The organism is Pseudomonas sp. S49, from assembly GCF_009866785.1.
In the GTDB taxonomy this organism is placed as follows: domain Bacteria; phylum Pseudomonadota; class Gammaproteobacteria; order Pseudomonadales; family Pseudomonadaceae; genus Aquipseudomonas.
Window position 1 is genome coordinate 2,766,929 of the sequence record NZ_CP019432.1, and the last position, 57,671, is coordinate 2,824,599.

Consider the following 57,671-nt stretch of genomic DNA (forward strand, 5'->3'; position numbering starts at 1 on the left):
CATCGCCAGCAAGGACGCGCTCAACCTGTCGGTCGGTGTGGGCCTCACGTCGCAGCAAGTCGCGGCACTGACCCACGATATCGTCTGGCTCGAAGAGCATGAAGTGAATGGTGAAAAAGTGCTGGTGCCGGTGGTGTATCTGGCCCAGGCCAACGGCCGTCTCGGCCCGACCGGCGCGTTGATTGCCGGTAACGATGTGACGCTGATTGCCGGGGAAAACCTCGATAACGTCGGCACCTTGAAAGCGACCAATAACCTGTCGGCGACGGCGGGCAAGGATTTGGTCAATAGTGGATCAATCGAGGCGGGTAATCGTCTGGATCTGTTGGCGACCAACAACATCGTCAACAAGGCCGGCGGGATCATTGCCGGACGCGATGTCAGCCTGACCACGCGCACGGGTGATGTGATCAACGAGCGGACCCTTACCTCGTCCGACAACAGCACTCGATATGCCAAGCAACATAATGACTATGCCGATAACGCAGCCCGCATCGAAGCCGCCAATGACCTGACCGTCAAAGCGGCGCAAGACATCAACATCGTTGGCGGCGTCATGCAAAGCGGTCGCGACATGACAATGAACGCCGGTCGCGACGTCAACGTGTCGTCCGTGCAAGTCACCAACAGCGTGTACATGGACGCGAAGCACAACCGCAGCGACATCACTCAGTTGGGTGCCGACATCGATGCCGGGCGTGACTTCAAGGCCGATGCCAAGCGTGACATCGCTGTCATCGCCAGTGAGATTGATGCCAAGCGTGATGTAGCGATGTCAGCGACTGAGAACATGCTGATCAGCTCGGCGGCGGACGAACAACACTCGCTGTCCAAAAGCAAGAAAGTCACCCGTCAGGAAGACCATGTCAGTCAGGTCATGTCCGGCATTACCGCGGGTGGTGACGTGTCGCTGGCGGCAGGGCAAAACCTCGCCGTGGTGTCCAGTCGTGTCACTGCTGGCGATGAAGCCTACCTGGTCGCGGGTGATCGTCTGGATATCCTTGCTGCGCAGGATACCGATTACTCGCTGTATGACATGAAGAAGAAAGGTAGCTTCGGCAAAAAGAAAACCAAGCATGACGAAGTCACTGATGTGAAGAACATCAGCAGCGAAATCACCTCCGGCGGCAGCATGCTGCTCGCCAGTGGCGGCGATCAGCATTATCAGGCGGCCAAGCTGGATAGCGGAAACGACCTAGTTATCAGCAGTGGCGGAGCCGTCACGTTCGAGGGCGTGAAGGACCTGCATCAAGAGAGCCACACAAAAAGCAATACCAGCCTCGCCTGGAACTCGATGTCGGGCAAAGGCAAAACCGACGAGACTTTGCGCCAAAGTCAGCTAATTGCCAAAGGGCAATTGGTGATCAACGCGGTTGATGGCCTGAACATCGACATCAAACAGATCAACCAGAAAACGATCAGCCAGACCATCGATGTAATGGTGAAGGCAGATCCACAACTGGCGTGGCTGAAAGAAGCCGAGAAGCGCGGTGACGTCGACTGGAAACTGATCAAGGAAACCCACGACTCGTTCAAATACAGCAGCTCAAGCCTTGGTCAGGGCGCGATGTTGGCGATCATTATTATCGTCACTGTGCTGACGGCGGGTGCCGCGAGTGCGGCGGTGGGAACTGCCGCCAGCGCTGCGGCGGGATCAGGGACAGCCATGGCAGCTGCGGGCACGGCAACCGCATCGGCAGTTGCCGGTGGTGCTGCAGTCGGCTCAACAGTCGCTGCAGGGTTGGGGAACGTGATGGCCTCTGCGGTATTGACGTCCATGGCCAGCGCCGCCGCCGTTAGTACGATCAATAACAAAGGTAACGTGGGAGCAGCCTTCAAAGACGCCTTCTCTTCTGAGAACCTCAAAGGCTATGTGCTCGCAGGCGTCACCGCGGGCATCGCTGCACAGTTTGGCTTTAACCCTACAGAGTTGACGTTAGATTCGGCCGGTGCCAAGGCAGTGACAACCAAGATTGCAGCGGACACGGTGGCCAAAACGGCAATTATGGGAGGTAGCCTGACGGATAATTTGGTCGACGCTACGGTAGGGGCAGGGATCAGTATTGGCGGGGCCCTTGGGGCCAGCAAGATCGGTGATGTAACTCTGTTTGAAAACGGCAAGTTAACGAAATTCGCGATGCACGCGGCTCTCGGCGGCCTGATGGCTGAGGCCATGGGCGGCGACTTCCGTACGGGGGCTCTAGCTGCGGGGGCAAATGAAGCGGTCGTAGACTTCTTAGCTGAAAAGTTGTTACCGGTAGGTATGGATAGAAATAGCCTCGAGTATCGGCAAGGGATCAGCAAGTTGCTGGCTGCGTCTCAACTAATTGGTGTTTTAACGGCGGCCGTGACGGGGGGGGATGCATCGTCAGCCGCTGCAGTTACGGCCAACGCAACGCAATACAACAACCTCGACCACCCATCTGCTGAAAGGTTACTTGAAGAACTTCAAGGTTGTCGGGTTACCGCCGGCTGTAGTTCAGAAAATATTCGCGAGATTATTGCGCAATACGAAGATTTATCCACCACGCGTTCGATGGCAATCAATGCCTGTGATAGTAGAGCATGTGTAGACTCGATTCAAAAAAGTGCCGTTTCATTAGAAACGCCGGTGGCCAAGGATTTGATGGCGTTTTTGCGTCAGCATGTTTCTTACGATATGGCCGGACTCCTCACCGGGAATCCAGGAAGTATTGCCGTTCCATCGCAAGGGGTCGATGGTTGGGGAGCTTTGTTTACTTCGGACAAACAAATAGCTTTTGCGAAGAACCTAAAGGAAGGTTGGCTGACGCAGAGTGAGTTGGCAGGTGTCGATCAGTGGGTCAAGGAAACCAGTTGGCTTAATCCACAGTCTGGACAACAGCTGTCTCTAGAAGAGCGAGCAACGTTGCTGACTGAGCTCAAGTTCACGCTGGGAATGGCCATCCTAGGTAAAAGCCCGATCAGTGCAGGTAGTGGCGGTCCAACGACTAGCCGTGTAAAAATTGAGCCTGTGTACAAAACTAACGCTGAGGCTCAGCAGGCGGCAAAAAAACTGGGATTTGAAAAAATAAACGAGACAATCCACGGTGGTCAGGCAATATTCAAGAAGGGTAAGTATTATATTACTCGAGACATCGCTGGGCATGTTGGTGGTGCGTGGAAGATGGCAGACTCTGTCAAGTCACTTGGAAGTAAAAAGACTAGGTCAGGGACTTATGACATAAACTTAAATCGTATTGGAGATTGACATGATCGATAAAAAAAATCCCGATTGGATTGGCCGGGGGAAAACTATTAAGCAGCTTATATCGGAGCTCCAATCGTTCGAGAATCAAAATTTGTTAGTTGAGTTGTCAACGGATGATGGCGTGACTACAAAATCGATTAATTTGGTTGTCAAATCTGGAGATGCTTGTGTGTTGATAAGTTGCAGTTCGTAGAGAATAAATGGGGGCGCGTTTAGAGTAATTTGATAAACGCAGTCTGTCCCTGAGGGATCCCCACAAACCTACTCCAGGCTCTGCGCCTGATGATGCACCTCATCACGCAGAGTTTTCTCCAATGTTTCCCAGTCTCCGCTGCCTCCGAACTCTATGCATCTACGCCAATACTCTAGGCCCCGTCGCCACAATCAGAGCACAGGTCTTTCTCTGAGGCCGCTGCTTTGATAGCGCCGTCCCAGATGACTTTCACTCGCCTTAAGGGAGGCCGGGATCTGGTCGATTCCGGGAGTCGTAGTGTCTTGCCGATAGCCAAAAAATAAAACGCCCCGAACACTGTCGGGGCGTTTCATAGGTCAAGCTCAATCAGCAGAACACTTACCGAAACGCTGGCACCACATGCTTGATAAACAACTCCAACGACTTCTTCTTCTCCTCATGCGGCAAGCTGTTGTCACACCAGAAACTGAACTCATCCACCCCCAGTTCCTGGTAATACTTGATCCGCGGAATAATCTCTTCCGGCGTACCAATCATCGCCGTCTTGTGCAGACTCTCCAGTTCGAACTCCGGACGTCCGGCAAACTTCTCTTCCGGGCTCGGCGCCAGAAAGCCATTGACCGGTGTTTCTTTGTTGCCAAACCACGCATCGAACGTGCGATAAAACCGTGAGATCGCTTTCGCGCCGATTTTCCAGCCATCCGGATTATCAGCGGTGTGCACATGGGTGTGACGCAGCACCATTAATTGCGGGCGCGGTACATCTGGATTGTTGTCCAGCGCGGTCTGGAACTTGTTCTTCAGGTCGAGGACTTCTTCGTCGCCCTTCATCAATGGTGTGACCATCACATTGCAGCCGTTGGCCACGGCGAAGTTGTGTGAATCCGGGTCGCGGGCGGCGATCCACATTGGCGGATTCGGCTTTTGGATCGGTTTTGGCACGCTGGTCGAGGTGGGGAATTTCCAGATGTCGCCGTCGTGGGCGTAGTCGCCTTGCCACAGGGCGCGGACCACCGGGACCATTTCGCGCAATGCCTGGCCACCAGATGAGGCAGGCATGCCGCCGGCCATACGATCGAATTCAACCTGATAAGCGCCACGGGCGAGGCCGACTTCCATACGCCCGTTGCTGATCACGTCGAGCAACGCGCATTCGCCGGCAACGCGTAGCGGATGCCAGAACGGCGCGATGATGGTGCCGGCGCCGAGGTGGATGGTGGTGGTTTTGGCGGCGAGGTAGGCGAGCAGTGGCATTGGGCTTGGCGAGATGGTGTATTCCATGGCGTGGTGTTCGCCAATCCACACGGTGCTGAAACCGCCGGCCTCGGCCATCAGGGTCAGTTCGGTGAGGTCTTCGAACAGTTGGCGGTGGCTGACGCTTTCGTCCCAGCGTTCCATGTGGATGAACAGGGAAAATTTCATGACGCTTCCTCGGATCTTTTGTTGTTGAGGCTACAAAACTTGTAGGAGTGAGCCTGCTCGCGATGGCGGTGTGTCAGAAAACATATCGACATCGGATAAATCGCTATCGCGAGCAGGCTCACTCCTACAGTTGATTTGTGCGGGGCTGACGATCAGGCCAGGACGGGCAGGGCGCCCATCTTGCCGTGGCAGTACACCAGCGGGCCGGCGTTTTGCTCGGGGACGATCAGGTTCTTCACCGCGCCGACCATGATGGCGTGGTCGCCGCCTTCGTATTCGCGCCACAGTTCACATTCGATGATAGCCGTCGCGTTGGCCAGGATCGGGTTACCCAGTTCGCTTAAGGTCCATTCGATGCCTTGCGCCTTGTCTTTGCCTTTGCGGGCGAAGGCGTAGGCTTCGCTTTGCTGGCCGCCGGACAGAACGTGGATGGCAAAACGTTTGTTCTTGATCAGTACCGGGTAGGAATCAGAGCTGTAGTTGGGGCAGAACAGCACCAGCGCCGGGTCCATCGACAGCGAGCTGAACGCGCTGGCAGTCAGGCCGACGATCTGACCGTCATCGTCCAGGGTGGTGATAACGGTTACGCCGGACGGGAACGAGCCCATGACTTGTTTGTAGATGGCGGCATCGATCATTGGTCGGTCCTCGGGTGTGGTGCTGCTGTTTTTATGTGTTTGTTGGTCTGATGGTATACCAGTATTCAATCTTTGCAAGGGCTTTTAAGCTGAACCGATAAACGTGCTGCGTTCGTCGGAAACTCAGTATTTACGGGGCTTGCGGCTGGTCTGCAGGCCACGGTTTCAGCGAGGATGGCGTATCAGTTGGCACCGCAAACTACGGATCAGTCTTGTGAATTGTTTGGAATACCATAATATGGTCTGCATCTGAGGGGCGGCCAGAGAGTCCCCCCGGTTTGGCTTCATACAACGATAAGAACAGACAAACTCGAGTTCATGCATATGTCCCAGATGTCCCGGCAAGATCCGTTGATCGAGAATCATACGGTCGACTACGTCCCACTCGCGGAACGCCACGGGAAGGCCCGCGACCTGTTCACCCTTTGGTTCAGCACCAACATTGCGCCCCTGCCCATCGTCACCGGTGCCATGGTGGTTCAGGTGTTCCATCTCGATTTGCTCTGGGGGCTGCTGGCGATTGCGCTGGGGCACCTGATCGGCGGTGTGGTGATCGCGCTGGCGTCGGCGCAAGGCCCGCGTATGGGCATTCCGCAAATGGTCCAGAGTCGCGGCCAGTTCGGTCGTTACGGCGCGCTGCTGATCGTGTTCTTCGCCGCGCTGATCTACATCGGTTTCTTTATTTCCAACATCGTCCTGGCGGGTAAATCCATCGTCGGCATTGCGCCGTCGGTGCCGGCGCCGCTGAGCATTCTGATCGGCGCACTGGCGGCCACGGCGATTGGCGTGATCGGCTACAACTTCATTCACACGCTGAATCGCATCGGCACCTGGGTGATGGGCAGCGCGTTGCTGGCCGGGTTCATCTATATCTTTGCCCATGACTTGCCGGCGGACTTTCTCACTCGCGGCAGTTTCAACCTGTCCGGCTGGCTGGCGACGGTGTCGCTGGGGATCATCTGGCAGATCAGCTTTTCGCCGTACGTTTCCGATTACTCGCGTTACCTGCCAGCGGATATCGGTATTGCCAAGCCGTTCTGGGCGACTTATCTGGGCGCGACGCTGGGCACGATTCTGTCGTTCAGCTTCGGTGCGGTGGCCGTGCTGGCGACCCCGGAAGGCACCGAGGCGATGGTCGCGGTCAAGCAATCGACCGGTTGGCTGGGGCCGATTTTGATGGTGCTGTTTCTGCTCAATATCATCAGTCACAACGCGCTGAATCTGTATGGCGCGGTGCTCTCGATCATCACCTCGATCCAGACCTTCGCCAGCCAATGGACACCGAGCATCAAGGTGCGCGTCGTGTTGTCGAGCGTGGTGCTCGCCGGTTGCTGCGTGGTCGCGCTGGGTGCGTCGGCGGATTTCATTTCCGAGTTCATCGGTTTGATTCTGGCGCTGTTGTTGGTGCTGGTGCCGTGGGCGTCGATCAACCTGATCGACTTCTACCTGATCAAGCGCGGCTGCTACGACATCAGCTCGATCTTCCGCGCCGATGGCGGGGTTTACGGGCGCTTCAACCTGCACGCGATCATCGCTTATTTCATCGGCATCCTCGTGCAACTGCCATTCGCCAACACGTCGCTGTATGTCGGACCGTACGCCAATCTGGTTGAGGGTGCGGACTTGTCCTGGCTGGTGGGCCTGGTTGTCACCGTGCCGTTGTATTACTGCTTGGCAACACGCAGCCAGACACAGCAGAGCAGGGCGGCGAGATTGGGTTACACCGACTGAGCTGATCCGTTACTCAACAATGCCCGGCCAAGTGCCGGGCATTGTTGTTTCCGCATCCCGGCGGTCAATCAAATTGGCCACATCGATCCCCTTTTGGCCCATCCCCCACTGTGCTCCAGCTACGCTGTCAGCAAGAATCAAAACCATAACCAGACGCTGAATCTTTTTTACCCTTGGCTACCTTTACAGCCGCTGCCGTGTACAGAACATAAAAACCATCGAACTCACGCTGCCTTTTGGGGAACAACCATGGTCACGATGAAACGCATTCTGGGAGCCACTGTGTGTGGGCTGACGCTGCTGGCCGGGGCCGTCCAGGCTGAGCAACGCGAACTCCGCGTGTACAACTGGGCGGATTACATCCTGCCGTCCGTGCCCAAGGATTTCGCCGCAAAAAGCGGCATCAAAGTGACCTGGGACACCTTCGACACCAACGAATCCCTGGAAGCCAAACTGCTGACCGGTAACTCCGGTTACGACCTGGTGGTGCCGTCGAACCAGTTCCTCGAAACGCAGATCAAGGCTGGCGTGTTTCAGAAGCTGGATAAATCGAAACTGCCGAACTGGAGCCACCAGGATCCGGAACTGTTGAAACTGCTGGGCAAGAACGATCCGGGCAACCTGTACGGCGTCCCCTACATGGTCGGCACCGTGCTGATCGGCTTCAACCCGGCCAAGGTCAAGGCTGCATTGGGTGACAACGCGCCGGTGGACAGCTGGGATCTGGTGTTCAAACCGGAGAACATGGAAAAACTCAAATCCTGCGGCGTGGCGATGCTTGATTCGCCGACGGAAATCCTGCCGTTGGCCCTGCATTACCTGGGCCTCGATCCGAACAGCCAGAACCCCGCCGATTATGAAAAGGCCAAGGAGTTGATGCTTAAGGTTCGCCCGTACGTGACCTATTTCAACTCGGCCAAGTACATGACCGACATCGCCAACGGCGACATCTGCGTGGCCATCGGTTACTCCGGCAGCTTCTACCAGTTCGGCAACCGCGCCAAAGAAGCCGGCAACGGCGTAGTGGTTGACTGGCGCTTGCCGAAGGAAGGCGCGCCGATCTGGTTCGACACTTTCGCGATTCCGAAGAGCGCGAAAAACGTCAGCGAGGCCCACGAATTCCTCAACACCTTGCTCGACCCGAAAGTGATCGCGCCGATCAGCGACTTCCTCGGTTACCCGAATGCGAACAAGGATTCGATGCCGCTGATCAACAAGGAAATCACCGGCAACCCGAACCTGACGCCGACCCCGGAAGCGCTGAAAAACCTCTACGTTGTGCAGCCGTTGCCGCAGAAACTTGAGCGTGTGCGTACACGGGTGTGGACCAGCATCAAGTCCGATAAGTAACCACCACCGCAATCCAAATGTGGGAGCGAGCCTGCTCGCGAAAGGGGAGTGTCATTCAACTTCGATGTTGACTGGTCCGACGCCTTCGCGAGCAGGCTCGCTCCCACAGGGTTTTGTGCGGTGTCATTCAGTGCTGCGTTCGCTCTCTCTGGTGGTCAATAGGCTCAGCAAAACCGAACTCAGGATGACCCCGCCCACCACCGCCAGCGACCACTCCACCGGCATGTGCAACCACGGCATCAACACCATTTTGCCGCCGATAAACACCAGCACAATCGCCAGCCCATACTTGAGCAAGTGAAAGCGGTCAGCCATGTCCGCCAGCAGGAAATACAGCGCGCGCAATCCCATGATCGCGAAGATATTCGAGGTGAAGACAATGAACGGATCAGTCGTCACGGCGAAGATCGCCGGGATGCTGTCCACTGCGAACATCAGGTCACTGGCCTCGATCAACACCAGCACCAGAAACATCGGCGTGGCCCAGCGCACGCCGTTCTGCAGGACGAAAAACCGTTCGCCATGAAACCCGCTGGTGATGCGCATATGCCCGCGCACCCAGCGCAGCAACGGATTCTTGTCCAGGTCCGGTTGGTGGTCGGCAAACACCAGCATCTTGATCCCGGTGAAGATCAGGAACACGCCGAACGCATACAGCAGCCATTCAAACTGCGACACCAGCCACACCCCGGCAAAAATCATCACCGCGCGCATCACGATCGCCCCGAGCACGCCGTACAGCAGCACCCGCCGCTGTAACTCCGGCGGCACGGCGAAGTAACTGAAGATCATCACGAAGACGAACATATTGTCGATCGACAGCGACTGCTCGATCAAATATCCAGTCAGGAATTCGAGGGTCTTCTCCCGCGCGATGTCAGCGCCGAACGCGCCGTGCAGATACCACCAGAGCAGGGCGGCGAAACTCAGTGCCAGCAAGCACCAGGCGATGACCCAGGACAAGGCTTCGCGCACTGATACCCGATGCGCCTTGCGCCCACCGAAGACAAACAGGTCCAATGCCAGCATGGCAAGCACGAAGACGATGAAGGCGGCCCACATCCACGGTTCGCCGATATTGATGTTTGTGGCTGGCATGTCACGCTCCCTGTCTATTCTTCGATTGGGGTCAGACGAGGCCATGCTAGCGACGGGATTGCCGCAAAGAAAAATCGTTTATTTCTGCGCAACAGTTCGATAAAAACGAACTATCCGCCCTCGTTAACAGCTCGGGCACTTTTTACGGAGCAATGTTTTCAACGATGAATACCGACATTCTCGAACCTCAAGCGGTGTGCAGTCCGATCACCAGCAGCGCAATTTTCATCGTCGCGACGTTGAATCCGGGGGCTGAAGCCGCGCAAACCGTCAAAGACTGGTGCGGCGATGTCGCCGGGCTGGTGCGGTCGGTTGGCAAGCGTGTCCCGACCGGCAATCTGACCTGCATTTGCGGCTTTTCCTCGAACGCCTGGGATCGCCTGTTCGGCGATCCGCGCCCGGCGTCGCTGCACGGTTTTCGCGAATTTGGCGGGGAAGGGCGACATGCCCCGGCAACCCCGGGTGATCTCCTGCTGCACATTCGCGCCGATCAAATGGACCTGTGTTTTGAACTGGCCACGCAGATCATGGCGGTTCTCGACGATGCGGTGACCGTGGTCGACGAAGTGCAAGGTTTTCGCTATTTCGACATGCGCAGCATCATCGGTTTTGTCGACGGCACGGAAAACCCGGTCGGGCGCAAAGCGCTCAACTTCGCCATCGTCGGTGACGAAGATCCGGGCTTCAGTGGCGGTAGCTACGTGCTGGTGCAGAAATACCTGCACAACATGACCGCATGGAACGGCTTGAGCGTTGAGGCGCAGGAACGCGTGATTGGTCGCACGAAACTGTCCGACATCGAGCTGGATGACGCGGTCAAACCGAGCAACTCGCACAGTGCACTGACCACCATTACCAACGCACAAGGCGAGGAAGTGAAGATCCTCCGTGACAACATGCCGTTCGGCCGACCGGGAGCAGGGGAGTTCGGCACCTTCTTCATCGGCTACGCGCGCTCGCCCGAGCCGATGGAGCAGATGCTGGAAAACATGTTCGTCGGCAAGCCACCGGGTAACTACGACAAGTTGCTGGATTTCAGCACGGCGGTTACCGGCAGCCTTTATTTCGTGCCGTCAGCGGACTTGCTGGAAGAACTGGCGGATCGCTGATCAGCGAAAAAACTCCCCCGGCGTTTCACCAAACTGCTGTCGAAACGCCGCGATAAACGCCGACGTCGAGTCGTAACCACAGGCCAGCGCAACATCGGTAACGCGTTCACCTTTCTCCAACGGCGTCAGTGCACCAAGCAGGCGCAAGCGCTGGCGCCAGGCGCGGAAGGTCAGGCCGGTGTCGCGCAGAAACAGACGGGTGAGGGTCTTCTCGGTGACGCCGAACTTCTCGCTCCAGTGGCTCAGCGTGGTTTGCTGTTCCGGATGGTGTTCCAGGCTCTGGTAGATCTGCTTTAAGCGGGCGTCTTGCGGCAACGGCAACATCAGGTCGATCTGCGGCGCTTCGGCCAGTTGATCGAGGATCACTTGGGCGAGGCGTCCATGCGGGCCGCTCTGGTCGTATTCCACCGGAACCTGACTGAACGCGCGGATCAGTTCCCTGAGCAGATCGCTGACGCCGAGCACGTGACAACGCTTGAGCGCCCATCCGGCAACGCTGCAGTCGATGTAGAGGCTGCGCATTTCGGTGTGCGGCGAGCTGAACACCCGATGCGGCACGCCCGCCGGGATCCACACCGCGCGCTCCGGCGGGGCGACGAAGCGGCCGACGCTGGTCTGGATTTCCAGCACACCCTGAATCGCATAGGACAACTGCACCCACGGGTGGCTGTGGCGCCGAGTCAGGGCGCGATTGGGCAGCGATTCGGTGCGCCCGTAGAGTGGACGCGGCAGGCTGGGCAGCCCGGGAATGCTGCGACGCACGCTTTTGTCATGTCCTTTAGGCGGCATCTCGTGGCCCTTCGGCGTTAGTCGGTAATCCGCAGCCACGTTAGAGTCGTCGGCACGCCCTGGCAACCCCCGGATGAACCGACCATGACTCGCCCCCGCTTTTTGCCCGACAACTTCACCCTGACGCTGATCGGCGTCGTATTGCTGGCCAGCTTCCTGCCGGCCAGCGGCCAGGTCGCCGTCGGCTTCGGCTGGCTGACCAACATCGCCATCGCGCTGCTGTTTTTCTTGCACGGCGCCAAACTGTCCCGTGAGTCGATCATCGCTGGCGCCGGCCACTGGCGCCTGCATTTGCTGGTGTTTGGCCTGACCTTTGTGCTGTTCCCGATTCTCGGGCTGGCGCTGAAACCGCTGTTGTCTCCGCTGATCGGCGACAAGCTGTACATGGGCATGCTCTACCTGTGCGCACTACCGGCCACGGTGCAGTCGGCGATCGCGTTCACCTCGCTGGCCCGGGGCAACATTCCGGCGGCGATCTGCAGCGCGGCGGCATCGAGCCTGTTCGGGATTTTCCTCACGCCGCTGTTGGTCACGTTGCTGCTCGACGTCCACGGTGATGGTGGTTCGACGCTGGATGCGATCCTGAAAATCAGCGTGCAATTGCTCCTGCCATTCATTGCCGGACAGATCGCCCGGCGCTGGATCGGCGCGTGGGTCGGACGCAACAAGAACTGGCTGAAGTTCGTCGATCAGGGCTCGATTTTGCTGGTCGTCTACGGCGCGTTCAGCGAGGCCGTCAACGAAGGCATCTGGCATCAGATTCCGGTCGTTGATCTGCTGGGATTGGTGGTGGTCTGCTGCATTCTTTTGGCGCTGGTGCTGCTGGCGTCGACGTTGCTCGGCAAGGCATTCGGCTTCAGCCAGGAAGACCGCATCACCATTCTGTTCTGCGGTTCGAAAAAGAGCCTGGCCACCGGCGTGCCGATGGCGCAGGTGTTGTTTGCCGGCAGCACCATCGGCGTGCTGATCCTGCCGTTGATGCTGTTCCATCAGATCCAGTTGATGGTCTGTGCGGTGCTGGCGCAGCGCTACGCCAAGCGCCCGGAATCGGTGCCAGAGCTGATGGCACAAGTCGATCCATGATTCCGACTCGGGTCTATCGGAGCGCTGATGACGAAGTATTAGCCCGGTTGCACCGCGAATGCAGGTGGTCGCAAGGCGTCTTTCAGGCGCTTAGCTGAAACGTGCACCACGCCGCACTGTCGTTGCGCTCCTTTACTCCCACGGGTGCTCCGTCGTGGTAGATACGAACATCTGTAGTGGGCGAACGACTCCCTTTGGCGTTATTCGCGACGTGTACGACTGTGCGACCGACAGACAGAGCACGGAGCTTGGCACCGAGAATATGCCAACGGCCCATCAGTGAGTGGGCCGGATTCACCAGAACGTCAAAAGGCAGTTGGATTTCAGCTTTCGCCAAACCATCGGTGTTGAAGGCGTTGATTTCACCGCAGAGTATGAATGAGACCTCACGATGGCGGATCTTGAACGTCCGGCCCTGAAAACTCGATTCCAGTTGTCGCAAGTTTTCAGCGTTTGGGGCTTGAGCAAAAATCTGCTTTGGCATCCCGATGATTTCCGTCGGGGAAACGAGCCAGGGAGTGACTGATTGCTTCTTTCCCGACTCCAGGAAAACCTTGGTGCCGGGGTGGAGTACTTTCTGAATGGCCGCTGCAGCAGGAATGTTTTCTGCGAAGCCTGGCAGTACAACGAGGTCTGAACGAAGGGTCGATATCAGGTCGACAATAGACTGCGGTGTTGCGCTGTTCAACGGTGAAATGGCTGTGATTTTCATGCCTTTTTCTTCCTGAAATTATTGACGGCCAGTCCAGTGACGACGGTGTTTTGCCACTTCTCGACGAGCAATGCTCTACGGCAAAGATCGGCGCTGATTGGCGCTTGGCACGAGGCGGGCACAACGTTACAACACCGCGCTGCACCGTTGCCAGCAGCGATTGCACTTCATACGATGTCGTCGATCAGAATGTGGTTTACCCCACGGCTGCACTGCTCGATGCGCGCCTCAACCTTGTAGACATCGCGCAGCATCTGTTCGGTGATCACCTCATTGCTCGGGCCGCTCCCCTGACTGGTGCCATCAGCAATCACCAACACCTGATCGGCGAAGCGCAACGCCTGATTCAGATCATGGATGGCAATGAACACAATCACCTCGCGTTTGCGCGCGAGGCTGCGCATGAAGTTCAGCACTTGCACTTGTCGATGCATGTCGAGGGCGCTGGTCGGTTCGTCCATCAGCAGGATTTCCGGCTCGCGCACCAGCGTCTGGGCGATGGAGACCAACTGCTGCTGACCGCCGCTGAGTTCACCAAGGTTACGGAACGACAGCCCGGTGATGCCCAGCGCGGCGAGAATCTCGTCGACCAGTTTCAGCTCATCATCATGGACCACCCAGCCCGGCGTCAGTTGCTTGCGCGCCAGCAGCACGGATTCGTACACCGTCAAACGCGCACTGGCATTCAGGCCTTGCGGCATGTAGCTGATGCCGCTCGAGCCTTTTTTCGAGCCCTGCAAAATCACCTGCCCGGGGCCATCGATCAGCCCGGCCATACGTTTGAACAACGTCGATTTGCCGGCCGCATTGGGCCCGACCACGGCCACCACCTGACCGCCAGAAAACGTCGCCGTCGAGACACCACGAATGATCTCGCGCTGACCGTAGCGGGCGCCGAGATTTTCCAGTTGCAGCGTCACCATGAGTTTTTCTTCCCGCCGAGAATCAGTGAAATGAAGAACGGCACGCCGATCAGTGAGGTGACCACGCCGATGGGGAAAATCGCACCGGGGATCAGGGTTTTGCTGACCACCGAACTGGCCGAGAGAATCAGCGAACCGGTGAGCAAGGAGGCCGGTAAAAAGAAGCGCTGATCTTCACCGATCAGCATGCGCGCGATGTGCGGGCCGACCAGACCGATAAAGCCGATGGTGCCGACGAAGGCCACGGGAAACGAGGCGAGCAGGCTGACCATGATCAGCGTCTGAAAGCGCAGGCTGCGCACGTTGATGCCGAAACTGGCAGCCTTGTCGTCGCCCAGGCGCAGGGCGGTCAAGGCCCAGGCGCGTTTGGCGAAAATCGGCAGGGTGATCAGGATCACCAGACAAATCACCCCGAGTTTCGGCCAGGTGGCTTTGGTCAGGCTGCCCATGGTCCAGAACACCACGGCGGCGACGGCTTGCTCGGTGGCGAAGAACTGCACCAGCGCCAGCAGCGCATTGAAAGTGAATACCAGCGCGATGCCGAGCAGCACGATGGTTTCGGCAGTGACGCCACGGCGCATGCTCAGAAAGTGAATCAACAGCGCCGAGAGCATGGCCATGATGAAGGCGTTGAGCGGCACCATGAATTGCGCGGCCAGCGGGAACAACGCCACACCGAAGGCCAGGCCCAGCGCCGCGCCGAAACTGGCGGCGGCGGAAATACCCAAGGTGAACGGACTGGCCAGCGGGTTGTTGAGGATGGTCTGCATCTGCGCGCCGGCCAGCGACAGCGCCGCGCCGACCGCCACTGCCATCAGCGCCACCGGCAGACGAATGTCCCACATCACCACGCGCACTTGTGGAGACGCGCTGTCCGGTGAAAACAATGCGCCAAGCACTTCGCTGAAACTGTAACTCGCCGGGCCCAGTGCCAGATCGAGCAGCACACTGCACAGCAACAGAACCACCAGCCCGGCGAGGATCAGGCGTTTACGCAGCACCAGTCGCCGATAGGTTTCGCGCTGCACCTCGACGGTCTCGGTCAACGAACTCATGGTTTGACCTCAGGATTACGCAGGCTGACGAAGTAGCCCGGCTCATACGGCACAGGCAGAAAACGCTCGTGCAGTTCGCGGAAGGAGGCGTCCGGGTCGAGATCGGCAAACAGCTCCGGGTGAAACCATTTGGCCAATTGCTGAATGGCCACGAACTGATAAGGGCTGTTGTAGAACTGATGCCAGATGGCGTGGAAGGCTTGTGTCTCCTGAGCCTTGATCCCGGCGTAGGCCGGACGCTGCGTATACCACGCGAGTTTTTTCCGTGCCTGGTTCATGTCGGCGCCGGGCCCGACACCGACCCAGTGGCCACCGGGTGCAAAGGCTTCCCAGTTGGCCGTGGTGACCACCACGTGCGCCGGATTGGCGACGATGACCTGCTCGGGATTCAACTGGCCGAACGTGGTCGGGATGATCCCCCGGGCGATGTTGTTGCCGCCGGCCATGTCGACAAACAGACCAAAGTTCTCGTTGCCGAAACTCAGGCAGCAATCGTCGGTGTAGCCGCCAATGCGCTCAATGAACACGCTTGGACGCGGTGGGTGCTGTTTCTCGATGACGTCGGTGACGCGGTGAATCTGCTGGTTGCGAAAATCAATGAAGGCTTCGGCGCGTTGCTCTTTACCGAACAGTTTGCCGAACAGACGCATGGTCGGTTCGGTGTTCTGCATCGGGTTGTTGCGAAAGTCGACGTACACCACCGGGATGCCCAAAGCGTCGAGCTTCTCGATGTAGCGTGCATCTTCGGTGGCGTGCTGCGCTTCGATATTGAGGATGATCACATCCGGGCGCTGCGAGATCGCTTGTTCGATATCAAAGGTGCCGTCTTCAAAGCCGCCGAAGGTGGGGATTTTGGCAATGCCGGGGAATTTGCGCAGGTAGGCATTGTAGGTGTCCGGGTCGGACTGGATCAGGTCCTTGCGCCAGCCGACGATGCGTTCGATCGGATTCTGTGTGTCCAATGCGGCGACCAGATACAACTGCCGGCCTTCACCGAGGATGACCCGTCTGACCGGCAGATGCACCTTGACCTTGCGCCCGAGCAGATCGGTCACTTCGGTGCGCGCCGTATCCGCTTCGGTGGCGTTTGCATTGCGCGGCGCCAGCGCAGACAGGCTCAGCAGTCCTGCCAGTAACAGCGCAGCCAACGCGAGGCTGCGTCGATCGAAAATCACCATGGTCAAAGCCTTTGCAAAGGTCAGTTCGGCCAACGGCTCACACCGCTGTCCGGCTGAACGTTTCAGAAATCGACAGTCGCCGACAGTAATAAGGTGCGCGGTGAGCCTTGGGAGAACGCGCCGTAGGAAGCGACGCCCGACCAGTACTCGTGATCGAACACGTTCTGCACGGTGGCGCGAAACGTGGTCGGTCGATCATCGATGCGCGTGCTGTAGCGGGCGCCGACATCGAAGCGGGTCCAGTCATCGAGTTTTTGTGTGTTGGCCTGGTTCACGTACTGGCTGCCGGTGTGGATCGCGCCTCCGGTCAGTGTCAGCCCCTCGACCCAAGAGGTGTCCCATTCGGCCCAGAGGTTGACCTGAACCTCGGGCACGCCGACCGGTTTGTTGCCGCGGTTGGCGGCCACGCCGGTTTTCGTCAGTTCGGCATTAAGCAGGGTCACGCCGCCGAGCAGGCGAGTGCCCGGCGTGACTTCGCCGAACACGTTCAGCTCCAGCCCGCGATTGCGTTGTTCGCCCTGCACCGAGAACACCCCGGAGGCCAGTTCGCCGCTGGGTTTGGTGATCTGAAACAGGCTGATGGTGGAGGTGAACGTGCCGTAATCGGCTTTGACCCCGAGTTCGTGCTGGCGGGAAACATAAGGGGCAAAGATCTCGCCAGCGTTGGACGCGGTGGAAGGCGCGATGTCGCCCTTGCTCAGCCCTTCGAGGTAGTTGTAGTAGAACGAAACGTGGTCCCAAGGCTTGATCACCGCGCCGAACAACGGGGTCGTCCGGCCGTCGTCGTAGGACGTGGTCACCACGCCGGCGGCGTTGTAGTTGTCGGATTTGATGTTCTGTTTGCGCAAGCCCAGGGTTACCTGCGCGCGGTCATCGAGAATCGACAGCGTGTCGGCAAGCGCCACGCCAGTCAGTTCGCTCTGCGAGACCTTCGGCGTATCCGGCTTGGGGATGTAAGGTTGCGGGCGATCCACCGGGTGATAAATGTTCGACAGGATCGGTGCGCCGGAAATGATCCCGCGCGACAACACATCGCGATAGCGACTGACCTGCACAGTGGTGCGGTGACTGATCGGCCCGGTATCGAAGCGCAGCCGCGCACCGGTATCAACGGTGTAACGCTCGACTTCGAACTTGTAGTAACCGGGGATCGATGAGGTGTCGCCTGCGGCATTGATAATGGTCGGCGTCTGGTCGGACATTCGCGCCACATCCGATTTGCCGCCGCCGGCATGGGCGAACACCGTCAATGCGTCGCTGAGGTCATATTCGCCGCTGAGCAGCGCCGATTTGTCACGGGTTTTCGACCAGCCCCAATCCTGACTGACGTTGCTGCGACCGTTGGCGGCGGAAGGAATGTCCACGCCCGGAGCAATCAGGAACGGCCGCGAAGCGGCGTCGAAGCTTTCTTTCTGGTTGAGCCAGTCGAAGGTTGTGCGCAGGCGTTCGCCCTGATAGTCGAGGGAAATCGCGCCGATGTCGACGTGGCGCGATTGATCGTCGATCGCCGTGTTGCCCAGTTGCGTACTGCCGTTGAAGCGCACGCCAAAACGGCGCTCTTCACCGAAGCGGCGACTGACATCGAGATGGCCACCGGCCTGAGAATCCATGGCGTAACTGGCGGTGAAACGGGTCAGGTCTTCATCGAGGGAGCGTTTCGGCACCACGTTGATTACGCCGCCGACCGCGTTGTTGGGTGACATGCCGTAGAGCAGGGCGCCGGGACCTTTGACCAGTTCGATGCGCTCGGCGTATTCGGTGAACACGCGGTAATTGGGCGCCACGCCGTACACGCCGTCGAAGGCCAGTTCACCGAGGTTGCCTTCGCCGACGGGAAAGCCACGGATGAAGAAGGAGTCGACAATCCCTCCCGTCTGGCCAGTGGATCGCACCGAGGAATCACGTTCCAGCACATCGCCGACGGTGACGGCCTGTTGATCCTTGATCAGCGACGAGGTGTAGGTGCTGATGCTGAAGGGGGCGTCCATGACATCCGTATTGCCAAGAATGCCCAAGCGCCCGCCGTTGGCCACTTGTCCACCTGCATACACTTCTGGCAGGGAATCGGCGCGCTTTTCGGTGCCGATGATCGATGTTTCATCCAGCGTCACCCGGCGTGGCACCAATGTGTAGCTGCCGTCACTGCGCAAGACCATGTCCAGGCCACTGCCCGCCAGCAAGCGATTGACCGCCTCCTGCGTCGAGTAATGGCCGATCAGCGCAGGGCTGGTCAGGCCTTCGGCCAGCAAGGGCTCGAACGACAGGGCAATGTTGGCGTCCACGGCGAAGCTCGACAGGGTCGCACCCAGCGGCCCGACGGGAATGTTGTAGGCACGAACCGCGACAGCGTCCAGTTGCACCGGCACGGCGGCCAAGGCAAACGGGCAAACGGCACCGATCAGGACAAGGCTTAGCAACGCACTGCGAACAACGGGGTTGAGCTGACGTTCCGGGCGCAGATGGCGTGCGGCAAGCATGGATGAATGAGCCTATAAACAGGACGAAAAGGTGCTTCTCCCCAATAGCCAGTCGAGATCGGAAAAAGTATCAGCCTAAGGCAAATATTTTTTCACTCAGGCCGGAGAGAGCATGACCCAGTAGCCATTCAAATGGCCGCTGACGAGGATCGGGTAGGTTTGCGCCAGCATGTTCAGGGTGCGCTGGCTGTCGCTGATCGGGTAGGCGCCGGAAATGCGCAGATCCGCGATTGCCGGATCGAGGCGCACGAAGCCACGGCGATAGCGCGTCAGTTCTTCGACGAAGTCGGCCAAGCGCATCTTGTCAGCCATCAGCATGCCTTGCGTCCAGGCACCGACATAACGGTCGGCAACGCTGAGCTGGCCAAAGGTGTGGGACGAGAAGTCGGTGCGTTGACCGGCGTTGACGATCAGCGGCGTGGTCTGGCGATTGTCCGCGAGCTCGACTTTGACCGCGCCTTCCAGCACGGCGAGGTGGGTGCGCGGTTGCAGTTCGCGCACGGTGAAACGCGTGCCCAGCGCCTGCATCCGACCTTGACGGGTGCTGACCAGAAACGGTCGCGCCAACGGTGAAATGTCCGGCGCGGTCTGCACCAGTATTTCGCCTTCGCGCAGGTGGATGAGGCGTTGATTGGCGTCGAACAGCACGTCGATGGCGGTGTCGGTGTTCAGGGTGATTTTCGAGCCGTCGGCCAGGGTCAGCTCGCGTTGCTGGCCAACGGCAGTGCGATAGTCGGCTGACCATTGCTGCGACTCTGCCAGCTTCCAGCTGCCCCAACCGGCCGGCAGGATCGCCAGAATCATCGCCAGTTTGCCCAACGCCGCACGGCGCTCCGGGCTGCTCGGGCGATCGAGCGCCGACATCGCCAAGGATGGTGGCAGGCCGCCGAGTTTGCTCTGCAACAACTGCGCCCGCGCCCAGGCACGACCGCGCTCGAGGGTGCTGGCTTTCCAGTATTCCCATTCGCCGCGTTCGCTGTCGCTGAGTTCGCCTTCACTCATGCGGATCAACCAGTCGGCGGCTTCTTCCAGGGCCTGGTGATCGAGGTGCGGCTCATGGCGGCGGCTGAGCATTCACTCCACCAGCAACAGGCACTGCACGAAGGCTTGCTTCATGTAGCGTTTGACGGTGATCAGCGACACGCCCAACTGCTCGGCGATGTCGTCGTATTTAAGGCCGCTGATCTGCGACAACAGAAAGGCGCGTTTGACCAGCGGCGGCAGGGCGTCGAGCATCGCGTCGATTTCATGCAGGGTTTCTAGCACCATGAAACGCAATTCCGGGGAAGGCACCTCCGGCGCCGGCACATGGGCGAGGGCGTCCAGGTAGGCACGTTCCAGTGCCTTGCGCTGATACCAGTTGACCAGAATGCCCTTGGCCACGCAGCTCAGATACGCACGCGGCTGCTCAATGACGGTGACCTGGGAGGCAAGGATACGGGTGAAGGTGTCCTGCGCCAGATCCGCCGCATCCATGGCGTTTCCCAGTTTTTTTCTCAGCGTCGCATACAGCCAGCCGTGATGGCCGCTGTACAGGGCTTCGATCGCGCGCAGGTGATTGGCATTATTCGCGGGAAGGGTTTCGCTCATGGCTGCAGATTTTCATGCAATTGAGAAGTATTCCCAATGCTAGTTTACAACCCCTCTTTGACGCAAGCGCCGATTGGCGTCCTGTTCAGGTGCCCTGCAAACCGCGCAGTGCAGCAACCATTGTGTCGATTTCCGCCTCAGTGTTGTACGCATGCACCGACGCACGGCTGACCTCCAGCAAGTCCCTGTGCTGCATGTCGAGCAGGGTCGAACGGAACGTCGAGGTGCTGACGTTGATGCGCTTTTCCTGGCCGGCCAGCCACTGCTGAACGTGCGCGGCGCTGCTGTCGCGATGAGTAAACGTGACGATGCCGGACTTCTGCACCCCGAGGTCTCGCGGCGTGATACCGGGGATATCTGTCAGTTGCCGGCGCAGGTAATCAGCCAATTGCTGAATCCGCTGCCACATCGGTTCGATGCCTTGCGCCAGCGCGTATTCCACCGCCGCACCGAGGCCCAGCTTGGCGGCGACGTTGCATTCCCAATTCTCGAAACGTCGGGCATCGCCGCGGATTTCGAACGTCTCGGCGTCCTGCAATGAGGCGGCATGCAAATCGAGAAATGCCGGTTCCAGGTTCTGGCACAGGGACTTTTCGACATACAAGAAGCCCATCCCGCGCGGCCCGCGCAGGTATTTGCGACTGGTGGCCGCGAGCATATGACAGCCGATTTTTTGCACGTCGATCGGCATCTGCCCGACACCCTGACAGGCATCGAGCAGAAACAGCACGCCAGCCGAACGGGCGAGGGCACCGATCTGCTCGATGGGTTGCACCGGGCCGCCATTGGTGGCGATCACCGGCAGGGAAATCAGCGCAACCCGATCATCGTCGAGCATGGCCGTTAGTGCCGACATGGAAACCTGGCCGTGTTCATCGTTAGGAATGACCCGAATCTCGATACCACGCCGCTGCTTCATTTGCAGATAAGGAATGTAGTTGCCGGCGTATTCGGTGGTCGATGTCAGTACTACATCGCCGGGTTGCAGCGGTAACGAATAGAACGCCATGTCCCAGGCGCGGGTCGCGTTCTCGATCACCGCAATTTCGTCAGGCTGAGCGTTGATCAATTGCCCGATGGCGGCGTAGACATTTTCCACTTCGGCCGATTGCTGCCCGGCGGCTTCGTAGCCGCCCAGAGTCGCTTCAAGCTGAATATGACGGGTCATGGTCTCGATCACCGGCGCGGGCATCAGCGCCGCGCCGGCATTATTGAAGTGGATCAGTTGCGCGACGGCGGGGGTGTGGGCGCGCAGTTGTTCAATGTTCAAAAGCAGACTCCTTTCATTCCCCGTCCGGGGCAGGGCTCGGTTGCATCGCCGCCGGCCAGTAGCGCAACGCGACGATCGGGATCAGTGCGACGACGTAAGCGAGGCAAACAAACAGATAGGTGTACTGTAAACCGTAGACCTGACTGAGCAGGCCGCCGGCGGAAATCCCCGCAATCGAAGCGAATTGCGCAGTGCCCTGAGCGATGCCCAGTACATGACCTTGTTGCGAGCTGTCGGCGGTCTTCGAGATCAGCGCCATCAGCACCGGCGTTGTTGCACCGAGCAGTACGCCCCAGATGAAGTAGGCGACCACGAACACCAGCGGGTTGTGAGTGATTCCCGCCACCGCAGTGAGGACGATGCAGCCGATGACCACGTAAGTCATGCGCTGCAAGGTGTCCTGCTGACCACGGTGTTCGAAATAACGCGACCACGCCGTGGCCGACAGAATGAAGCCTAGCGCCAGCAAGCCGTAGCAGAGACCGACCACCGAATTGCTGACCTCGAACACCGAGCTGACATACAGCGAAAACGAGGTCTGCGGCAGCATCCGCGCCAGCAACAGAATACCCATCACACCGAGCAGCGACAGCAATGGCGAGCCTTGCCAGAGGCTGCCGGAACGAACCGGCGCAGTTTTGTCGACGATCACGGCTTTCTTCACCGGCGGCACGTCCGGCAAGGTCACGGCGGCGATCACGGTACACACCGCACACAGCGCCGAAGCGATGATGTTGATCCAGAAGAACGTCGCGTAATCGAGGATCAAGCCGCCGACCACCGCACCCAGCAGCGAGCCGACATTGGTCGAGATTTGCAGAATGGCGAACAGCCGAGCGCGCCGCGACGGCGCTTCAATGCTGACGCCATAGGCCTGTGCCGGCGCGATATAGCCGGCAAACGCGCCTTGCAGAAAACGCAGGATCAGAATCACCCAGATATCACTGAAGAGCGCCAGCCCAAGCTGGGTCAACGACAAGCCGGCGAGGGCGCGGATCATCATCAACTTGTGGCCGTAGCGATCACCGATCCGGCCCCAGAATGCACTGGTGAGAATAATGCCCAGCATCGGCCCGACGTACACGGCGATGCTGGCGAAGCTGAAAAGCGACTCTGACGTCGTCAGCCCACGCAGGTGGACAGGCCAGAACGGCCCGCTCATTTCCATCGCGCCCATCGATACCAGCTGGATCGCAAATAGAAGATAAATCAGGATTCTTACTCTCGAACCCTGGATGGCACCTGCTTGGGACATGAGTCAGCCTCGGTTAAACGCTAGCGAGCGGGTTGGTCAGGGTGTGTTGCAAACGATAGTTGCTGTACTGCATCAAGTGCATGCGCAACAACGAACGGGTTGGCCAAGCCTCTTCGACGAACGCCTTGTGCTCGGTTTCCCACACATCTGCCGCGACGCGGTCACGCACCGCTTCGAAGGCAAGGTCGGTTTCTTCGCGCAAGATTTGCCATAGCCGTGTGTTGTTGAAACCGTACTCCTTGGTCAGCCACAGGGCGATTTCATGCAGGTGCGTGAGGAACGCCGCGTCGAGCACAAACATGCGTACTGGCTCGATATCACCGGAGAATACTGTCGGCAGAATACCCGGCTGCACGTGCGGTTGCAGGCTGTAACCACGGCCCTCGAGCAACGGCGCGTAAGTGCGGCCATCGCCGAAATCGCGGATCAGCAGACTACGTGCTTTGCCGTCCGGGGAGAACAGCACCATGGTGTTTTGCTGGTGCGCCTCAAGGCCGATGCCGTACATCAAGTAGATCGCCACCACCGGGTGAGTCACCACTTTCGCGTACTCGCGGAACCAGTTCTCGACCTGCGCAGTATTGGCGCGCACACCGTCACGTTCAATCAGATCAGTGAACAGCGGACGACCGCTGCCGGGCAAACGGGTGAACAGTGAAGCCACGGTTATCGGCAGACACTTATCGTTGCGTTCGAACGCTGGTGCGCTGGCGCGATACACCACGGACAGATGACGGCCCGGGTGATCGTCCTGCGTCACCGCGTTTTTGTAACGCACACCGATTTCTTCCGGGAAGATTTCCAGGCGCTGATCGAAGCCGTTTTCCGTCTCGAGAATCTTGCTGATCACCGTACTGATGCGCGGACCCATGTGAATCGACTTGGCTTGCAGGCTGCGCAGTTCGCTGGTCATCCATACCGCGATGGGCAGTTTGATCAGCGGCGCGGATTCGTCCAGTACCGGCATCATCGTGCGATAGGACATGGTCGGCAGGGTTGGCAGGTCCGGGCCATCGGTGATCAGAATGCCGTCGGCGATTTCCTGCGCGAAGGTTTCCAGCACGTAGGCTTGTAAATGCCAGCTGTGGATCGGCAAGGGCAGCCACTGGTTTTCGTCCAGTCCCTTGCTGTTGAGCGAGGCTTTCCATTGCGCCCATTGCGTCGGGAAATGCTCGGCGAACCAGGCGCGGTAATCGATCACGTGCGGCATGCTTTCGCTTTTCGCGTTGTCGGCGCGCAGTGCGGCGATGCGCAGGGGCACCTGTGCGTTGAACTCGGGCGACAGTTGCTCGACCTCTTCATCGGTCAGGCCCGGGCGGGCTTTCCAGGTCGGGTAATAAGGATGGCCTTCCAGCGAACCCCACTGGTCGAGAAGAATGGCGGCGTCCTTGGTTTTGGCGTGCTGGCGCAAGTAATCAGTAAAGCTGTGCAGTCCTTGATCCTTGGCGGCTTGTGCCAGTCGGGCGTTCCAGTGCTGGCGATGCTGACGGGCGTGGGCGTCGTTGGTCAGGCTGTTTTCCATGTCGGACTTGAGCCCGGCCACGCCTTCGTCGGTCGGGGCGAAGTCGAAACTGTCGCGCAGCACATCGAGCATGTCCTGGTGGCTGGTGATGAGCTGGCGCACGCCTTCATCGGTCACCAACACCACGTCGCCGTCGTTGACCACGGTATCGGCCGGGCTTTTGGCGATGTCGGAAAAGGCCAGATGGGCGCGTCCGCCCTTGAGCGGGTAAGTCGCCTGGTGTCCCTCGACGGAAAAGCTCAGGGCCGAACGGTCGAGGATGTTTTCCGCAAACAGGCAACGCACCAGACGGCGCATGGCGTTTTTGCGGGAGTAGGCGATCAGTGTCTTGAAGTCATCCATATCAGCGGTCTGCTCATCGAAAATTGAATAAAAAGATCAAGCGGCGGCGCTTGTCGTGTGCGGCCATTGGCGCGGGAAATAGTCGAGTGCCGAGCCGCGCAGGCCTTCCATGTAGGCCACGCTCCACTGCAGGACTTCCTCGATGTAAGGCACCTTGAAGTCGAAACGCTTGGCCATTTCCACCAGCAGCACCAGGCCATAAGCGACGTCTTCGTTGAAGGCGCGGCTCTCGCGCTCGATCACGTAACCGGCGCGGTTGTCGGCGGCCGGCACCATCGGCGCGAGGATGTCGTTGTAAGCCTGATTGGTACGCAGGATCGAGAGCATGCTGCTCGGGTCGCGGATCTGCTCGCCGTAAGCCTCGACGATTTCCTGTTTCAGCGATTTCACCGAGGACAGGTCGATGCCCAGTCGCTGGCTGATCACCGCACACAGTTCCTGGCTTTCCTGATCCATGCGTTCAAGGAAATACGCGCCGAGTTCCGGGCATTCGGTCCACCAGCACATGCGTTGCGGGAAGATCTTGCGGTGCCACTGGCCGTAGGGGCCGATCAGGCCGTAGATCACCGAGCTGTGCATGATCGGGTTGCCCGGCGTCAGGGTGATTTCCAGAAAATGCTTGAGCATCGTCACGCACGGGCCGTACAGCCGCGTGAGTATTTTTTCCAATTGGCGGCGCGCGGTTTGTGGCTCCCGGGCGTGGGTCGCGACGTACAACTGGCTTTTGCCGCCGCCCATTTTGATCGAGCGTCCGGGGGTCAATTCGAACGCGGTGTGCGGCACATCCTTCATGCCCCAGATCACCACGTTCGGTCGATCGGGCAGGGTGGCTTCGGCCAGCCAGTCGAAACCGCAAAAACCGGGAATAGCGCCGATGAACACCGGTTTGCTGGTGGTCAGATGCGGCGCGATATCTTTCAACGTTTGCGGACGCGCATGGGCCGGCACGGTGATGATGACGATGTCGGCATCTTCCACCGCGGCTTTCGCGTCGCTGGTCACCCGGTCCAGTCGGGCGCTCAGCGACGAGCCGTCCGGCAACAAGGCCTGCATCGGCGTGTGACGGACGTGGTGTTCGATGACCTCCTGATTATGGGTGTGCATCGAAACCTGAACATTGGGTAGCTGCTTGAACAGGATGGCGTTGAGATGGCCGGTCCTGCCGCCACCACAGATGGCGACTTTCAACAGATTCATCGAGAGGCGTTCCTGTGTGAAGGGTGGGTCATGCGACGCTCAGTTGCAGCGGCGCGGAAACGCTGTCCAGCCAGTGGGTCTTGCCCAGCCAGGCGTCCAGTTGCGGGGCGATGCTCGGGTCGATCAGATCGCGCTCCTGCAGCCACTTGTCGTCGAACACGGTATGCAGGTATTTCTCGCCGCCGTCGGCAATCGGCACCACGACGTTGCCGCTCAGCACGCCTTTGTGGATCAACTCCAGTGCCTTGAAAATCGCACCGCCAGTGGAGCCGCCGACTAGCAAGGCGAAGTTGCGCGCGATATAGCGCGCGGTTTCGAACGCCTGCGAATCGGTGACTTGCACGCCCAGATCGATGCAGCTGTAGTCGAGCACCAGACCCACGGTGTCGCCGGCCGGTGTACCGGTGCCGGATTGGTAGTACGGGTAGCCGGGGTGACCGAAGACAATCGAACCGGCCGGCTCCACCGCGACGGTGACGGTGTCCGGGTTGTGCACTTTCAAGCCGCGCGCAATGCCGGTCATCGAACCGCCGGTGCCGACACAACCGACGTAAGCACCGACAACACCTTCAGCCTGCACAATGGTTTCGCGGACGAAATCGCTGTAACCGCCGGCATTGGCCGCATTGTCGGACTGGTTCATGAACACCGCGCCGGGAATCTCGCTCGCCAGCTCGGCGGCCATCTGTTGGCGCTCGACCACCGCGACTTCATCTTCGCGATAAGTGCCTTTGACGAAACGAATGTCGGCACCGAGGGCCTTCATCACGGCGATCTTGTCTTGCGCGGCGTGGTGATCGACTACGGCGATGAAATGCAGACCGAACTCGACCGCGGCCATGGCCAGACCAATCCCGGTATTGCCCGACGACGACTCGACAACGACACCGCCGGGTTTCAGGCGACCGGACTTGAGCGCGGCCAGCACCATGTTGCGCGCCATGCGGTCTTTGATGCTGCCGCCGGGATTGTTCTTTTCAATCTTCAACAACAAACGCGCGTTGGTATCCGGAACATCGATGCCCAACATCGGTGTATTACCGATAAGGTCAGAGACTTTATTCAAGATCATTGCAATTGTTCCCTTTAGTAGTCAGGTGAAAACGCATAGTTACCTTCCGTACAACAGGTCGCCATCAGCCGCCGGGGCAGGGGATGGCGATGAAACTCGTTTTCCAGCAAGTCCATCTGGTAACCGGCGGTGTTGATATAAATCAATAAGTCACCGGCTTGCGGTGCCGTTGCAAAGTTGATCAGGCGATGGGTGATGACGTCATCGTCCAGGCAACTATGGCCGGCGATATAAGCCTGAGTCGGGGTGTTTGGCTGTTGTTTGGTGCTGACAAGTATCGGATCTAGCAGATATTCCGAGGCAAACCAGGTTTCGCAAGCGCTGAAACTGCTGCCCTCCACGAAGATCACGGTTTTATTGTCAGCCAATTGTTTGCTGCGCGTGATGCGAAAGATTGAAATGGCGGCTTGATCGACCAGACTTCGGCCGGGTTCGAGTGCGAGGGTTATATTCTGAGTCTGCAAGTAATTGGCAATCGACAGACCCTGCGAATGCTCGGCTTCGAGCAACAACGTCAGCCATTGTGTCGCGGTCAGTTCACTGCCGTAAGGATAATAAGTGGCGGGAACTTTCTGGTTGTAATAGTGGCTCGGGTTATTGTCATTTTGCAGGAACTGAGCGTAGGCCTGCGGTTCGACATAACGAATCGGCAAGCCACCACCGATGTCGATCATCTGCGGATTCAAGCCCATTTCCCTGGCCGCCTCGATAAATCCGCTGACCTCACGAAAGGCCTGTGCGCGGGATTCGAATCCATAGCCGCCGAGGTGAAAATGGAAACCTTCAAAATGAAAAAGCTCAGGTTTTTCTGTCAACCGTTGCAGGCATTGCAACAGGTCTTTCGAGCCCATCCCGAATCGGCTGTTCTGACTACTTTTCGGTCTGTAACGCAGTAAAACTCGGGTTTTTGTCGGACTTGACTGTGGTGGGAGCACGCTATGCAGGTGATCGAATTCCTCCAGCGAATCCACACAAATCAATGAACCGGCGCTGATCAGCGCTTGATGGAAAACGGCTGTTTTGGCCGGTCCTGTGGCGCAGATTTTGGTGCCCGGCACACCTGCGCGCAGGGCAGCATTCAACTCGTGGATGCTCGACACATCGACGCCGATCCCCGAATTCGCTGCAGCGCCGAGCATGCTTTGCGACTTGTTGGCCTTGGCCCCGTAGAAAATGGCATGGGGAACCTGGTATTGCTTCAACACGTTCAGCAGCGCCTGCGTGTTTAATTCAAACGCATGGGGCCAGACCAGATTTAACGGTGAGCCCTGTTGTTCCACCAAGTCTGCAAGTTTGTTCGGGAACTTGTTGATAAACGTGGCAATAACCGGGTCGATCAGCGGCGTTAACATTTCCGGGTGATGAACTTTATACGGCTGTTCAACAGCAGATTTATTTGTTGTAGGCATAGTTAACCCATAGCGTCGAAAGTTGCGTCGCCATTGATAGTCCGATCATCGATCGTTATCGATGCGGGTTGTCTTTTTTTGCTCGTCAGCGTCGAGGCTTTAAACAACCGGTAGGCGGGTGCCAAGTGAAATCCGCTATTGGATCTGTAGCCCTGATCGTAATAAATGGTTCACAAAATAATTGCATGAGAACCCCATTCCATAAGGTTTGCGCGGATGTATTGAATGGCCATTAGTTGCTGGCCATTGCCCTGTAGCAGCCTGTAGCTGATGCTTAAGTGACATCACTGACAGGTACTTTTGCAGATACCGATGACTTGCTTTGAAACGAGAATAGTTCCTCTTGGCGGCGTGAACAATATTGCGAACAGGAACGATTATCAAGTAAGGTTTTCAAATATTTTTCAATAAAGACCTGTTTCAGGCGAATCCATGAACGTGCATTTACACGCTCAAGGACTCGTTCGTCCCGAGATTAAAAAGTCTCTTAATTGCTTGATCAATAAGGCGTTAAGGGCTGTTGCGATAAGCCCCGGCACGGCAGGCAAATCTGCCGTTGAACGGGCCTGAAAATTTTCAAAAACCACGACGGGTTCACGTCAAAGGAGCAACGCCATGCAATCCGATCGACTCAGCCGCAAAGCGCCACTCGCGATCAGCTACCTGTTCGTGCCGGGCAACCGTCCCGAGCGTTTTTCCAAAGCCTGCGAAGCAGGGCCGGACGCGATCATTCTCGACCTCGAAGACGCCGTACATCCGGACAGCAAAGTCGCCGCCCGTGACGCCATCCAGGCGTGGCAGGAGAAAACGCCGAGCGTTGCTTGTGAGCGTTACATCCGCCTCAACAGCGTCAGCAGTTCGCTGTTTCGCCAGGACCTGAGCTGGCTCAGCGACCTGCGTTACCCCGAGCGTTGCAGCGGGATTTTCCTGCCCAAGGCCGAATGTCCCGAGACGCTGGCGCGGGCGGTCGAGCGCTTGCTGGAGTGGCAACCGAGGCTGGCGATCGTCGCGATCATCGAGACCGCCAAAGGCCTGCAGCAGGTCGAGTCGATCGCTGCGATTGCGGGCGTGGCGCGGCTGGCGTTTGGCTCGCTGGATTTCTCGCTCGATATCAACTGCAGCCAGGTGCCCGAGGCGTTTCTGTTTGCCCGCAACCGCATCGTGCTGGCGTCGCGCACGGCGGATCTGCCGTCGCCGATCGATGGCGTGACGCCGGCGATCAGCGACTTGGCGGTGGTTGCCCAAGACTCGCAATACGCGCGTTCGCTGGGCTTCGGCGCCAAGCTGTGCATCCATCCCGGGCAACTGGCCACGGTGCAGCGCGCCTTCCTGCCGGATTCGCGCCAACTGGCGTGGGCCGACCGCGTGATGCGAGCGGTGGCCACGGGCAGCCATGCGGTGCAAGTGGACGGCGAGATGGTCGACTTGCCGCTGATCGAACACGCCCAGCGCCTGCTCGATGTGGCCAGTCAGCATGCGCCGGTTGCCCGCGCCGATGCCTGCTGAATCCCCGGCGAGTCAGGAGATCACCATGGACCACGGTTATCAGATTGCGCTGCGGCCACTGTGCGACGTGTTGCAGTCGGAGCAGGTTGATCCAGCAAACGTGACGCTGCTGCGCGAGTCGATTGTCCGCGCCGGGCATTGGTTGGAACCGATCATCGTCGAGCGTTCGCGCGGCATCGTGATGGACGGCAATCACCGCTTCACCGCGGCGTTGCAGTTGGGCTTGAGACGGGTGCCGTGCATCCAGCTCGACTACTCCGATCCGCGCGTCTGTGTGCGGCATTGGCAGACCGGGCAGGCGTTCGAGGTGGCGCGGATTTTCACCACCATCGCCCGCGGCGAGATTTTTCCGTACAAGACCACCCGGCACGCGTTTGACCCCGCGCTGCCGGTGGTCGCGATTCCGCTGGAGCGCCTCTACGCCTGACCCTGATCGGGCGACGGAAAAAAACTTTACTGCGGGTGATACTTTTTCGCAGATCGACTGGCAATAGGAGTGATTACCATTTTCCCTCGATGAAAAGGATCCTCACGTCATGCCTGTTGTCAGTCGTCCTTGCGGTGAGCGGGTGTTAGCACTCGCCGTGCGTACCGCCATGCTGAATTTCGTTTTGGTCGCAGGAAGCGCCAACGCTTGGGCCGCCAGCCCCGAGCAACCAGGCGTTGCCGCCGACCCGACTGCGAACGCCGCGCCGGACGCGCTGACCCTCGACACCACCAACGTCAACGCCCGTTACAACGGCGCGACCGCGTTGCCGGAAACCCTCGCCGGTGGTCAGGTGGCGCGCGGCGCACGGTTGGGCATGCTGGGCAACAAAGACGTGATGGACACGCCGTTCAGCGTCACCAGTTACACCGCCAAAACCCTCGCCGATCTGCAAACCGTGACCGTCGCCGATGCGCTGGAACGTGATCCTTCAGTGCGCTCGACCGGGCAGACTGGTGGTATCGTCGACTCGTTTTTCATCCGTGGCTTCCCGATTGGCGAAGGCAACCTTGGTGAGCTGGCGTTCGACGGCGTCTACGGTGTCGCGCCGAATTATCGGGTGTTCACCGACTACGCCGAGCGCGTTGAAGTGCTCAAGGGGCCGGGCGCGCTGATGTACGGCATCTCGCCGAACAGCGGCGTTGGTGGCGTGATCAACATCGTGCCCAAGCGGCCGCTGGATGAAGACCTGACCCGGTTCACCGGCACCTATGCTTCGGATTCTCAGGTGGGCGGGCACCTGGACCTGAGCCGGCGCTTCGGTTCGGAGAACCAGTTCGGCGTGCGTTTCAACGGCAACCTGCAGGGTGGCGATACCGCCGTCGATGATCAGCATCGCGACCTCGGTGTCGGCGCGATCGCCCTGGATTATCGCGGCGAGCGTCTGCGCCTGAACCTCGATTACATCAGCCAGAAAGAAAGCTGGGAGGGCGCTTCGCGGCCCTTCACCATCGCGCCGGGCGTTGATGTGCCGTCTGCGCCGAACGGCCGCACCAACCACTCGCAGGACTGGGGCTGGTCGGACACCAAAGAGCAGTCGGCGTTGCTCGGTGGCGAATATGACCTGACCGACAACGTCACCGTGTTCGCCCATGCTGGTGGCGGCAAGTCCGACGTCAAGCGCCTGTCCGACCAGGTGCCGAGAATCCTCAATGACGCCGGTGATACCAGCAACATTCCCGGCTACTACAAATTCAACGTTGATCGCTCGACGGCTGACGTCGGTATGCGTGGTGTGTTTGCCACTGGCCCGATCACTCACACCACCACGGTCATGGCGACCCGGTATCAGGATGAGCTGTCACGCGGCATCAACAACGGCACGGCCATCCTGTCGAATATCTACCACCCGATCGACAGGCCGCAGCAGTACATCAACTCGCCAAAGGTGTTGCGCGTTTCCGAATCGGAGCTGTCCGGCGTGGCGTTGACCGACACAATGTCGATGCTCGATGACCGCTTCCAGTTGACCCTTGGCGTGCGTCGCCAGGACATCGAATCGCGTAACTACAACGCGGCCGGTGCGGTCAGTTCGAAATACAAGGACAACGCCACGAGCCCGCTGGTTGGCGTGGTGGTCAAGCCTTGGGAAGACGTTTCGCTCTACTACAATTATGTCGAAGGCTTGAGCAAGGGCGACATCGCCCCGGGCACGGCGTCCAACGCCGGCGAAACCTTCGCCCCGTACGAATCCAAGCAGCATGAGATTGGCGTCAAGTACGAGCACGGTACGTTCATGACCACGCTGGCGTTGTTCCAGATCGAGAAACCCAGTGGCGAAGTCGGTGCCGACAACGTGTTCTCGGTGCAGGCCGAACAACGTAACCGTGGCGTTGAATTGAGCATGTTCGGCGAAGTGGCCCCGGGCACTCGCCTGTTGGGCGGCGTGACCGTGCTCGACGGCGAGCTGACCGATTCGGCGACCAAGGCCAACCGTGGCAACAAACCGGTCGGCGTGCCGGACGTGCAAGCCAACGTATGGGCCGAATGGGACACGCCATGGCTTGAAGGCTTCACCCTCACCGGCGGGGCGATCTACACCGACAGCCAGTACGTCAACCAGGCTAACACTCAGGAACTGGATGCCTGGACCCGCGTCGACGCCGGCGCGCGTTATGCGACCAAAATCGAAGGCCGGCCAACGACGTTCCGCGCCACCGTGCAGAACGTCTTCGATCGTGAGTACTGGTCGGGCGTGGCGTCCTACGGCGCGTTTTCTCCGGGTTACCCGCGGACCTTGCAGCTGTCGGCCACGGTCGATTTCTGACGGGGCGGGAGGGGCGGCGCTGTCGTGAGCTTCTATATAGATAGTCACGATCACGTTGCCTGTCCGACACGTGGTCGGCAGGCGGGCAGCAATTGCTGTCCGCCTGAACCTTTAAAACAAGGAGTATTCGCCATGTTTAACAACCCAGGCGTTGGCGCGGTAAACGCACCGTTGGCTTTTCGGACAGCGAACAACCCATTGGCCTTTGAGTTTGATCGCAGCGCCAATACGCATATTCGCGAACTGCTGCGCCACTTCGGACTGCGCACCAGCCTGATCCGCTTCAAAGTCATCAATGCACTGGTGGTGGCCGGCCGCGACGGGCATGGGATCGGGGTGAATGGTGTGCATGCGTTTGTCGAGTCTTCATCGCCCGAGCTGTCGTTCGTCAGTGTGCGTGAAGTGCTCAAGCGTCTGGGTGAAGAGGGGCTGATCGTGCTCGGGAGTGACAAGACCTACCGATTTTCCTCTGAGGCCATGGAATTGCTGCAGCAACACACAGATCCCGTGTAGGAGCTGCCGAAGGCTGCGATCTTTTGACTTTGTTTTTTAAAAGACAAGATCAAAAGATCGTCCGATCGCGGCCCGAGCCTTCGGCAGCTCCTACAGAGTCCCCGTGTATTTCACGGCGGCGGCTGCCCGTGAGGGCACGTTCAGCGTGCGTAATAAAGAAGACACATGAATGCGCACCGTGAACGGTGAGATATCCAGTTCACGGGCGATTTCCTTGTTGGTCTTGCCTTGGGCAATCAAGCGCAGTACGTCCTGCTGACGAGGCGTGAGAGCGGCGCCGGTTTCCAGCGGCAGCAGGCCTGAGGGTGCGAACTTCACCAGTACTTCACCTTCGCGAATTGCCAGAATTGCCTGACCGATTTCGTCCGGAGCGATGTTTTTGCCGATAAAACCGTCGATACCGGCGGCCATGACTTCGCTGATCAACGACTCGTCATCGACCATCGACACCACAATCAGCGTGGTACGCGGCAAGCGCCGACGCAGTTCGCCGAGCTGGCTTACACACGTGAGCCCGGGGAAACGCAGGTCAAGAATCAATGTGTCCGGCTCATCACCCAAAGGCAGCAGCGCCAGCACGGCGTCGAGATCGCCGGCTTCGTCGATAACGGCCTCGGGCAGCAAACGCTGTACCGTACGCAGCATCGCCTCGCGAAACAGCGGGTGATCGTCGGCTATGATAATTCGGCATGTCATGGCGTGACCCTCCCTGGGTCAGGCGTTGCTCAAGGCCTGCACATTAGCACCGAGCGCAAGGGTTGCCTGTAGGTTCCTTCTGATTCTGACGAATGCCGCACAAGGACGTTTAATCATGAAGTTCGAGAAAAACACCGAACTCGACCAGGCCAATCTGCGCATCATCATCGCCAGTATTGCCGTGGTTTACATGCTCATACTGGGTTTTTTGCCAGGCCAGCGCTTCGATACCTATCTGCCGGTTGTCACCTACATCATCCTGTTTTTGCTGGCCTCGATCGGTTTGCGTCAGGCGATTGCGCGCTGGCCGGGGCATTACCCGGCGCGGCGGATTTTCGCCATGGTCCACGATTACACCGGCACCTGCTTTGGCCTGGTGGTCGGGGGCGAGGCGGCGTTGCCGCTGTATGCGGTGATCATCTGGGTCAACCTCGGCAATGGTATGCGCTATGGCTCGCGTTATCTGGCGATTGCCACGGCATTGGCGTTGCTGGCGCTGGTGTGTGTTTATCGCCTGACCCCGGTGTGGCAGGCGCAACCGTTCATGGTGTTGATGCTGATCATCACCAGCACGGTGATCCCGTTTTATGCGCACTTGCTGCTGGAGCGTACGCGCAAGGCCTCCGAAGAGGCGGTGGCGGCGAATCTGGAAAAGTCGCGGTTTCTCGCCCAGGCCAGTCATGATCTGCGCCAGCCGATTCATTCGATTGGGCTGTTTACCGCGTGCCTGCGGGAGTCGCGGTTGGGCGATGAGGAGCGGCGTCTGGTCGATAACATCGATCGATCGCTGCTCAATGTTTCGCAACTGTTCCGCTCGATTCTCGATCTGTACACCCTCGATAACGGCCGGGTTCTGCCCAAACTGCAAACCGTCAATTTAGGTGAGTGGCTCGCGGAGCTGATTCGCCAGAACGCTGAAGCAGCGCGTTGGGCTGGAGTGGAGTTGCGTTTGCGCCCCTGTGAGTATTGGGTGCAAACCGATCCGGCGTTACTGGCGACCATGGTGCAGAACGCGCTTTCCAACTGCTTCAAATATGGCGCGCATCGGCCGGTGCTGATCGGTGTGCGCCGGCGCGGGGCAGGGCTGGCCATCGTGATTTATGACCGCGGCAACGGTATCGCCGAAGAACATCTGACCAAGGTGTTCGAGGAGTTTTATCGGGTGCGCCAGGTACGCGACAAAGACGTCGAAGGCGTTGGGTTGGGGCTGTCGATCGTCAAGCGTCTGGGCGAGTTGATCGGTGTCGGCGTTGCCTTGCGGTCGCAGCTTGGACGGGGTACGGCGGTGACTTTGTACGGCTTGCCGATCACCGCGCCGCCGCAGGTGACGGTCAATCGGGATGAAGCACGTCAGGTCGGTTTGCTGACCGGGTTGAAGGTGTGTCTGGTGGAGGATGATCGCAACGTATTGCTCGCGACTTCGGCGCTATTGGAGCGTTGGGGCTGTGTGGTTCAGGCCGAATTGACGGCTCAGGACCTGGTCACCGATTGCGACATCATCGTCGCTGACTATGACCTCGGCACTCATGCCACTGGCATCGAATGCATCGACGTCGTACGCAGGCGGAGGGGCTGGGCAGTGCCCGCGATGATCATTACCGGACATGACGTCGAAAAAATCCAGGCCGCCCTGCACGACCGCCACATCGCGATCTTGTCCAAGCCGGTGCGCCCGGCCGAGCTGCGCGCGACGTTGCGAACCCTGCGTGATCGCCAGCCCGAACCCACCGAAAATGCCTTGTAGGTGTCAATGGGTCTGTAGGAGCTGCGGCACGCTGCGATCTTTTGATGTTGATGAGAAGAGCAAGATCAAAAGATCGCAGCCTCGTTGCACTCGACAGCTCCTACAACGTTAATGCGTGCTCAGCGCTTGCACAGGTAATCCTGAGTGATGGTGGTTTGCAGGCAGTTGTACTGGCCCATGGTGCGGCAGATGTTTTTCTCGGAGCCGGTGACCTCGGCGTTTTTATAGCCCCAGGTCTTGCAGCGTTGGGCGGCGACGGTCAGGCCTTGTTCGGCGCTGGTCTGGCCGCTTTCGAACTGGCCCAGTTCATAGGAGACCTGGACAACGCCATCGTTTTTGCTGCCGCCGGTGGCTTCCCACTGTTTCGGCGTGGCGCAGCCAGTGAGGAAAAGGGCGCTGAGAGTGAGTGTTGCGATCAGGGTTTTCATGGGCGAACGGTGTCCTTTACCGGGCGGAGAAGTTATTGCAGTGGGATTGGCGAAGCGCCTTTCGGCAGGCACGACAGCGGCGGCGACATAATGCCCATGCTCGCCACGGCGATGATTACGCCGCTGGGCAATTCACAGTTGTATTCCCCGGCCGGGGTGTACGCGGTGTAGTAGGTGAGGGTGCTGTCGTTGCGGATGTTGTCGATTTTCGACACCGGTTTACCAATCACCGTTTGCGCGCGTTCTTTCATGCTCGCTTCAGTGGGTTTGACGGTCTGGCAGCCGGCCACGCCGAGCAGCACGGCGCCGACCACGGCGATCTTGCAGAGGCCTGCATGGAGTTTCATGGTGTTTCTTCCTTGGTGTTGTTCTGATTTCCAGGCACAACGATCCCGCACGCTGCGAACAGGCAGCGTTGAGGAACATCGTGGGTTGCGGGGGAATATAACGTCAGCTGACAGAGCGGTCGATTAGCACAAATGTGCTAGTGCAGTGGGGGATCGACGGGCATTAGGCGCTTCTCTTCCTGCCCGATTCGGGCAAAGCTCAAATCGGTCTAAAAACGCCGGGGCGATCGGGCGAGCCTTTGCTAGGCTCAAAGATGTAGGCGAAGACGCAGACTGATGCGCAATCGGATAGCAAGGGGGCGTGGGGCGCGCTCCGAAAGGTACACGGTTAGAAAGATCTCCGCGCTGAGATCCAGCCCTTATGCCGTGTGAAGCAGCCGAGGCCGTACCTTTTCAATTTGGCCCGGTACTGTGGGAAGCCCGATAAACCTTGTAAGCCAGAGACCAGCACTGGCCGCCTGCTCGAACATCAAAGCCCGCTTTATGCGGGCTTTGTCGTTCCTGCAAGGTCAGATCGATTGCAGCGCCTGCGCCAGATCGGCGCGCAGGTCTTCGACGTCTTCAACGCCAACCGAAAGACGCACCAGACCGTCGCCAATCCCCAGTTTCGCGCGGGTATCAGCCGGAATGGTCGCGTGGGTCATGATCGCCGGGTGCTCGATCAGGCTTTCCACGCCACCGAGACTTTCCGCCAAGGCGAAGATCTTCACGTTCTCAAGGAAGCGCCGCGCGCCCGCCAGATCACTGTTCAGATCGACGGAAATCATCCCACCGAAACCACGCATCTGGCGCTTGGCCAACTCATGCTGCGGGTGCGACTCAAGGCCCGGATAGTAGACGCGTTTGACCTGAGGCTGCTGCTCCAGCCACTGCGCCAGATCCAGTGCGTTGCTGCAATGACGCTCCATGCGCAGCGCCAGGGTTTTCACCCCGCGCAGGGTCAGAAACGCATCGAACGGCCCGGCAATCGCACCGACGGCGTTCTGCAAAAAGCCCAGCTTCTCGGCCAGTTCTTCGTTCTGGCGGACCACGGCGATACCGCCGATGACGTCGGAGTGACCGTTGAGATATTTGGTGGTCGAGTGCAGCACGATATCGAAACCCAGCTCCAGCGGCCGCTGGATATACGGGCTGGCGAAGGTGTTGTCGGCTACGCAGATAATCCCGCGAGCGCGGCAGATACGCGCGATCGCGGCCAGATCCGAGAGGCTCAGCAGCGGGTTGGTCGGGGTCTCGACCATGACCATGCGCGTGTCGTCTTGCAACGACGCTTCGAACGCCGACAGATCGGCCAGATCAACGAAGCTGAAGCGGTGCCCGGCGCTGCGCTGACGGACCTTGTCGAACAGGCGGAAGGTGCCGCCGTACAAGTCATTGCCGGAGACGATGTGCGAGCCGGCATCAAGCAATTCCAGCACCGTGGAAATCGCCGCCAGCCCGGAAGCGAACGCGAATGCGCGGGTGCCACCTTCCAGATCCGCCACGCAACGCTCCAAGGCAAAACGCGTCGGGTTGTGCGAGCGGCCGTAATCGAAACCCTTGTGCACGCCGGGGCTGTCTTGCAGGTACGTGGAGTTGGCGTAGATTGGCGGCATCAGCGCGCCAGTGGTCGGGTCTGGCGTCTGCCCGGCGTGGATCACCCGGGTCGCGAAGCCTTGGGAATTGTCGTCGTGCTGACTCATGCGAGGGATCTCCGTAATTGGTTGAGCATGTCGGTGCGGGTGATCAGGCCATGGAAGCCCGACGCGTCGGCAATGATGGCGACGAGGCCACGGCTGAGCACCGCTTCCAGCTCGGAAAGGCTGGCACCGGGGGCAAGGGTTTGCAGCTTGTCGGTCATCACGCTGGACACCGATTGGCTGAAGCGCGCGGCGTCTTCGTGCACCGGCAGCAGGATGTCGGATTCGTCGATCACACCGACCAGTTGCTTGCCTTCCACCAGCACCGGCAACTGCGAGACATCCGCCAGGCGCATGCGCTGGAACGCGGTCAGCAACGTGTCGTCAGGGCCGACACTGATCACGCGGCCGTCTTCGAAACGCCGGGCGATCAGATCGCGCAGGTCACCGTAACCCTTGCGCTGCAACAGGCCTTGATCGGTCATCCACTGGTCGTTGTAGACCTTCGACAGATAGCGCGTACCGGTGTCGCAGACAAAGCTGACCACGCGTTTCGGCTCGGTCTGTTCACGGCAATAACGCAGCGCCGCAGCGAGCAGGGTGCCGGTCGACGAACCGCCGAGGATACCTTCGGCCTTGAGCAACTGACGGGCGTGGTCGAAGCTTTCTTCATCGCTGATCGAGTAGGCATGGCGCACGCTGGAGAGGTCGGTGATCGACGGAATGAAGTCCTCGCCGATGCCTTCCACCGCCCATGAACCGGGCGTCGGCAGCGAGCCGTCACGGCTGTATTGCGCCATCACCGAACCGACCGGGTCGGCCAGGACCATTTCCAGATCAGGTTGCACACGCTTGAAGAAGCGGCTCAGGCCGGTCAGCGTGCCGGCCGAACCGACACCGACGACGATCGCGTCCAGATCATGTTCGGTCTGCGCCCAGATTTCCGGCGCGGTGCTGCATTCGTGGGCCAGCGGGTTGGCTGGGTTGTTGAACTGATCGGCGAAAAACGCGCCGGGAATGTCTTTCGCCAAACGGGCGGCGACGTCCTGGTAATACTCGGGATGGCCCTTGCCGACGTCGGAGCGGGTGATGTGTACCTCGGCGCCCATGGCCTTCAAGTGCAGGACTTTCTCGGTGGACATTTTGTCTGGCACCACCAGCACCACGCGATAACCTTTGGCGCGGCCAACCAGTGCCAGGCCCAGGCCGGTGTTGCCGGCGGTGGCCTCAACGATGGTGCCGCCGGGTTGCAGGCGACCATCACGTTCGGCGGCGTCGATCATCGCCAGACCGATGCGGTCCTTGATCGAACCGCCGGGGTTCTGCGATTCAAGTTTGAGAAACAGCGTGCACGGCCCGGTGTCGAAGCGGGTGACTTGCACAAGCGGAGTATTGCCGATCAGCCCAAGTACGGCAGGGCGTGATTCCTTTGACATTTCTTCACCTCTTAATGGTGTTGATCGCGTTCCAATCGCGGGGAAAAGACTCGCGTGCAACATAGGCTCAGACCTCAGCTGTCGCAACCTTTAGTCGGTCGCCAATACAGCCATTTCGATCTAACGATAGATCGAAATCAAAGACCTGTCGGGGTGCTGTCGGGTGCGTTTATACGGAGGCGTCATCGAGTTTTCAAAGGGCGTCTTCATGGCGACGAACAGCTTGAATTGCCGAGAAATTTCCTGCTGCAAAAAACGCTCAGCCGTCGCCGGCGCTCTCAGCTCTGGAGTGTTTTCAGGTGACAGGCTGTGATCATTTGATCATGAGATAAACTTGTGTTGATCAAGATTAAAATGAGTTTGTCTCACTAGCGACCGATGCCGACAATGGCCGCCATCAACAAGAAATTGGAGTTGTTTGTTATGGCACTGGCCCATTCCCTTGGATTTCCGCGCATCGGTCGCGACCGCGAACTGAAGAAAGCGCAAGAGGCGTTCTGGAAAGGAGAACTGAACGAGGCCGGCCTGCGTGATGTTGGCCGTGAGCTGCGCAAGGCCCACTGGGATTTGCAGAAAAACGCCGGCATCGAATTGCTCCCGGTCGGCGATTTCGCTTGGTATGACCAGGTGCTGACGCACTCGCTGACGTTTGGCGTAATCCCTGAGCGCTTCCGCCCGCACGATGGCAAAGCCAATCTGCAAACCCTGTTCGCCATGGCCCGTGGCGTCAGCGACAGCTGCTGCGGCGGTGCGCACGCCCAGGAAATGACCAAGTGGTTCGACACCAACTATCACTACCTGGTCCCTGAATTCAGTGCTGATCAGCAGTTCCAGTTGGGCTGGGATCAACTCTTCGAAGAAGTCGAAGAAGCCCGCGCGCAGGGCCACAACGTCAAACCGGTGATCATCGGCCCGTTGACGTATCTGTGGTTGGGCAAGGCCAAAGGTGCCGAGTTCGACAAGCTGGAATTGCTTGATCGCCTGCTGCCGTTGTACGGGCAGATCTTCGCGCGTCTCGCCGCCCAAGGCGTCGAGTGGGTGCAGATCGACGAGCCGATTCTGGTGCTCGACCTGCCGCAGGAGTGGAAGAACGCGTTCGAGCGTGCCTACAACCAGATCCAGCGCGATCCGCTGAAAAAACTGCTCGCTACTTACTTTGGTGGTCTGGAAGAAAATCTTGGTCTGGCGGCGAACCTGCCGGTCGACGGTTTGCACATTGATCTGGTGCGCGCACCGGAGCAGTACCCGACCATTCTTGATCGTCTGCCAGCCTATAAAGTGTTGTCCTTGGGCGTGGTCAATGGCCGTAACGTCTGGCGCTGCGATCTGGAAAATGCCTTGGCGACGTTGCAGCATGCCCATGAGCGTCTGGGCGATCGCCTGTGGGTCGCGCCGTCCTGCTCGCTGCTGCACAGCCCGGTGGATCTGGGCCGCGAAGACAAGCTCGACGCCGAGTTGAAAAGCTGGCTGGCCTTCGCTGTGCAGAAGTGCGAAGAAGTCGCGGTTCTGGCGCATGCCGTCAATGAGCCTGAGGCGCCGAAAGTGCTGCGCGCACTGACTGAAAGCCGCTCGGTGCAGGCTGCACGTGCAGCTTCGCCGCGTATTCACAAACCGGCTGTTCAGGCCCGTGTCGCCGCGATTACGGCCAAGGACAGCCAGCGTCAGTCGCTGTTCGCCCAGCGCATTGCCAAGCAACGCGCGGGGCTGGATCTGCCGTTGTTCCCAACCACGACGATCGGCTCGTTTCCGCAAACCGCGTCGATCCGCCTCGCTCGCCAGTCGTTCAAACAAGGCAAGTTGAGCGAAGCCGAATACACTGAGGCCATGCACAGCGAGATCCGCCACGCCGTGGAAATCCAGGAACGTCTGGGCCTCGATGTGCTGGTGCACGGTGAAGCCGAGCGCAACGACATGGTCGAATATTTCGCCGAACAACTGGACGGCTATGTGTTCACCCGTTTCGGCTGGGTACAAAGTTACGGTTCGCGCTGCGTGAAACCGGCGGTGATCTTCGGCGACCTCAGCCGTCCGAAAGCCATGACCGTGGAGTGGATCCGCTACGCCCAAGGCCTCACCGACAAGGTCATGAAAGGCATGCTGACCGGCCCGGTGACCATGCTGATGTGGTCGTTCCCGCGTGAAGACGTCAGCCGCGAAGTGCAGGCGCGGCAACTGGCGCTGGCGATTCGTGATGAAGTGGTGGATCTGGAAGCCGCCGGCATCAAGATCGTGCAGATCGACGAAGCGGCGTTCCGTGAAGGTCTGCCGCTGCGTCAGGCGCAGTGGCAGCATTATCTGGACTGGGCGACTGAGGTGTTCCGCCTGTGCGCCTCCGGTGTGCGCGACGAAACGCAGATCCACACGCACATGTGCTACAGCGAGTTCAACGATGTGATCGAATCCATCGCGGCGATGGATGCCGACGTGATCACCATCGAAACCTCGCGTTCCGACATGGAATTGCTGGATGCCTTCGAAGCCTTCGCTTACCCGAACGACATCGGCCCGGGCGTTTACGACATTCACTCGCCACGCATCCCGGATGCTTCGGAAATGGCTAATCTGCTGCGCAAGGCGGCCAAGCGGATTCCGGCCGAGCGGCTATGGGTCAACCCGGATTGCGGTTTGAAAACCCGTGGCTGGCCAGAAACCGAAGCGGCGCTGGTGCACATGGTCACCGCCGCCCGGCAGCTGCGTAAAGAACTGGCCTGACACTCTGGCTGCATGAAACACAAAACCTGTGGGAGCGAGCCTGCTCGCGAAAGCGTCTTGTCAGTCAACATCAATGTTGGATGATCTGCCGCCTTCGCGAGCAGGCTCGCTCCCACAGGGTTTTGTGCAAGTCATGAGATTGGATGGCTTCGCGGGACCTGTTGTTGCTACTGTGGCCAGCCGCAGTCCAGGCGCTTTCGCTACATGAAACATCACCCCTTTATTCAAGCTGTTTCCGACGCCGACATTCCTGCCGTGCTGGATTTTGTCTTCAAGGCCCGTGCCGAGCTTTTCCCCAAGCTCAACGCGACCGGCATGCCTGACGATCTGGCGCGTTTTGCCGAGGTTTATCTGCGTGGGGAAGGGCGCTTTCTGATTGCTCGTCACGAAGGGCAGATCGTTGCCTCCATCGGCTATCTCCCTTACGACCGACGCTTCCCGAACCTTGATTATCCCGGCCGCAAGGTAGTGGAAATCGTGCGCCTGTTCGTCGTGCCTTCACAACGGCGTTCCGGGTTGGCCGCGGCGTTGTATCGATCACTCAAAGACCTGGCACTCGCCGACGGAGTCGAGGTGATCTACCTGCACACCCATCCGTTTCTGCCGGGGGCCATCGCGTTCTGGCAGCGGCAGGGTTTCGAGATTATTGACGTCGACGCTGATCCGGTCTGGCAGACCACTCACATGCACGCGGTCATGAGTGGAATCGAAGAATCTGCGCCCCATCGAACGGGTCCGTCAGATAGTGCGCCCTGACCCCGAACGTCTCCTGTAATCGCTGCGGTGTCAGCACCGCCAACGGTTCGCCCAGCGCCACCAGTCGCCCGCGCTCCAGCACCGCCAGACGATCGCATTTCAACGCCTGATTAAGATCATGCAAGGCGATCAGCGTGGTCACCGGCAACGCCTGCACCACGTTGAGAATGGTCAGCTGATGCTGAATGTCGAGGTGGTTGGCCGGTTCGTCCAGCAACAGGATTTGCGGTCGCTGCGCCAGGGCCCGAGCGATGTGTACCCGTTGTCGCTCACCACCGGACAGGCTGCGCCAGAGACGGGTGCGCAGGTGCATCGCGTCGACGTCGGTCAGCGCCTGCTGAACAATGGCGTCGTCGGCCGCGGACCACGGTTGCAGCGCCGACAGCCAAGGCGTACGCCCCAGCGCCACCGCATCGAACACGCGAATGCCGTCGTCGGTGTCGGCCTGTTGCTCGACCACCGCAAGCTTTTGCGCAATGCTGCGCCGGGCCATTTTGCCCAGGTGCTGACCTTCGAGCAGCACCTCGCCAGCGCTCGGTTCACGCAGCCCGGCCAGCAGTTTGAGCAGGGTGGATTTGCCGGATCCATTCGGTCCGACGATGCCGAGGGTTTCGCCGCGCTGAACTTCAAGGCTGACACCGCTGAGCAACTCGGCGCCGCGCACTCTGAAGCTCAGACCAGAACAACTCAAAACACTATTCATCGAGCGGACCTGCGGCCTACCAGAATCAAGGCAAACACCGGCGCGCCGACCAGCGCGGTAATCACCCCGACCGGAATCACCTGGCCCTTGATCAACGTGCGCGACAGCACATCAGCGGCAATCAGAAACACTGCGCCGCCCAACGCACTGGCCGGCAACAAGCGCGCATGCCCGGTGCCGAGCAACAGCCGCGCGGCGTGGGGAATCACCAACCCGACAAAACCGATCGAACCGACAATCGACACCATCACCGCCGTCACCAGTGCCGCGCAGCCAATCAGCAGAATCTGCACACGTCGCACCGGAATGCCGAGGGATGCCGCCGAATCCGCACCAAAGGTAAACGCATCCAGCGCCCGCCGATGCCACAGACACACAACCAACCCCAACACGGCCACCGGCACCGCCAGCCACACCGAAGGCCAGCGCACGCCGCCGAGATTGCCCAACAGCCAGAACATGATGCCGCGCGCCTGTTCAGAGCTGGCCGAGCGGGTGATCAAAAACGCCGTGAGCGCGTTGAACAGCTGCGAGCCGGCGATCCCGGCAAGAATGATCTGCCCGGTGCCGCTGGCCGAACCGCTGACTCGCGCCAGCACAATCACCAGCACGAACGCCGTGACTGCGCCGGCAAATGCACCGACTGACAGCGAGATGATCCCGGCGCCGACACCGAGTAACGCCACCATCACCGCCCCGGTCGAGGCGCCGGCAGAAATCCCCAGCAGATAGGGATCGGCCAGCGGGTTGCGCAACAGCGACTGCAAGATCACTCCGCACGTCGCCAGACCGGCACCGCACGCCGCTGCGACCAGTGCGCGGGTCAGGCGATAGTTCCAGACGATACCTTCGTCGATAGGATCCAGCGCGTACCCGGCGCCCCACAATTTGTTCGCCAGCACTTGTACGACCACGCCCGGTTCAATCGAGGTTTCGCCGATGGCCACGCCAGCGACCACTGCAATCAACAGTGTGGCCAAGGCCAGCAGCGTACGGATCAGACTGGCACTCATTGCGACAGGTCATTGCCGTTGATGGCCGTGGCCAATTGCTCGATGCCATCGAACATGCGCAGGCTCGCCTGCATGGCCATGGCGTCAAGAATGATGATGCGGTTGTGCTTCACCGCGTCCATGTTGCGCGTCACCGGGTCAGTGCGCAGGAAGGCGAGTTTCTTTTCATAGTCGTCGGCGGGGAAGCGTCGACGGTCCATGCGCGCGATGACGAGAAAGGTTGGATTAGCCTTGGCGATGGTTTCCCAGCCGACCGTTGGCCACTCTTCATCGGACTCCACCACGTTACGCACGCCGAGGGTGCTGAGCATGAAATCGGGAACGCCTTTGTGCCCGGCCACGAACGGCTCGATGTCCATTTGTGCGCTGGAAAACCAGACCAGCGCGCTGGCATCCTTCAGCTGTTTGCCTTGGGCTGTGGCAATCGATTTGGCGAGGCTGGCTTTGAGCTCGTCGTTGAGCTGCTGGCCACGCTCCTGAACATCGAAGATCTGCGCCAGTTGGCTCACGCTTTTGTAAATCGTCTCGATGCGAAACGGCGCCAGTCGCGTGCCATCGGCGCCGACGAGGTTGTCCTTGGCTTCGCAATCGGAAGGCAGCAGGTAGGTCGGAATCTTCAGTTCATGAAATTGCTCGCGAGTGCCGACCGCGCCTTGCGGGCCGACCATCCATTCCAGCTCCACGGCGACCAGTTCCGGGCGCTTGCCGATCACCGATTCGAAACTTGGCTCGTTGTCAGCCAAACGCTCGATCTTGTCGTCCTGGGCTTTGTATTTGGCCAGCACATTGTTGAACCACAACGAGGTGCCGACGACTTTGTCGCCCAGGCCCATGGCGTAGAGCATTTCCGTGCCGGCCTGGCCGATGGTCACGGTGCGCGTCGGTGCGTGCTGGAAGGTCAGGGTGCTGCCGCAGTTTTCGACCGTCAGCGGATAGACCGTCGGTGCCGCATGCGCCATGGCGCCAAAGCTCAGGCCGGTGATCAGGGTGGCAACGCGGGGCAGCAGCATGGGGCAGTCTCCAGGGGAACCGTACGGGAGCGGGAGAGTACGGATTGGAAACACACCATCGAACGCAGTCAGGAAAACAGCGCAAGGCCGGGCAGCCAACGAAGACGCGCACGGCACGATGTCCTTCCCGGACACCCCGCCGGTTAGTAATCACTGTGCCGGCAGGTCTCCTGACTGATGCGTCATCGCCTGGCTCCGGCCTTCCCGGGATTCACCCAGTGGCAGTCGTGGAGCAGGCTCGGCATCTACAGTTGCGGGGGCAGTTCCGATCAGTGCTGAGCAAGCACCTCGGATTCCCTGTTAGTCCCGTTCGGGAACCGGCGGCGGCATGGTAGTCGATCGAGCCGCTGAAGGGGAGACGAATCTGCCGTGACGAGGATTAGTGCTGGCTCATCAAACCGTGCAACACGCCTAAACGCAGGCCCGGTTCGGAGGGCAGCATTTGCGCGATGCCGAACACCTTGAACGCCGCCAGCATCAACACCAGACCGCCGGGCAGAATGCTTTGACGATGCGGTTGCAGCCCGGCCAGTTTCAGTTGCTGGACGTTGTTCACCTTCAGCAGAAGCAACGACAGGCGCAGCAGTCCGCCGTAGGTGATGCCGTCCTGACCGTAGTCGTTGAGGCGATTGGCCTTGAGCACTTTGGCCAGCATGCGCGCGGTGCCGGACGAACCGATGGTTTGCTGCCAGCCCTGAGCGCGATAGCGTCGGGCAACCTTTTCAAACTGCAGGATGGCGAAGCGTTCGGCCTCCTGTAGCGCACCGGCGGACACGTCACCGCCGCGAAAGAAGCGCGTGCTCAAGGTGCCGCTGCCAATGGCGATGCTTTCGGTGAGCAATGGTTGTGAGCCTTGGCCGAGGATCAGCTCGGTGGAGCCGCCGCCGATGTCGACCACCAGGCGCAGGTCTACGGCGCTCGGCAAGGCGTGGGTCACGCCGGCGTAGACCAGTCGCGCCTCTTCATGGCCGCAAATGACGTCGATGGGAAAGCCCAGATGCCGCTCGGCACTGGCCAGAAACAGTTGCGCATTGTCGGCCTCGCGCACTGCGCTGGTCGCCACCGCGCGAACCCGGCCGGCCTCGAAACCGCGCAGCTTCTTGCCGAACCGCGCCAATGCCTGCCAGCCGCGATCCAGTGCCAACGCATCCAGCGCACCACCATCAAAACCTTCGGCGAGACGCACGGGTTCACGCAGGGTTTTCACTTCCTGAATCTGCAAGCCCTTTCGACTGCGCACTGACTGGCCGATCATCAGGCGAAAGGCGTTCGAACCCAGGTCGATGGCGGCAAACAGCGAGGCGTCGTCTTTCATGGGAATCCTTGCAATGCATCCGTCGCGAGGCTCAAGACGGTTTGCGAGGATTCTGCCGTGATCTTGATGACATCCTGATGACGGGGTGGGGGCGGTTCAATGAATTTGGTGCTGTCATGACACTGTCATTATCCGGCGTCTATGCTGAGGCCAATACATCGCGTGTTCTTAAAGTTTTTGCTGCCAGTTTTGGCAGCTTTTTTTTTGCCTGCGATTTGGCTGTTGATCGTCCCCACGCTCCGCGTGGGAATGCCTGTTGGGACGCTCCGCGTCCAGTGACGCGGAGCGTCACGGGCTGCATTCCTACGCGGAGCGTGGGAACGATCAGCCTGTGTGTTTGCAATTTTGGTGGGGGCTTGGCTAATATACGATCCATATACACATCGTATCGGATTCATATATGGGCATCGTAAAGATTTCAGAGGACATGCACGAGAACCTGCGTATCTCCAGCAACGCCCTCAGCCGCTCGATCAACGCGCAGGCCGAGCACTGGATGCGCATCGGCATGCTCGCCGAACTGCACCCCAACCTCGACCACAGCGCCATTTGCCGCTTGCTGATCCGCGCCGAACAGAACGGCGGGCTGGATCTGCAACAACTGACTCAGGAAGCCGTCAGCGCATGAGAAACCAGATCAAGATCAACACCCCGGCCGACATCGCCCAATCGCGTGCTGCCGGCAAACTCGCCGCTGAAGTGCTGGCGATGCTGGTGCCGCATGTGAAGGCGGGCGTCACCACTGACCAACTCGATCAGCTGTGCAACGACTACATCGTCAACGTGCAGAAGGCGGTGCCGGCCAACGTCGGTTATCACGGTTTTCCGAAAACCGTGTGCGCCTCGGTCAACGATGTGGTGTGTCATGGCATCCCATCGGGGACGCCGTTGAAGGATGGTGACATCGTCAACCTCGACATCGCGGTGATCAAGGATGGCTGGTTCGGCGACACCAGTCGCATGTACGTGGTCGGTGAGGCGACGCCTGAAGCGCAGCACCTGATCAAGACCACTTATGACGCGATGTGCGCGGGTATTCGTGTGGTGAAACCAGGTGCGACGCTGGGTGATATCGGCCATGCGATCCAGACGCTGGCGGAGAAAGAAGGCTTCAGCGTGGTGCGCGAGTATTGCGGGCACGGGATTGGCAAGGTTTATCACGATGAGCCGCAGATTCTGCATTACGGCTTTCCCAATCAGGGCATGAAGCTCAAGGCCGGGATGATTTTTACCGTGGAGCCGATGCTCAATGCCGGCAAGCGCCATGTGAAAAACATGCCGGATGGCTGGACGGTGCTGACCAAGGATGGCTCGTTGTCAGCGCAGTGGGAGCATATGGTGGCGGTGACGGAGACGGGCTTCGAAATCCTCACGGCGTGGCCGGACGAAATCGAAGGCTACCGCGCTATTGTCTGATACCGCGTCGACTGTTTCCCTCACCCTAGCCCTCTCCCAGAGGGAGAGGGGACTGACCGGGTTGTTTTGGCGTTATACATCGACTTGAAAGTCCTGAGTCGAACTCAGGTCCTGAAAAGCCCCCGATCGGCTCCCTTTCCCCCTCGCCCCCCTGGGGGAGAGGGCTGGGGTGAGGGGGTAGATATCACAGACAACACGCTATCAGTGAGAACCGGCAGCTTTGTTGAGGTCGCTTTCGGTCCATTCGGTGTAGACGCAGGCATCAGCGGTGGCCCAGCGCACTTGCACCGGATCGCCAGCCTTGAGCGGCATGCCGGCGGCGGACAATGCTTTCACTGTCATTGATGTGCCGCCCGAGGTGACCACGCTGCAAGTCTGGCTCTCACCCAGAAATAGCACTTCCACAACCTTCGCTGAAACCTCATTCCAACCCGACGGCAACGGTTCGCTAATCGCCTGCGCCACGCTCAACGCCAGTGCCTTTTCCGGCCGCACCATCAGCAACACATCCTGATCGGTGTGCAAACCAGCGGTCAGTCGAATCGACAATGACTGTCCTTCAAACGAAGCCGCCGCATTGCCCTGCGCCTTGAGCTTGAGGAAGTTCGAATTGCCCAGAAACGACGCGACAAACGCATTCGGCGGATTCTGATACAGGTCATAACCGCTACCCAGACCAACAATCTTGCCGTGACTGAAAATCGCAATGCGTTGCGACAAGCGCATGGCTTCTTCCTGGTCGTGGGTCACGTAAACGATGGTGATGCCCAGACGACGGTGCAATTGGCGCAACTCATCCTGCAGATCTTCACGCAGCTTTTTATCCAGCGCTCCGAGTGGTTCGTCCATCAGCAGAATGCGTGGCTCATAGACCAAGGCACGGGCGATGGCGACTCGTTGCTGCTGGCCGCCAGACAATTGCGAAGGGCGGCGATGGGCGAACTGCTCAAGCTGCACCAGTTTCAACATCGCATCGACGCGCTTGTCGCGCTCAGCCGCCGCGAGTTTGCGAATCGCCAAAGGAAACGCAATGTTGTCGCGCACCGACAAATGCGGGAACAGCGAATAGCGTTGAAACACCATGCCGATGTCACGCTTGTGCGGCGGCACATTGACCAGCGACTGACCGTTGACGAGAATCTCGCCGCTGCTCGGCGTTTCAAATCCGGCGAGCATCGACAACGTCGTGCTTTTGCCTGAGCCGCTGGAGCCGAGGAAGGTCAGGAACTCGCCGTCCTTGATGTCCAGCGAGATGTTGTCGACGGCGGCAAAATCGCCGTAGTGCTTGTTCAGGTTGCGCAGGCTGACCAGGGGTTTGTCGTTCTGCTGGGATGCGTCTTTGATCACGGCACTCATGTCGTACTCCTGGGCGCTCAGGCGCTGATTTCGTTGCGCCGGCGCAGAGCGGCGGCGATGACCATGACCAACACCGACAAGCCGATCAGCAGCGTCGAAGCGACGGCGATCACTGGCGTCAGGTCCTGGCGCAAGGTGGTCCACATTTTCACGGGAAGGGTTTGCAAGGTCGGGCTGGCCATCATCACGCTGAGCACCACTTCGTCCCACGAAACGAGGAAAGCAAAGAGGGCGCCGGCGACCATGCCCGGACGAATCGCCGGGAAGGTCACCTTGAACACCGCTTGCAGGCGTGAAGCACCGCAGATCACCGCCGCGTCTTCAATAGACTGATCGAACAGCTTCAGCGAGTTGATGATCGAGATGATGGTGAACGGCAACGCGACAATCACATGGCTGACCACGAAGGCGAACATGGTCCCGGTGTAACCGAGCTTGAGGAACAGCGCGTACACCGCCACAGCAATGATCACCAGCGGCACGATCATCGGCAGGGTGAACAGGCCGTAGAGCATTTCCCGGCCGGGAAAACGTCCGCGCACCAGCGCAAATGCAGTCGGCAGACCGAGGGCCACGGCGCAGATCGTGGTCAGCACAGCAACCTTGAGGCTGGCCGCGGCGGCGTTCATCCAGTCGGGGTTGGAGAAGAACTGGCCGTACCATTTCAGCGTCCAGCCCGGCGGCGGGAATACCAGCCACTGCGAGGAGCCGAACGACAGCAGCACGATGAACACGATCGGCAACAGCAGGAACAGACCGATCAGCCCGGTGGTTGCATACAAGCCGAAGCGCATGCGTCGGCTCATCGCATTGGGGGTCAGGAGCATGTCGGCTTACCTCGCGTTACTGGCGCCAACCGGGGATTCCGGCTGAAGCTTCAGGTAGAAGTAGAACAGCACCAAAGTGATCGCGATCAGCAACGCGGCGCCGGCACTGGCCAGGCCCCAGTTGAGGAACGATTGCACCTGCTGAATGATGAACTCCGGCAGCATCATGTTCTGCGCACCGCCGAGCAGCGCCGGGGTGACGTAGTAACCGAGCGACATGACGAACACCATCAAGCCACCGGAGGCCAGACCCGGCCGGCACAGCGGCAGGAACACCCGGAAGAAGTTGCTCCACGGACTGGCGCCGCAGATCGAGCCGGCCTGCAGGATCATCGGGTCGATGGCCTGCATGGTTGCCTGCAACGGCAGGACGATGAACGGGATCATGATGTAGCTCATGCCGATCACCACGCCGGTGAGGTTGTGCACCATTTCCAGCGGCTGATCGATGATGCCCATCGCCATCAAGGCTTTGTTGATCACGCCGGACGCTTGCAGCAGCACCAGCCACGAATAGGTGCGGGCGAGCAGGCTGGTCCACATCGACAGCAGCACGATGTTGAGAATCCAGCGACCCCAGCCACGCGGCACCAGGGTGATCGCCCAAGCCAGCGGAAAGCCCAGCAGCAAGCTGAACAGCGTCACCAGCCCGGCCACCGAAAAGGTGTTGAGCAGCACCCGGGCATACGCCGAGTTGGCGAACAGTTGCTCATAGTTGCCAAGACCTGGCGTCGGTTCGAGCACGCCGCGCAACAGCAGGCCAATCAACGGCGCGAGAAAGAACAGGCCGATGAACAGCAGCGCTGGGGCGAGGTTGCCGGCGCCGCGCCAGCGTTGTCTGAGGGACGGGGCTTGCTGCATCGCAACCGCCTGTGTTCCGTGGGCCGAGCCGGCAGCGCCGTTGGCGCTCCCGGTGGCAGTGGAGGGACGGGACGCGGTGGCCGCCATTTTCATTTGACCAGCCATTCGTTCCACCGTGTCGCGATGGCCTGGCCGTTTTTGGCCCAGTACGCGAAATCAAGAGTGATCTGATCCTTAGCGTAGGCAGTCGGCAGGTTGGGGGCCAGCGTCGAATCCAGACGCTCCACACTGTCGAGGTTGACCGGGGCGTAGGCGGTCAGGTTGGAGAAGTCGGCCTGGCCTTTGGCGCTGCTGGCGCTGGCCAGAAACTTCATCGCCGCGTCCTTGTTTTTCGAGCCCTTGGGGATGACCAGAATGTCGGCCATGACCAGGTTCTGTTTCCAGCTCACGCCGACCGGGGCGCCGTCTTCTTGCAGGGCGTGAATGCGACCGTTCCAGAACTGGCCCATGCTCGCTTCACCGGACGCCAGCAGTTGCTGCGACTGCGCGCCGCCGCCCCACCAGACGATGTCTTTCTTGATGGTGTCGAGTTTTTTGAAAGCACGATCCAGATCCAGCGGGTAGAGCTTGTCAGCCGCTACGCCATCGGCCAGCAGCGCCAGTTCGAGCACGCCAGGGCTTGGCCATTTATACAGGGCGCGTTTGCCGGGGTAGGTCTTGGTGTCGAACAGCGCGCTCCAGTCCTGCGGCTTGTTGGCGCCGAGTTTGCCCTCGTTGTAGCCGAGGACGAAGGAGAAGAAGAACGAGCCGACGCCGTGATCGCTGACGAAACGCGGGTCGATCTTGTCGCGCTGAATCACTTTGAAATCGAGGGGTTCGAGCAGGCCTTCAGCCGCGGCGCGCAGGGCGAAGTCGGCTTCGACATCGACCACGTCCCACTGCACGTTGCCGCTCTCGACCATGGCTTTGAGTTTGCCGTAGTCGGTCGGGCCATCCTGCACGACGGTGATGCCGCTGGCCTTGCTGAACGGATCGGCCCAGGCCTGTTTCTGCGCATCCTGGGTGCTTCCGCCCCAGCTGACGAAATTCACGCTTTCGGCAGCCATTGCAGCCTGGCCGGTGACGCTGAGCAGTCCCGCAAAAAAGATCGCGGTTGCAGCTTTGTTCAACACCATGTTCACGCCCTCATTGTTGTGTTTTTGAGCGGGCTTGCGTTGTTGCCCGCCTATCGGGAGCAGTAGATGGACGTTCGTTGGAGCGTCCGGTCTATGGAATATCATATTATGGTATTCCAAGCTTTGTGCAAGCACTTTGCCTTACCGGTTATCTGGCCGGGCGGTTATTTGATGCGTTCGGCTTGGATGTTTTTTGTGAATGTTAGATCCAGCCCCTCACCCCAGCCCTCTCCCTTCGGGAGAGGGGGCCGATCGGAGGCTGTTCAAAACCTGAGTTCGGCTCGGTATCTCAGGTCGGTGTATAGCGACTAAACAACTCGGTAGGCTCCCTCTCCCTCCGGAAGAGGGCTGGGGTGAGGGCAGCTTTATTCAGTGAACGGAATACTCTCGACCACCTCCAGGTCATACCCGGTCAGGCCAGCGTATTTCAGAGGAGGGCCCAGGTGACGCAGCTTGCCAACCCCCAGATTCTGCAGAATCTGCGCCCCAGTCCCGACCTCCGAATAAATCCGCGATTGCGAACGGCTGAACTGCCGCGGCGGCTGGGTCAGTTGCGGCACCCGCTCCAGCAACGCCTGCGACGACTCATGATTGGCCAACACCACAACAACCCCATGTCCCTCAGCCGCAACCCGTTGCAGTGCCGCCCACAGCGTCCAGTTGGTCGGCCCGCTATATTCCGCGCCAACCAGATCCCGCAGCGGATCAATCACATGCACACGCACCAGCGTCGGCTCTTCGCGGCGCAGATCGCCCATGACCATCGCCATGTGCACGCCGCCCTCGATGCGATCCTCAAACGTGATCAAACGGAACGTGCCATGCACCGTCGGCAGCTCGCGTTCGCCAATCCGTTCGATGGTGTGTTCGGTGCTCAGGCGGTAGTGGATCAGATCGGCGATGGTGCCGATCTTGATCCCGTGCTTGCGCGCGAACACTTCCAGATCTGGCCGACGGGCCATGGTGCCGTCGTCGTTCATCACCTCGACAATCACCGAGGCCGGAGTGAAACCGGCCAAACGCGCCAGATCGCAACCCGCTTCTGTGTGACCCGCGCGAGTCAGCACGCCACCTTCCTTGGCGCGCAACGGGAAGATATGGCCGGGCTGCACCAGATCTTCAGCGCGAGCATTCGGCGCGACGGCGGCGGCAACCGTGCAGGCGCGATCCGCCGCGGAGATGCCGGTGGTCACGCCAACCGCCGCTTCGATCGACACGGTAAACGCGGTGCTGAACACGCTGCCATTGGCCGGCACCATTTGCTCCAGACCCAAACGCTGGCAATGTTCGTCGGTCAGGGTCAGGCAGATCAGCCCGCGCGCTTCACGGGCCATGAAGCTGATGGCCTCGGGCGTGCAGCGGTCGGCGGCCAGCAGCAGGTCACCTTCGTTTTCGCGGTCTTCGTCATCGACCAGCAAGACCATTTTGCCGAGACGATAATCTTCGATGATTTCTTCGATGCTGTTGAAGGCCATGCTGGACTCTCAGGGTTCGTTGGAAATATATTGGTATACCATAATACAAAATTAACAAAAGAGGTCACTATGAAGGCGTACTGGATAGCTCATGTGGATATAGCCGATGCCGATCACTACAGCCAATACACCCAGCGCGCGCCGGCAGCCTTCGCCGCGTACGGCGCGAAGTTTCTGGCAAGAGGCGGGCGCAGCGAGGCGATGGAAGGACGCAAGACGCCGCAGCGCAGCGTGGTGATCGAGTTTGAGAGTTACGAAAAAGCCGTGGCGTGCTACCACTCGGCGGCGTACCAAGAGGCGAAAAGTTATCGCGAAGAATGGGCGAGGGCGGAGATCATCATCGTTGAAGGCATCGCCCCACTCTGAAACCTACGGTATTGATCGTTCCCACGCTCCGCGTGGGAATGCCTCTTCGGACGCTCCGCGTTCGGCTTTGAAAGGGACGCGGAGCGTCCCGGGCTGCATTCCCACGCGGAGCGTGGGAACGATCAGATGGGGCACCGGCAAGGGGGGATGAGATCAGCGGATGAAGTGGATCTTGCCGCTGTCGTCATTGCCCATGTAAATCCCGTACACCCCAGCCTGGCGCTCTTCGATATAGCGCTCAAGAATCTGCCGGATCGCCGGGTAATAGATCTGTTCCCACGGAATCTCTTCAGGCGCGAAGAATTTGTAATCCATGGTTTCGGGGCCGTACTGCCCGGTGATCTCCAGTGCGATCGCACGGAAGATGATGTACACCTCGCTGATCTTCGGCACGCTGAAAATCGAGTACGGCGAGACGATTTCCGCGCGTACACCGCTTTCTTCCCAGACTTCGCGGATGGCCGCTTGCTCAGTGGTCTCGCCGCTTTCCATGAAACCGGCCGGCAGCGTCCAGGTGCCCGGGCGCGGTGGGATCGCGCGTTGGCACAACAGGTATTTGCCGTCCTGCTCGATGATGCAGCCGGCGATGATCTTCGGATTGACGTAGTGGATGTAGCCGCAGCCGCGACACATCAGGCGCTCGTGCGTATCGCCCGCCGGTATCTGCTGACCGAGGTCAGGGCCACCGCATTTCGGGCAATAGCTCGGGCTGAACATATCAGTGACCTATACGGGGTTCTTTCAAGGCGATCGGCAGGGTGATTGGCGGGGTAGCCCCGGTCTCTTCCTGTTTGCGCTTGAGATAGTCGAGCGCCACGGCAGCAGCGGCGCGAACGTGATCAACACAGGCCTGATGCGCCGCCAGCGGATCGCCGCTTTTGATCGCCTCGACCATTTTTTCCATTTCGTGGTTACTCGCGCCACGACGGTTTTCCTGGGAAACCGAGGTCGCGCGCAGGTAGCTGATGCGCGCCTGCAACTGACGCAACTGAGTCGCCGCGACATGGTTGCCCGAGCCTTCGAGCAGCACATCGTAGAAGCCCTGCACCGAGTCGATCACCTGCTGCAATTCGCCGTCCTTCAACGCCTTGCGGTTGTCGTCGAGGGCCTTTTCCAGGGCTTTGATGTCCTTGGCCTTGGCGCGCAGGGTGAACAGCTGGACGATGAGACCTTCCAGTACACAACGCAATTCGTAGATATCGACGGCATCGGCGAGGGTGATGATCGCTACGCGCGGGCCTTTGGCATCGGCGAACTCGACCAGGCCTTCGGATTCCAGGTGACGCAAGGCCTCGCGCACGGAGGTGCGGCTGACGCCAAGGCGATCACACAGATCGCGCTCGACCAGACGATCGCCGGGCATGAGCTGGAAATTCATGATCGCGCTACGCAGTTTATCCAGCACGATTTCGCGCAGGGTAACGGGGTTGCGATTGACCTTGAAGCTGTCGTCGAGTGGCTGGCGTTTCATGGGGTCCGCTCTTTAAGTTGGCTGTCCATGCCAGACGGGCATCTAAACAGCCGAGGGGTTGACTGAGGCTTCGGCGTCGGCTTCGGCAAAGGCTTCACGGGCCAGCCGGAAACTGTCCACGGCTGCCGGAACGCCGCAATAAATGCCGACCTGAAGCAGAATTTCGCGTATTTGCTCACGACTCAGGCCGTTACGCAAGGCGCCGCGCACATGCAGCTTGAGTTCATGCGGACGGTTGAGCGCCGAGATCATCGCCAGGTTGATCATGCTGCGCTCTTTGAGCGACAACCCCTCGCGCCCCCAGACATGGCCCCAGCAGTATTCGGTGACCATTTCCTGGAGTGGGCGGGTGAAGTCGTCGGCGTTGTCGATTGAACGCTGCACATAGGCTTCGCCGAGCACCTGAGTGCGGATTTTCAGGCCTTTTTCGTACTTTTCGTTACTCATCATTCCTCCTGTGACCACAAATCCCTTGTAGGAGTGAGCCTGCTCGCGATAGCGGACTGACATTCAACATGGATGTCGACTGATCCACCGCTATCGCGAGCAGGCTCACTCCTACAGGGTTTTGTGTGAATCCGTCAGGCCAGGGTTGGCAGGGGGCCGAGCTTGCCTTTGTGGTAGATCATCGGTGTCACCGGTTGCGCCGGCAGGATCAGGTTCTTCACCGCGCCAACGATGATCGCGTGATCGCCACCATCGTATTCCCGCCACAACTCGCACTCGATGATCGCCGTGGCCTTGGCCAGAATCGGGTTACCCAATTCGCTTAAATGCCACTCGATGTCTTTGGCCTTGTCCTTGCCTTTACCGGCAAACGCATAGGCCTCAGCCGTCTGGTCAGCGGACAGCAAATGGATCGCGAATTTCTTGCTGTCACGCAACACCGGGTAGGTGTCGGAAGCATAGTTGGGGCAGAACAGCACCAGCGCCGGGTCAATCGACAGCGCACTGAAGGCACTGGCGGTGATGCCGACGATCCCGCCTTCGGGGTCAACGGTGGTGACCACCGTGACGCCGGACGGGAACGAGCTCATGACGTCTTTGTAAATGCCGGGTTCGATCATTTCGCAGGACTCCTAGCGCATCACAAACGGATCAGGCATTGGCGCCTGGGAAAGGTTGATCCACACCGTTTTCAGTTCGGTGTAGGCCAGCACCGAATCGATGCCGCTTTCGCGTCCATAGCCACTGTTCTTGAAACCGCCGATCGGCGCCATCGCCGAGACCGCGCGGTAGGTGTTGACCCAGATGATCCCGGAGCGAACATCGCGAGCGAGGCGGTGAGCACGACCCAGGTCGCGGGTCCAGATGCCCGCCGCAAGGCCGAACTGCGAGTCGTTGGCGATGGCCAGCGCCTCGGCCTCATCTTTGAAGCGAATCACCGACGCCACCGGGCCGAAGACTTCTTCCTGCATGATCTTCATCGAATTGCGGTCGCATTCGAACAGCGTCGGCTCGTAGAACCAGCCTTCGCCGAGACCGGTTGGGCGTTTGCCGCCGGTACGCAAACGCGCGCCTTCAGCGATGGCATCAGCGACCAGACCTTCGACCACCGACAGTTGCTGCGCGGTGGCCATCGGGCCCAT

General features: G+C 59.5%; 51 protein-coding genes, 1 pseudogene and 1 riboswitch (2 of these 53 running past the window's edge). Of the genes and pseudogenes, 15 read left to right on the plus strand and 37 right to left on the minus strand.

Annotated elements, in window-relative coordinates:
- Positions 1-3,229 carry the 3' portion of a toxin C-terminal domain-containing protein gene (locus PspS49_RS12360; protein WP_160039503.1) on the plus strand. It extends 7,277 nt beyond the left edge of the window, so only the last 3,229 of its 10,506 coding nucleotides appear in the window; its start codon lies off the left edge, out of view; the stop codon is at positions 3,227-3,229.
- A 571-nt stretch (positions 3,230-3,800) separates the two neighbouring features.
- On the opposite strand, the gene PspS49_RS12365 is transcribed toward PspS49_RS12360, so the two are convergent.
- Together PspS49_RS12365 and PspS49_RS12370 are read right to left on the minus strand one after the other, a co-directional pair.
- Positions 3,801-4,844, minus strand: a complete 1,044-nt coding sequence (locus PspS49_RS12365) for an LLM class flavin-dependent oxidoreductase (protein WP_160039505.1) — start codon at positions 4,842-4,844, stop codon at positions 3,801-3,803.
- A gap of 152 nt (positions 4,845-4,996) precedes the next feature.
- Positions 4,997-5,482, minus strand: coding sequence for a flavin reductase family protein (locus PspS49_RS12370; RefSeq protein WP_160039507.1), 486 nt, complete (start codon positions 5,480-5,482; stop codon positions 4,997-4,999).
- 324 nt (positions 5,483-5,806) lie between these two features.
- Here PspS49_RS12370 and PspS49_RS12375 point away from each other — a divergent pair, with 324 nt between their 5' ends.
- Both PspS49_RS12375 and PspS49_RS12380 read left to right on the plus strand, forming a co-directional pair.
- Positions 5,807-7,213, plus strand: coding sequence for a cytosine permease (locus PspS49_RS12375; protein ID WP_160039509.1), 1,407 nt, complete (start codon positions 5,807-5,809; stop codon positions 7,211-7,213).
- Positions 7,214-7,462: 249 nt separating this feature from the next.
- Positions 7,463-8,563 (plus strand): polyamine ABC transporter substrate-binding protein, encoded by a 1,101-nt coding sequence (locus PspS49_RS12380; protein WP_160039511.1) that lies wholly within the window; start codon positions 7,463-7,465, stop codon positions 8,561-8,563.
- Between the two features lie 20 nt (positions 8,564-8,583).
- Here PspS49_RS12380 and PspS49_RS29815 read toward each other — a convergent pair.
- A pseudogene (locus tag PspS49_RS29815) lies at positions 8,584-8,694 on the minus strand (metal ABC transporter ATP-binding protein); the annotation flags it as partial.
- On the minus strand, positions 8,687-9,661 hold the full coding sequence (locus tag PspS49_RS12385) for a TerC family protein (RefSeq protein ID WP_160039513.1): 975 nt from the start codon (positions 9,659-9,661) through the stop codon (positions 8,687-8,689). The pseudogene PspS49_RS29815 and the gene PspS49_RS12385, both read right to left, overlap by 8 nt.
- A 164-nt stretch (positions 9,662-9,825) precedes the next feature.
- Here PspS49_RS12385 and PspS49_RS12390 point away from each other — a divergent pair, with 164 nt between their 5' ends.
- Positions 9,826-10,770 (plus strand): Dyp-type peroxidase, encoded by a 945-nt coding sequence (locus PspS49_RS12390; RefSeq protein WP_160039515.1) that lies wholly within the window; start codon positions 9,826-9,828, stop codon positions 10,768-10,770.
- Here PspS49_RS12390 and PspS49_RS12395 read toward each other — a convergent pair whose 3' ends face one another.
- The gene (locus tag PspS49_RS12395; protein WP_095050072.1) at positions 10,771-11,559 is read right to left on the minus strand and encodes a helix-turn-helix transcriptional regulator; all 789 of its coding nucleotides are present in this window, start codon (positions 11,557-11,559) and stop codon (positions 10,771-10,773) included. It lies immediately after the preceding gene.
- Between the two features lie 84 nt (positions 11,560-11,643).
- Here PspS49_RS12395 and PspS49_RS12400 point away from each other — a divergent pair, with 84 nt between their 5' ends.
- Entirely contained in the window at positions 11,644-12,642 is a 999-nt protein-coding gene (locus tag PspS49_RS12400; protein WP_160039517.1) for a bile acid:sodium symporter family protein, read from the plus strand.
- 82 nt (positions 12,643-12,724) lie between these two features.
- Here the strand turns inward: PspS49_RS12400 and PspS49_RS12405 are convergent, their stop codons facing one another.
- The 13 genes from PspS49_RS12405 to PspS49_RS12465 all read right to left on the minus strand — a co-directional run bounded on the left by PspS49_RS12405 (position 12,725) and on the right by PspS49_RS12465 (position 28,644).
- Positions 12,725-13,354, minus strand: coding sequence for a hypothetical protein (locus PspS49_RS12405; RefSeq protein WP_116029146.1), 630 nt, complete (start codon positions 13,352-13,354; stop codon positions 12,725-12,727).
- Between the two features lie 167 nt (positions 13,355-13,521).
- The gene (locus PspS49_RS12410; protein WP_127926863.1) at positions 13,522-14,277 is read right to left on the minus strand and encodes an ABC transporter ATP-binding protein; all 756 of its coding nucleotides are present in this window, start codon (positions 14,275-14,277) and stop codon (positions 13,522-13,524) included.
- Positions 14,271-15,332 (minus strand): iron ABC transporter permease, encoded by a 1,062-nt coding sequence (locus PspS49_RS12415; protein WP_150751909.1) that lies wholly within the window; start codon positions 15,330-15,332, stop codon positions 14,271-14,273. The genes PspS49_RS12410 and PspS49_RS12415 overlap by 7 nt, the downstream gene beginning before the upstream one ends.
- Positions 15,329-16,510, minus strand: a complete 1,182-nt coding sequence (locus tag PspS49_RS12420) for an ABC transporter substrate-binding protein (protein ID WP_160042504.1) — start codon at positions 16,508-16,510, stop codon at positions 15,329-15,331. The genes PspS49_RS12415 and PspS49_RS12420 overlap by 4 nt, the downstream gene beginning before the upstream one ends.
- 62 nt (positions 16,511-16,572) lie before the next feature.
- Entirely contained in the window at positions 16,573-18,987 is a 2,415-nt protein-coding gene (locus PspS49_RS12425) for a TonB-dependent receptor (protein ID WP_160039519.1), read from the minus strand.
- 96 nt (positions 18,988-19,083) lie between these two features.
- The gene (locus PspS49_RS12430) at positions 19,084-20,061 is read right to left on the minus strand and encodes a FecR domain-containing protein (protein ID WP_160039521.1); all 978 of its coding nucleotides are present in this window, start codon (positions 20,059-20,061) and stop codon (positions 19,084-19,086) included.
- Positions 20,062-20,577: a sigma-70 family RNA polymerase sigma factor gene (locus PspS49_RS12435; protein ID WP_016987079.1), complete on the minus strand. Its 516-nt coding sequence runs from the start codon at positions 20,575-20,577 to the stop codon at positions 20,062-20,064. It lies immediately after the preceding gene.
- Positions 20,578-20,662: 85 nt separating this feature from the next.
- Positions 20,663-21,847 (minus strand): aminotransferase class V-fold PLP-dependent enzyme, encoded by a 1,185-nt coding sequence (locus PspS49_RS12440; RefSeq protein WP_160039523.1) that lies wholly within the window; start codon positions 21,845-21,847, stop codon positions 20,663-20,665.
- Positions 21,848-21,860: 13 nt separating this feature from the next.
- Complete coding sequence (locus tag PspS49_RS12445; RefSeq protein ID WP_150751915.1) at positions 21,861-23,102, minus strand: MFS transporter; 1,242 nt, start codon at positions 23,100-23,102, stop codon at positions 21,861-21,863.
- A gap of 13 nt (positions 23,103-23,115) precedes the next feature.
- The gene (locus PspS49_RS12450) at positions 23,116-24,966 is read right to left on the minus strand and encodes an IucA/IucC family protein (protein ID WP_150751916.1); all 1,851 of its coding nucleotides are present in this window, start codon (positions 24,964-24,966) and stop codon (positions 23,116-23,118) included.
- A gap of 36 nt (positions 24,967-25,002) precedes the next feature.
- Positions 25,003-26,163, minus strand: a complete 1,161-nt coding sequence (locus PspS49_RS12455) for an NAD/NADP-dependent octopine/nopaline dehydrogenase family protein (RefSeq protein ID WP_150751917.1) — start codon at positions 26,161-26,163, stop codon at positions 25,003-25,005.
- A 28-nt stretch (positions 26,164-26,191) separates the two neighbouring features.
- Positions 26,192-27,235, minus strand: a complete 1,044-nt coding sequence (locus PspS49_RS12460) for a cysteine synthase family protein (protein WP_077573287.1) — start codon at positions 27,233-27,235, stop codon at positions 26,192-26,194.
- Between the two features lie 14 nt (positions 27,236-27,249).
- A complete protein-coding gene (locus PspS49_RS12465; protein WP_160039525.1) occupies positions 27,250-28,644 on the minus strand; it encodes a Y4yA family PLP-dependent enzyme in 1,395 nt (464 codons plus the stop codon).
- A 615-nt stretch (positions 28,645-29,259) separates the two neighbouring features.
- On the opposite strand from PspS49_RS12465, the gene PspS49_RS12470 reads away from it, so the two are divergent.
- From PspS49_RS12470 to PspS49_RS12485, 4 genes are all read left to right on the plus strand, one after another.
- Positions 29,260-30,150 carry a CoA ester lyase gene (locus PspS49_RS12470; protein WP_160039527.1) on the plus strand — a complete coding sequence of 297 codons (891 nt, stop codon included), beginning with the start codon at positions 29,260-29,262 and terminating at the stop codon, positions 30,148-30,150.
- Positions 30,151-30,175: 25 nt separating this feature from the next.
- Positions 30,176-30,577, plus strand: a complete 402-nt coding sequence (locus PspS49_RS12475; protein ID WP_137218162.1) for a ParB N-terminal domain-containing protein — start codon at positions 30,176-30,178, stop codon at positions 30,575-30,577.
- 109 nt (positions 30,578-30,686) lie between these two features.
- A complete protein-coding gene (locus PspS49_RS12480) occupies positions 30,687-32,903 on the plus strand; it encodes a TonB-dependent siderophore receptor (RefSeq protein ID WP_150751920.1) in 2,217 nt (738 codons plus the stop codon).
- A 132-nt stretch (positions 32,904-33,035) separates the two neighbouring features.
- Positions 33,036-33,416, plus strand: coding sequence for a fe2+ zn2+ uptake regulation protein (locus PspS49_RS12485; RefSeq protein ID WP_127926876.1), 381 nt, complete (start codon positions 33,036-33,038; stop codon positions 33,414-33,416).
- Between the two features lie 90 nt (positions 33,417-33,506).
- Here PspS49_RS12485 and PspS49_RS12490 read toward each other — a convergent pair whose 3' ends face one another.
- Complete coding sequence (locus tag PspS49_RS12490; RefSeq protein WP_160039529.1) at positions 33,507-34,112, minus strand: response regulator transcription factor; 606 nt, start codon at positions 34,110-34,112, stop codon at positions 33,507-33,509.
- A gap of 115 nt (positions 34,113-34,227) precedes the next feature.
- Between PspS49_RS12490 and PspS49_RS12495 the strand changes: the two genes are divergently transcribed.
- The gene (locus tag PspS49_RS12495; protein WP_160039531.1) at positions 34,228-35,856 is read left to right on the plus strand and encodes a hybrid sensor histidine kinase/response regulator; all 1,629 of its coding nucleotides are present in this window, start codon (positions 34,228-34,230) and stop codon (positions 35,854-35,856) included.
- A gap of 119 nt (positions 35,857-35,975) precedes the next feature.
- Here the strand turns inward: PspS49_RS12495 and yecR are convergent, their stop codons facing one another.
- The 4 genes from yecR to PspS49_RS12515 all read right to left on the minus strand — a co-directional run bounded on the left by yecR (position 35,976) and on the right by PspS49_RS12515 (position 39,686).
- Positions 35,976-36,284, minus strand: coding sequence for a YecR family lipoprotein (gene yecR / locus PspS49_RS12500; protein WP_007918065.1), 309 nt, complete (start codon positions 36,282-36,284; stop codon positions 35,976-35,978).
- Between the two features lie 32 nt (positions 36,285-36,316).
- Complete coding sequence (locus PspS49_RS12505; RefSeq protein ID WP_127926879.1) at positions 36,317-36,631, minus strand: hypothetical protein; 315 nt, start codon at positions 36,629-36,631, stop codon at positions 36,317-36,319.
- Between the two features lie 509 nt (positions 36,632-37,140).
- Positions 37,141-38,313, minus strand: a complete 1,173-nt coding sequence (locus PspS49_RS12510) for a cystathionine gamma-synthase (RefSeq protein WP_160039533.1) — start codon at positions 38,311-38,313, stop codon at positions 37,141-37,143.
- Positions 38,310-39,686: a pyridoxal-phosphate dependent enzyme gene (locus PspS49_RS12515; protein WP_127926881.1), complete on the minus strand. Its 1,377-nt coding sequence runs from the start codon at positions 39,684-39,686 to the stop codon at positions 38,310-38,312. Before PspS49_RS12515 ends, PspS49_RS12510 begins: the two co-directional genes overlap by 4 nt.
- A 423-nt stretch (positions 39,687-40,109) precedes the next feature.
- Between PspS49_RS12515 and metE the strand changes: the two genes are divergently transcribed.
- Both metE and PspS49_RS12525 read left to right on the plus strand, forming a co-directional pair.
- Complete coding sequence (metE, locus tag PspS49_RS12520; RefSeq protein WP_160042506.1) at positions 40,110-42,398, plus strand: 5-methyltetrahydropteroyltriglutamate--homocysteine S-methyltransferase; 2,289 nt, start codon at positions 40,110-40,112, stop codon at positions 42,396-42,398.
- A gap of 204 nt (positions 42,399-42,602) precedes the next feature.
- Positions 42,603-43,154, plus strand: coding sequence for a GNAT family N-acetyltransferase (locus tag PspS49_RS12525; RefSeq protein WP_160039535.1), 552 nt, complete (start codon positions 42,603-42,605; stop codon positions 43,152-43,154).
- Here PspS49_RS12525 and PspS49_RS12530 read toward each other — a convergent pair.
- The 4 genes from PspS49_RS12530 to PspS49_RS12545 form a co-directional block, all read right to left on the minus strand.
- A complete protein-coding gene (locus PspS49_RS12530) occupies positions 43,093-43,857 on the minus strand; it encodes an ABC transporter ATP-binding protein (protein WP_150751926.1) in 765 nt (254 codons plus the stop codon). The two genes, PspS49_RS12525 and PspS49_RS12530, sit on opposite strands and share 62 nt — an antisense overlap.
- A complete protein-coding gene (locus tag PspS49_RS12535; protein ID WP_174245113.1) occupies positions 43,854-44,858 on the minus strand; it encodes an iron ABC transporter permease in 1,005 nt (334 codons plus the stop codon). The genes PspS49_RS12530 and PspS49_RS12535 overlap by 4 nt, the downstream gene beginning before the upstream one ends.
- 8 nt (positions 44,859-44,866) lie before the next feature.
- Entirely contained in the window at positions 44,867-45,880 is a 1,014-nt protein-coding gene (locus PspS49_RS12540; RefSeq protein ID WP_160039539.1) for an ABC transporter substrate-binding protein, read from the minus strand.
- A gap of 142 nt (positions 45,881-46,022) precedes the next feature.
- A riboswitch (cobalamin riboswitch) is annotated at positions 46,023-46,217 on the minus strand.
- A gap of 42 nt (positions 46,218-46,259) precedes the next feature.
- Positions 46,260-47,195 (minus strand): Ppx/GppA family phosphatase, encoded by a 936-nt coding sequence (locus PspS49_RS12545; protein WP_160039541.1) that lies wholly within the window; start codon positions 47,193-47,195, stop codon positions 46,260-46,262.
- 400 nt (positions 47,196-47,595) lie between these two features.
- On the opposite strand from PspS49_RS12545, the gene PspS49_RS12550 reads away from it, so the two are divergent.
- Both PspS49_RS12550 and map read left to right on the plus strand, forming a co-directional pair.
- Entirely contained in the window at positions 47,596-47,823 is a 228-nt protein-coding gene (locus PspS49_RS12550) for a ParD-like family protein (protein WP_007918027.1), read from the plus strand.
- On the plus strand, positions 47,820-48,611 hold the full coding sequence (gene map, locus PspS49_RS12555; protein WP_077573263.1) for a type I methionyl aminopeptidase: 792 nt from the start codon (positions 47,820-47,822) through the stop codon (positions 48,609-48,611). The genes PspS49_RS12550 and map overlap by 4 nt, the downstream gene beginning before the upstream one ends.
- 201 nt (positions 48,612-48,812) lie before the next feature.
- Here map and PspS49_RS12560 read toward each other — a convergent pair whose 3' ends face one another.
- The 5 genes from PspS49_RS12560 to ribBA form a co-directional block, all read right to left on the minus strand.
- Positions 48,813-49,967 (minus strand): ABC transporter ATP-binding protein, encoded by a 1,155-nt coding sequence (locus tag PspS49_RS12560; protein ID WP_134173701.1) that lies wholly within the window; start codon positions 49,965-49,967, stop codon positions 48,813-48,815.
- Between the two features lie 17 nt (positions 49,968-49,984).
- A complete protein-coding gene (locus PspS49_RS12565) occupies positions 49,985-50,794 on the minus strand; it encodes an ABC transporter permease (RefSeq protein WP_007918021.1) in 810 nt (269 codons plus the stop codon).
- Positions 50,795-50,800: 6 nt separating this feature from the next.
- The gene (locus PspS49_RS12570; protein WP_174245114.1) at positions 50,801-51,748 is read right to left on the minus strand and encodes an ABC transporter permease; all 948 of its coding nucleotides are present in this window, start codon (positions 51,746-51,748) and stop codon (positions 50,801-50,803) included.
- On the minus strand, positions 51,745-52,770 hold the full coding sequence (locus PspS49_RS12575) for an ABC transporter substrate-binding protein (RefSeq protein ID WP_008088087.1): 1,026 nt from the start codon (positions 52,768-52,770) through the stop codon (positions 51,745-51,747). The genes PspS49_RS12570 and PspS49_RS12575 overlap by 4 nt, the downstream gene beginning before the upstream one ends.
- 365 nt (positions 52,771-53,135) lie before the next feature.
- Entirely contained in the window at positions 53,136-54,245 is a 1,110-nt protein-coding gene (gene ribBA / locus PspS49_RS12580; protein WP_095050094.1) for a bifunctional 3,4-dihydroxy-2-butanone-4-phosphate synthase/GTP cyclohydrolase II, read from the minus strand.
- Between the two features lie 69 nt (positions 54,246-54,314).
- Between ribBA and PspS49_RS12585 the strand changes: the two genes are divergently transcribed.
- On the plus strand, positions 54,315-54,611 hold the full coding sequence (locus PspS49_RS12585; protein WP_160039543.1) for a DUF1330 domain-containing protein: 297 nt from the start codon (positions 54,315-54,317) through the stop codon (positions 54,609-54,611).
- A gap of 153 nt (positions 54,612-54,764) precedes the next feature.
- Here the strand turns inward: PspS49_RS12585 and PspS49_RS12590 are convergent, their stop codons facing one another.
- From PspS49_RS12590 to PspS49_RS12610, 5 genes are all read right to left on the minus strand, one after another.
- Positions 54,765-55,328 carry an NUDIX hydrolase gene (locus PspS49_RS12590; protein ID WP_160039545.1) on the minus strand — a complete coding sequence of 188 codons (564 nt, stop codon included), beginning with the start codon at positions 55,326-55,328 and terminating at the stop codon, positions 54,765-54,767.
- A 1-nt stretch (position 55,329) separates the two neighbouring features.
- Positions 55,330-56,082, minus strand: coding sequence for a GntR family transcriptional regulator (locus PspS49_RS12595; RefSeq protein WP_099758791.1), 753 nt, complete (start codon positions 56,080-56,082; stop codon positions 55,330-55,332).
- 42 nt (positions 56,083-56,124) lie between these two features.
- Complete coding sequence (locus PspS49_RS12600) at positions 56,125-56,529, minus strand: carboxymuconolactone decarboxylase family protein (RefSeq protein ID WP_016984498.1); 405 nt, start codon at positions 56,527-56,529, stop codon at positions 56,125-56,127.
- 134 nt (positions 56,530-56,663) lie between these two features.
- Positions 56,664-57,149, minus strand: a complete 486-nt coding sequence (locus PspS49_RS12605) for a flavin reductase family protein (protein ID WP_016984497.1) — start codon at positions 57,147-57,149, stop codon at positions 56,664-56,666.
- Positions 57,150-57,161: 12 nt separating this feature from the next.
- Positions 57,162-57,671 carry the end of an aldehyde dehydrogenase gene (locus PspS49_RS12610; protein WP_127926904.1) on the minus strand. 972 nt of this gene lie beyond the right edge of the window, so the window shows 510 of its 1,482 coding nt (coding positions 973-1,482); the start codon falls outside the window, past its right edge; the stop codon is at positions 57,162-57,164.

Bases quoted from the DNA above. Each gene is read 5' to 3' on its own strand.
- PspS49_RS12585 (WP_160039543.1), top strand. From the start codon at position 54,315: ATGAAGGCGTACTGGATAGCTCATGTGGATATAGCCGATGCCGATCAC.
- PspS49_RS12570 (WP_174245114.1), bottom strand. From the start codon at position 51,748: ATGAAAATGGCGGCCACCGCGTCCCGTCCCTCCACTGCCACCGGGAGC.
- PspS49_RS12435 (WP_016987079.1), bottom strand. From the start codon at position 20,577: ATGAGCGAAACCCTTCCCGCGAATAATGCCAATCACCTGCGCGCGATC.
- PspS49_RS12370 (WP_160039507.1), bottom strand. From the start codon at position 5,482: ATGATCGATGCCGCCATCTACAAACAAGTCATGGGCTCGTTCCCGTCC.
- PspS49_RS12445 (WP_150751915.1), bottom strand. From the start codon at position 23,102: ATGTCCCAAGCAGGTGCCATCCAGGGTTCGAGAGTAAGAATCCTGATT.
- PspS49_RS12415 (WP_150751909.1), bottom strand. From the start codon at position 15,332: ATGAGTTCGTTGACCGAGACCGTCGAGGTGCAGCGCGAAACCTATCGG.
- PspS49_RS12425 (WP_160039519.1), bottom strand. From the start codon at position 18,987: ATGCTTGCCGCACGCCATCTGCGCCCGGAACGTCAGCTCAACCCCGTT.
- PspS49_RS12575 (WP_008088087.1), bottom strand. From the start codon at position 52,770: ATGGTGTTGAACAAAGCTGCAACCGCGATCTTTTTTGCGGGACTGCTC.
- PspS49_RS12480 (WP_150751920.1), top strand. From the start codon at position 30,687: ATGCCTGTTGTCAGTCGTCCTTGCGGTGAGCGGGTGTTAGCACTCGCC.
- PspS49_RS12590 (WP_160039545.1), bottom strand. From the start codon at position 55,328: ATGTTCAGCCCGAGCTATTGCCCGAAATGCGGTGGCCCTGACCTCGGT.
- PspS49_RS12510 (WP_160039533.1), bottom strand. From the start codon at position 38,313: ATGAGTCAGCACGACGACAATTCCCAAGGCTTCGCGACCCGGGTGATC.
- PspS49_RS12525 (WP_160039535.1), top strand. From the start codon at position 42,603: ATGAAACATCACCCCTTTATTCAAGCTGTTTCCGACGCCGACATTCCT.
- PspS49_RS12565 (WP_007918021.1), bottom strand. From the start codon at position 50,794: ATGCTCCTGACCCCCAATGCGATGAGCCGACGCATGCGCTTCGGCTTG.
- PspS49_RS12505 (WP_127926879.1), bottom strand. From the start codon at position 36,631: ATGAAACTCCATGCAGGCCTCTGCAAGATCGCCGTGGTCGGCGCCGTG.
- ribBA (WP_095050094.1), bottom strand. From the start codon at position 54,245: ATGGCCTTCAACAGCATCGAAGAAATCATCGAAGATTATCGTCTCGGC.
- PspS49_RS12605 (WP_016984497.1), bottom strand. From the start codon at position 57,149: ATGATCGAACCCGGCATTTACAAAGACGTCATGAGCTCGTTCCCGTCC.
- PspS49_RS12540 (WP_160039539.1), bottom strand. From the start codon at position 45,880: ATGCTGCTGCCCCGCGTTGCCACCCTGATCACCGGCCTGAGCTTTGGC.
- PspS49_RS12395 (WP_095050072.1), bottom strand. From the start codon at position 11,559: ATGCCGCCTAAAGGACATGACAAAAGCGTGCGTCGCAGCATTCCCGGG.
- PspS49_RS12595 (WP_099758791.1), bottom strand. From the start codon at position 56,082: ATGAAACGCCAGCCACTCGACGACAGCTTCAAGGTCAATCGCAACCCC.
- PspS49_RS12430 (WP_160039521.1), bottom strand. From the start codon at position 20,061: ATGCTCAGCCGCCGCCATGAGCCGCACCTCGATCACCAGGCCCTGGAA.
- PspS49_RS12475 (WP_137218162.1), top strand. From the start codon at position 30,176: ATGGACCACGGTTATCAGATTGCGCTGCGGCCACTGTGCGACGTGTTG.
- PspS49_RS12530 (WP_150751926.1), bottom strand. From the start codon at position 43,857: ATGAATAGTGTTTTGAGTTGTTCTGGTCTGAGCTTCAGAGTGCGCGGC.
- PspS49_RS12410 (WP_127926863.1), bottom strand. From the start codon at position 14,277: ATGGTGACGCTGCAACTGGAAAATCTCGGCGCCCGCTACGGTCAGCGC.
- PspS49_RS12380 (WP_160039511.1), top strand. From the start codon at position 7,463: ATGGTCACGATGAAACGCATTCTGGGAGCCACTGTGTGTGGGCTGACG.
- PspS49_RS12405 (WP_116029146.1), bottom strand. From the start codon at position 13,354: ATGAAAATCACAGCCATTTCACCGTTGAACAGCGCAACACCGCAGTCT.
- PspS49_RS12375 (WP_160039509.1), top strand. From the start codon at position 5,807: ATGTCCCAGATGTCCCGGCAAGATCCGTTGATCGAGAATCATACGGTC.
- PspS49_RS12560 (WP_134173701.1), bottom strand. From the start codon at position 49,967: ATGAGTGCCGTGATCAAAGACGCATCCCAGCAGAACGACAAACCCCTG.
- PspS49_RS12515 (WP_127926881.1), bottom strand. From the start codon at position 39,686: ATGTCAAAGGAATCACGCCCTGCCGTACTTGGGCTGATCGGCAATACT.
- PspS49_RS12495 (WP_160039531.1), top strand. From the start codon at position 34,228: ATGAAGTTCGAGAAAAACACCGAACTCGACCAGGCCAATCTGCGCATC.
- PspS49_RS12365 (WP_160039505.1), bottom strand. From the start codon at position 4,844: ATGAAATTTTCCCTGTTCATCCACATGGAACGCTGGGACGAAAGCGTC.
- map (WP_077573263.1), top strand. From the start codon at position 47,820: ATGAGAAACCAGATCAAGATCAACACCCCGGCCGACATCGCCCAATCG.
- PspS49_RS12465 (WP_160039525.1), bottom strand. From the start codon at position 28,644: ATGCCTACAACAAATAAATCTGCTGTTGAACAGCCGTATAAAGTTCAT.
- PspS49_RS12400 (WP_160039517.1), top strand. From the start codon at position 11,644: ATGACTCGCCCCCGCTTTTTGCCCGACAACTTCACCCTGACGCTGATC.
- PspS49_RS12450 (WP_150751916.1), bottom strand. From the start codon at position 24,966: ATGGATGACTTCAAGACACTGATCGCCTACTCCCGCAAAAACGCCATG.
- PspS49_RS12545 (WP_160039541.1), bottom strand. From the start codon at position 47,195: ATGAAAGACGACGCCTCGCTGTTTGCCGCCATCGACCTGGGTTCGAAC.
- metE (WP_160042506.1), top strand. From the start codon at position 40,110: ATGGCACTGGCCCATTCCCTTGGATTTCCGCGCATCGGTCGCGACCGC.
- PspS49_RS12455 (WP_150751917.1), bottom strand. From the start codon at position 26,163: ATGAATCTGTTGAAAGTCGCCATCTGTGGTGGCGGCAGGACCGGCCAT.
- PspS49_RS12460 (WP_077573287.1), bottom strand. From the start codon at position 27,235: ATGATCTTGAATAAAGTCTCTGACCTTATCGGTAATACACCGATGTTG.
- yecR (WP_007918065.1), bottom strand. From the start codon at position 36,284: ATGAAAACCCTGATCGCAACACTCACTCTCAGCGCCCTTTTCCTCACT.
- PspS49_RS12550 (WP_007918027.1), top strand. From the start codon at position 47,596: ATGGGCATCGTAAAGATTTCAGAGGACATGCACGAGAACCTGCGTATC.
- PspS49_RS12485 (WP_127926876.1), top strand. From the start codon at position 33,036: ATGTTTAACAACCCAGGCGTTGGCGCGGTAAACGCACCGTTGGCTTTT.
- PspS49_RS12470 (WP_160039527.1), top strand. From the start codon at position 29,260: ATGCAATCCGATCGACTCAGCCGCAAAGCGCCACTCGCGATCAGCTAC.
- PspS49_RS12385 (WP_160039513.1), bottom strand. From the start codon at position 9,661: ATGCCAGCCACAAACATCAATATCGGCGAACCGTGGATGTGGGCCGCC.
- PspS49_RS12390 (WP_160039515.1), top strand. From the start codon at position 9,826: ATGAATACCGACATTCTCGAACCTCAAGCGGTGTGCAGTCCGATCACC.
- PspS49_RS12600 (WP_016984498.1), bottom strand. From the start codon at position 56,529: ATGAGTAACGAAAAGTACGAAAAAGGCCTGAAAATCCGCACTCAGGTG.
- PspS49_RS12490 (WP_160039529.1), bottom strand. From the start codon at position 34,112: ATGACATGCCGAATTATCATAGCCGACGATCACCCGCTGTTTCGCGAG.
- PspS49_RS12420 (WP_160042504.1), bottom strand. From the start codon at position 16,510: ATGGTGATTTTCGATCGACGCAGCCTCGCGTTGGCTGCGCTGTTACTG.